Below are 56533 nucleotides of genomic sequence, written 5' to 3'. Positions count from 1 at the left end.
ACCCGATAGGCAACACCGCGCTGTTCGACCGGATCGCCGAGACGGGGCTGCTGGTCAGCGAGTGGCCACCCGGTGCCGAGCCGCTGCGGCCCCGGTTCCTGATCCGCAACCGGGTGATCGCCGTGGGCACCCGGGGCACCGTCGTGGTGGAGGCGTCGGCGCGCAGTGGCGCGACGCAGACCGCGCGGCGGGCCATCTACGGCAATCGGGTGGCCATGGTGGTGCCGGGGCCGGTGACCTCGGCGATGTCCGTCGGCGCGCACGAGTTCCTGCGCGAGTTCCCCGACAAGGCCCGGCTGGTCACCGGGGTGGCGCACGTGCTGGAGGAGGTGGGCCGGATCGGCGCGGACCTGGCCCCGCTGGCGCGCGGACCGCAGCGGCCCTCCGACGCCCTGGACGACGACGCGCGGTCACTGTTGGAGGCGCTGCCCCGCCGAGGCGCGATGGGTGTGGACCGGCTCTCCGTCCGCGCCGGTGTCGGCGTACGGACCGCGCTGCGCAAGCTGTCGCTGTTGGAGGAGCTGTCCATGGTGGTCCGTCGCGACGACGGGTACGCCCTCGCCCCGCCACCCGCCGCATCCACGCGTGCGGCGGCGCAGACGCCTGCTCTGCCGGGTACCTGAGCGATGCGTCACCGCCGACCGACCGTGGTGGTCGCCCGACCACCCCCGCGCGCTCGGGACCTCGGCCCGCCGGCACAGCCGATACCGTGCCCGGTCATGGGTGCAATCAAGCCGTGGCACATCAGCGTGCTCTGCTGTCTCGTCGTGACCGCCGTGCTCGTCGTCGGCCTGCTCGTGGTCCTGAGCAAGAGGAGCAACCGCCGATGAGTCGGGTCGACCACCCGGCACCGTCAGGTCCGGTGGCGTACCCCGACCGGCCGTAGGCTGATGCCGTGCCAGCTGTGAGTGAGGGTGCCTGGGCCGAGGAGTCGGCCGGCACGCGTGCGCGGCCACGATGAGCCGGCCCGACCGGAGCACCCGGGCCATGCACCAGGCGCTGCCGCCAGCGCTGCGCGAGGCTGTCGACGACTTCGCCGAACACCTGTCCCGAGTGCGTAACCGGTCGGCGCACACCGTCCGCGCCTATGTCACCGACATCGTCTCGCTGCTCGACCACGCCGTCCGGATGGGCTGCGCGGACCTGGCCGAGCTGGACCTGCCGGTGTTGCGCAGTTGGCTGGCGCGGCAGCGCACCACGGGTGCGGCCCGCACCTCGTTGGCCCGGCGGGCCGCGTCGGCGCGGGCGTTCAGCGCCTGGGCACACCGGGCCGGGCTGCTCCCCGTCGACGTGGGCGCCGCGCTGGCCAGCCCTCGCGCGCACCGGGAGTTGCCCACCGTGCTGCGCGCCGACCAGGCTGCCGCCCTGGTGGAGGCACCGTCCCGGCAGGCACCGCCGACCAGCCCGCCGGAGCGCACGACCGCAGAGCGCACCGACGCAGCCGCCGGGCCGACCTCGGCTGCCGGGCCGACCTCAGGTGCAACGGAAGAGACCGAGGCGGTGCCGCTGCGGGACCGGGTGCTGCTGGAGCTGCTCTACGCCACCGGCGTACGGGTCAGCGAGGCGTGCGGGTTGGACGTCGGCGACGTCGACCCCGGCCGGCGGGTGATCCGGGTGTTCGGCAAGGGCGGGCGGGAGCGCTCGGTGCCGTACGGGGTGCCCGCCCAGCGGGCGTTGGACGACTGGCTGCGCCGGGGCCGCCCGGCGATGGTGGCCGCCCACTCCGGCGACGCACTGCTGCTGGGTGCCCGGGGTGGTCGGCTCAACCCGACGACCGCGCGTCAGATCGTCGGCGCGTACGCCGAGACCGCCGGGCTGCCCCGAACCAGCCCCCACGACCTACGCCACTCCGCGGCCACCCACCTGCTGGAGGGTGGCGCCGACCTGCGCGCCGTGCAGGAACTGCTCGGTCACTCGTCGCTGGCGAGCACCCAGATCTACACGCACGTCTCGGTCGAGCGGCTACGCGCCGCGTACCGGCAGGCGCACCCACGCGCCTGACCAACCGCCGGAGGGCGCGAAGGCCGGAGGGCACGCACGCGCGCCTGACCAAGCGCCGGAGGGTGCCCGAGCACGGCGGTTACGATCATCGCGTGAGCGTCCCGCAGCCCCCTGAGCCGATCCCGGGCGCCCGCCTGCTCTTCTCCCTGGACCCGGCGGTCAGTCACCTCAACCACGGCTCGTTCGGCGCGGTGCCGATCGGCGTGCAGCGCGCCCAGCAGCGGTTGCGTGACGAGATGGAGGCGAACCCGCTGCGCTTCTTCACCCAGGGGCTGGTCGACCGGATCGCGCACACCCGCCGGCACCTCGCCGGGTTCCTGGGCGCCGACCCGGACGGCAGCGCCCTGGTGGGCAACACCACCACCGGCGTCGCCGTGGTGCTCCAGTCGGTGGGCCTGCGGGCCGGCGACGAGGTGCTGAGCACCGACCACGGCTACGGGGCGGTGAGCCTGGCCATCCAGCGCGAGTGCCGCCGTACCGGAGCGGTCAGCCGGGTGGTGTCGATCCCCCTGGCCGCGACCGACGAGGAGATCGTGCAGAGCATCCGTGCCGCCCTGCGCCCCGGGCGGACCCGGCTTCTCGTCGTCGACCAGCTCACCTCGGCCACCGCCAAACTCTTCCCGGCCGCCGCCATCGTCGGGGTGGCCCACGAACTCGGCGTGCCGGTCCTGGTGGACGCCGCACACGCCCCGGGCATGCTGCCCACCACGGTGGCGAGCGTCGGCGCGGACTTCTGGGTGGGCAACCTGCACAAGTGGGCGTACGCCCCGCGCGGGACCGCCCTGCTGACGGTGGCACCGCAGTGGCGGGACCGGATCGAGCCGCTGGTGGTGTCCTGGGAGCAGGAGTCGGGGTTCCCGGCCCGGCTCGAGTGGCAGGCGACCCTCGACTACACGCCCTGGCTGGCCGCCCCGGCGGGCCTGTTCACGATGCGCAGTCTCGGCGTCGACCGGGTGCGGGCGCACAACGCCGCGCTCGCCGCGTACGGCCAGCGGGTGGTGGGGAGCGCGCTGGGGGTGGCCCCCGTTGACCTGCCCGACCCCGGCGGACCGGGGGTGGCGCTGCGTCTCATCCCGTTGTCGCCCGGCACGGCCACCACGATCGACGCCGCTCGGGCGTTGCAGACCCGGATCGGTGAGCGGCTCGCCGCCGAGGTGGCGGTGATGAGCTGGAACGGCCGGGGGTGGCTGCGGCTCACCGGCCAGGTCTACAACGCCGCCGACGAGTACGAGCGGCTGGCCGCCCGGCTGCCCGCACTGCTCGCCCAGCGCTGACCGGACCGCCCGGGGCCCGGCGACCAGGCTCGGACAACCGGAACCAGACCGCCGGAACCAGACCGCCGGGACCGGACGACCGGGAGCAGGCGCACCGGGCCGAGGCCGAGCAGGGCCAGCGGGTCGAGGTACTCCTCGCCCCGGCGCAGCCCCCAGTGCAGGCACGCCTCGGTCGGGCAACCCGGGTGGCCGGGCAGCAGTTCGCCCAGCGGCGCGCCGGCGGTGACCGGCTGACCGGGGCGGACGCCGGGTTGGACCGGCTCGTGGGTGGTCCGCAGCCCTTCGGCGTGCCCCACGGTGACCACCGGTCGACCGGCCACCAGGCCGGCGAAGAGCACGGTGCCCGGCCCGGCGCTGCGGACCACCGCTCCGGCCGGGGCGGCCAGGTCGACGCCGCGATGGCCGGGCAGCCATGGTCGGGGTGGCGGGTCGAACCGGCGCACCGGGCGGGGTGGCCCGTCGACCGGCCAGCGGAACCCGCCGGCTGAGTCTGGGGCGGACGCGAGGGCCGCCGCGACCGGCACGGCCGGCGTCGGTGGTTGGCCGGGCACCGCAGCGGCCAGCACCGCCAGCCCGCAGAGCTGGACGGCCAGGGCGAGCGGCAGGACGGTGCAGAGCAGCACGGTACGGCGGATCGAACGGGCGGGTGGCGGGCGCATGACGGCAGCCTCCAGCCGGGGCCGGGTCGTCTGCCAGCCCGGCCGACCGTCCTGTGGACAACCGGAGGTGCTGTGGACGACCACCCAACGCCCTCGATGATCTGCTATGCCCGCCGCCTGACGGCCAGGTCACCACCACTGGTCGTTGGACCCGGTCTCGTAGTCGTACTCCTCGACGTGCTCCCACTCCCGCCCGGTCGCCTTCTGGTAGGCGTTGGAGGGGACGTCGAGGATCGAGTCGGCGTGGGCGGCCTCCACGGTGGTGAACCGCGCGAACGCCGCCGGATCGGCCAGCACGGCGGCGAACGCCGCCGGTCCGGCCACCACCACCGCGCAACGGGCGTACAAAAAACCGTCATCGGACAGTCGGTCGGCACCGGGAAAGACCGCCTGAGCGAGCACCCGACGGTCCAGTTGGTAGAGCGTGTACGCGAGCGTCTCGGCGAAGCCGATGATCCGCTCCACCGGCTCTTCGGCCAGCATCGCGGTCAACCGCTCGTACGGCCCCTCGTCCTGAATCTCGGGCCGGCCGCCCAGCACCGCGACGAGCCGCCAGAATTCCTCATCCGCAATCATCACAACCCTCAATGATCGCTCGGATCAGCCGGTACCAGCCCACTGACCGCACGCCGCCGTACCTGCGGTGGGCGTTTTCGGGCCGCCGCCCAGGGCCTAGGCTGGGCCGCGTGCGGCGGGTGCCGCCGCCTGTACCGGGGAGGCCCGCATGACCACTCTCGATGACCGGACGCCGTCCCCCGTCGGACCGAGGCTGGCCGACGTGAGCGGACCGTCCCGGCTGGCGGAGCCGGACGAGGCGATCAGCGCCGAGGAGTTGCAGCTCGCGGCCCGCAACCACGGCATCCCGTTGGAGGCGCTGCGCTACGACGTCACCCCGGCCGGGCTGCACTACCTGCTGATCCACTACGACATCCCGGCGCTCGACCCGGCGTCGCACACGCTGACCATCGGCGGGGCGGTGCAACGGCCGGTGACGGTCACCGTGGCCGACCTGCGCGAGCGGCCCCGGGTCACCCAGCAGGTGACGTTGGAGTGCGCCGGCAACGGGCGGGCCCTGCTGCACCCCCGGGCGGTCAGCCAGCCCTGGCTGGTCGAGGCGGTCGGCAACGCCGAGTGGACCGGCACTCCCCTCGCCCCGCTGCTGCGGGAGGCGGGCATCGACCCGGCCGCGGTGGACGTGGTCTTCACCGGCGCCGACCACGGCGTGGAGCGCGGGGTCGAGCAGGACTACCAGCGGGCGCTTCCGGTCGCCGACGCGCTGCGCGAGGAGGTGCTGCTGGCGTACGAGATGAACGGCGCTCCCCTGTTGCCGCAGCACGGTGCGCCGCTGCGGCTGATCGTGCCGGGCTGGTACGGGATGGCGCACGTGAAGTGGGTGCGCTCCATCGAGGTGCGGACCGAGCCGTTCGAGGGGTACCAGAACGCGGTGGCCTACCGGGTACGCCGCGACGCCGACGACCGGGGCGTGCCGGTCACCCGGATCGAGCCGCGGGCGCTGGTCCGCCCGCCCGGCTTCCCCGATTTCATGTCCCGCCGTCGGGTGCTGCGGCCGGGTCCGTGCACCCTGGATGGTCGGGCCTGGTCGGGGCACGCGCCGGTGGTCGCCGTGGAGGTGACCACCGACGGCGGGGATAGCTGGACGCCGGCCGAGTTGGACCCGACGGACGCGGGGGATTTCGCCTGGCGGCGCTGGCGGCACGAGTGGGTCGCCACCCCCGGCCGGTACGTGCTCGGCGCGCGGGCGACCGACGCGTCCGGGCGGACCCAGCCGGTCGATCAACCGTGGAACCGGGGCGGTTTCGCCAACAACATGGTGCAGCGGGTCGAGGTCGTGGTGCTGGCCGAGTGATCGGCGGCGGGTGTCACGCCACGGGTGGGGGGCCCGTGGCACCGCCCGGCGGCGTGGCCGGGCTCAGCCGCCGAAGCCGGAGTCGGCGGGCAGCGAGATGTCGGGCTTCTCCAGCTCCTCGACGTTGACGTCCTTGAAGGTCATCACTCGGACGTTCTTCACGAAGCGGGCAGGACGGTACATGTCCCACACCCAGGCGTCGTGCATCTCCACCTCGAAGTAGACCTCACCCTCGGAGTTGCGCACGTGCAGGTCGACCTGGTTGGCCAGGTAGAACCGACGTTCCGTCTCCACCACGTAGGAGAATTGACGGACAATGTCGCGGTACTCCCGGTAGAGCTGCAGCTCCATCTCGGTCTCGTACTTCTCGAGATCTTCCGCGCTCATCGCACTCCGCCTTCCATGGCCACATCTTCCCCCACCGGCGTCGGAGGCCGAGGCTGCTCGCCCAACGCCACGCCGACGGTACTCCCTGACGCCCAGGAGCGCTCCATCGGCTCATCCAGGCCGTGGCCGCCGGGCCGTCGGGCGCGCGGCGGCCGGCCGTCGCGGCCGGAGACCGCAGCGACATTGACGTACGAGAACCGGTGCTCCCGGCACGGCCCGTGCTCCCGCAACGCCGCCGAGTGCTCCGGGGTGATGTAGCCCTTGTGCTCGGCGAAGCCGTACGCGGGGAACACCCCGTCCAGCTCCACCATGAGCCGGTCCCGGGTGACCTTGGCGAGCACACTGGCCGCCGCCACGCACGCGGCCACCCGGTCGCCCTTCCACACCGCCAACCCGGGCACACCCAGGCCGTCCACGCCGAAGCCGTCGGTCAGCACGTACTCCGGGCGGGTGGTGAGCGAGGCGAGCGCCCGACGCATCGCGGCCAGGTTGCACACATGCAGGCCCCGGGCGTCGACCTCCTCCGCCGGGATGACCACCACGGCGTACGCGAGCGCGCGGTCCACCACCTCCGCGTACACCCGTTCCCGGCTGGCCGGGGTGAGCAGCTTGGAGTCGGCCAGCCCGTCGATCTCGCCCCGCCGCCCCTCGGGCAGCACCGCCGCGGCGGCCACCAGCGGACCGGCGCAGGCCCCCCGACCCGCCTCGTCGGCGCCGGCGACGTGCCGGAAGCCACGCCGCTGAAGCGCCCGCTCCAGGGCGTACAGGCCGGCCTCGCGGCGCACCAGGGTACGCGGCGGGGTCAGCACGACGCCTCGTCCTGGCCGGCGGCGGCCGACTGCCCGAGCCGGGTCAGCAGGGCGGGCAGTTCGGGCGGGTAGAACCGGTCGCCGCTGGCCGCCAACTCGTCCGGAAGCCACCAGCGGTGGCCGCCGATGCTGCGCCGCTCGATGTCGTTGAAGCCCGTGGTGTCCACCTGCCAGGAGTCCACCCGGTGGAGGAAGAAATCCTGTTCCTGGCGGTACCAGGCGCCGTCGAAGGTGAACTCGGTCGCGTCGGACCAGACCGGCTCGCCCAGCTCGGCCGGGTCGAGCCGCAGGCCGGTCTCCTCGGCCAACTCCCGGGCCGCGCCGGCCGCCGGGGACTCCAGCGGATCCAGCCCGCCGCCCGGGGTGAACCAGTAGCGGTGCCCGGGTCGGGCCGGGTCGAAGCCCTCGAACAGCAGGACCCGGCCGGCCGCGTCGATGAGCAGCACGCGGGCCGCACGTCGAGGCGTGTAGGCACGGTCACCACTGGTCGCGGCTGCGGGGCTCGCACCCGCACTCCTCGCGCTCACGGTCACCGCACCAGCCTGCCAGACCGACGGCGGATCGCCCACGCCCCGTCGGCCTACGGCTTGGGAATGCCGTCGAAGCCGTCGGGCACGGTCAGCCAGGTGGCCCGGTTGACCGGCCAGAAGACGGTGAACGCCCGACCGACCACGTCCTTCTCGGGGATGGTCGCCTCGGTGATGTTCTGCCCGGACTGCTGCCAGTGCTCCAGCGAGTCACCGGAGGCCGAACGGTGGTCGCCCATCACCCACAGCCGGCCCTCCGGCACGGTGATGTCGAACTCCTGGTCGGCGGGCTTGTCGCGAATTCCGTCCTTGGAGAAGATGTACGGCTCGTCGAGCGACTTGCCGTTGATCACCAAGCGTTCCTGCGGGTCGCAGCAGACCACGTGGTCGCCGGGGATACCGATCACCCGCTTGATGAAGTCCTCACCGTCGGGGTTGCCGCTCCACTCGATCGGCGCCTTGAACACGATCACCTCGCCGCGGTGCGGCGATCGGAAGTCGTAGACCAGCTTGTTGACCAACACGCGGTCATCGATCTTGAGTGTGTTCTCCATCGACGGGGAGGGGATGAAGAAGGTTTGCAGCACGAAGGCGCGGACCAACACCGCGACCAGGATCGCCACACCCAGCAGGATCGGCAGCTCCTTCCAGAAGGAGCTGCGGGGCTTGTCGGTCTGCTCGTCAATCACGCCAAGGAGCCTACGTTGCCCGGCTGGACGCCACCGTCCGGAACGCGCGGGAACCCCGTAGCGCGGCTGCCAACGGCAGCATCAGCAGCACACCGCCCTGCGGAGTCGGTCGCACCGGGGGCGCGCTGGGGGACGCGGTGACCGGCCCGGACACATCCTCGAACGTGGACGGCACCGACAGCGAACTCCACCGCGACGAGGGCCAGACCACCATGAAGGCCCGGCCGACCACGTTGTCGATCGGGACCGGCCCCTGGCACCGCGCGTCCTGGGAGACCTCGCGGTGGTCGCCCATCACGAAGAGCTGACCGGGTGGCACGACGACCTCGTCGAAGCGTCGGGAGCGGCACTCCGACGGATTGGGTGGCAGGTCCAGTGGTGAGTCGCGCAGCACGTACGACTCGTTGAGCGGGATGCCGTTGACGGTCACCCGCCCCTGGCTGTCGCAGCACTTGACCCGGTCACCGGGGAGACCGATCACCCGCTTGATGAAGTCCTTCTCACCGGGGCGGCTCACCCCGACCAGATCGCCGACGGTACGGGCGATCCGGCCGGTGACACCGGGCTTCGGCTGATCGTCGACCTGCGGTGCCCAGCGGTCGGTGCCCCGGAAGACCACCACCTCGCCACGCTGCGGATCACGAACGTCGTAGACGACCTTGTTGACCAGCACCCGGTCACCGACGAGGAGGGTGTCCTCCATCGAGCCGGACGGGATGTAGAACGCCTGGAGCAGGAAGGTGCGGATCAGCACCGCGAGGCAGAACGCCACCACCAGCAGCAGCGGCAACTCCTGCCAGAGGGGCATCTGCCGTCGGGTGCGGCGGGCCCGGCGGCGCCACGGATCGACGGTGCCGTCCTCGTCAAGCGTCTGCACCACGCCACTCCCCGATCCGCAGAAACACCACCGCCCGGGAGCCTCGTCGAGGCTCCACGGGCGGTAGTGGACAGCTGCCCGCCAGGTGCGCGGGTCCGCCGCCTCGCTGCGCCCGTACGACCAGGGTAGTGCGCTCTGGGCGGTACGGCATACGCGCAGCTCGGGCGGCGTGGCGAGCGGGAAGTCAGCTGGGCTGCTTCTCCCGCTTCTCCTTGATCTTGGCCTTCTTGCCGCGCAGCTCGCGCAGGTAGTAGAGCTTGGCGCGACGCACGTCACCGCGGGTCACGACCTCGATCCGGTCGATGCCCGGGCCGTTGAGCGGGTAGGTCCGCTCGACGCCTACACCGAAGCTGACCTTGCGGACCGAGAAGGTCTCGCGCAGACCGTCACCCTGGCGGCGGATCACGACGCCCTGGAAGATCTGGACACGGGACCGGTTGCCCTCGACGACGCGGGCGTGCACCTTGACGGTGTCACCGGCCCGGAAGTCGGGAAGGTCGGTCCGCTTCGACTGGGCGTCAAGGGCGTCCAGGATGTTCATCGCTGCGTCCTCGTAAGGCTCACGGCGCACCGTCACTCGGTGCGCGGGTGGGTGATTCTGATTCCCGGGTGGTGATCGGCGGACCGACCCCGGTCGGGGATCCTCGCAGCCGACCGCGGGCGCGGACGGATGCGGCAACCCCCCTACTTTGCCACATCCCCCGGCGGAGGTTGAAATCCGGCCTGGTCCAGGGCCGCGATGTCCCGTTTGTCGAGCCGGTCGGCGGGCAGCGCGGCCAGCAGGTCCGGACGGCGGGCGGCGGTCCGCAGCAGGCCCTCCTCGCGCCGCCAACGGGCGATCTTGCCGTGGTCGCCGGAGCGGAGCACCTCCGGCACGTCGTGCCCGCGCCAGCTCGGCGGCTTGGTGTAGATCGGGGCCTCCAGCAGCCCGTGCGCGTGCGACTCCTCGTCCAACGAGCCCGCGTTGCCCAGCACCCCCGGCAGCAGCCGGGTGACCGCCTCCAGCATCACCAGGACGGCGACCTCGCCGCCGAAGAGCACGTAGTCACCGAGCGACACCTCGGTGACCGGCATCCGGGTGGCGGCGTGCGCCAGGACCCGCTGGTCGATCCCCTCGTAGCGGCCACAGGCGAAGAGCAGATGTGACTCGGCCGCCAACTCGTACGCCATGGCCTGGGTGAACGGGGCGCCGGCCGGCGACGGCACCAGCAGTCGGGGCGGCGGGGCGTCGACCGGCGCGAGGGCGTCCAGTGCCTCACCCCACGGCTCCGGGCGCATCACCATGCCCGGCCCGCCACCGTAGGGGGTGTCGTCGACCGTGCGGTGCACGTCGTGGGTCCAGGTCCGCAGGTCGTGCACGGCGAGTTGGAGTACGCCGTTGGCCCGCGCACGGCCGATCAGCGACAGGTCCAGCGGGGCGAAGTAATCCGGAAAGATCGACACGACGTCGACGCGCATGCGGGCTGGTCCTAAAGGTCGAGCAGGCCGGCTGGCGGGTCGACGATCACACGTCCGCCGGCCAGGTCGACCTCCGGGACGATCGCCCGGACGAACGGGATCAACGCGGTACGTCCCTCGGGCCGCCGCAGCACCAGCAGGTCGGACGCGGGGGCGTGGTCGATGCGGGCGACCTCGCCCAGGCGTTCACCGGCCGGGGTCACCACGGCCAACCCGACCAGCTGGTGGTCGTGGAACTCCTCCGGGTCGTCCGGCGGGGCCACGTCGGCGCTGTCCACCACGAGCAGCGTCCCGCGCAGCGCCTCGGCGGTGTTGCGGTCCAGGATGCCGTCGAACGCGACAAGCATCCGACCCTGGTGGAAGCGGGCTTCCTCGATGGTCAGCTCCGCCGGCACCCGGAACGGCACCCCGGGCCCAGCCGTGGAGGGAGGGGGTGTCGCCCCCGGCTCAGTGCGCAGCACTGCACCGGGGGCGAACCGTGCCTCGGGCTCGTCGGTCCGCACCTCCACGGTGACCTCACCGCGGACACCGTGCGGCTTGCCGATCCGGCCGACGACGAGCTGCATCAGTACGAGTCGACGATGTCGACGCGAACCCCGCGCCCGCCGATGGAGCCGATCACCTGGCGCAGCGCCTTGGCGGTCCGGCCGGACCGCCCGATCACCGTGCCGAGGTCCTCGGGGTGCACGCGGACTTCGAGCCGCTTGCCCCGACGGGAATCGACCATCCGCACCCGGACGTCATCCGGGTGGTCGACGATGCCCTTGACCAGGTGCTCCAACGCCGGGCGCAGTGGCATGTCAGGCCTGCTCACCGGCGTCGGCAGCGGCCGGGGCCTCGGCCGGAGCCTCGGTCTTCGGCGCCTCGGCCGGAGCCTCAGCCTTGGCGGCCTTCTTGGCCGGCTTGGCCGGGGTCTCCGGGGCGAGCCCGGCGGCGGCCTTCGCCTCAGCCTCGTACGCCGCCTTGCGGTCGGCCCGCTCGGGGGCGACCAGGAGCGGCGGCGGGGCCGGCAGGCCCTTGTACTTCTGCCAGTCACCGGTCAGCTCCAGCAGCCGCTGCACCGCCTCGCTCGGCTGAGCGCCGACGGACAGCCAGTACTGGACCCGCTCCGACTTGACCTCGATGACCGAAGGGTCCTCCTTCGGCTGGTACACCCCGACGAACTCGATCGCCCGGCCGTCACGCTTGGTGCGCGAGTCGGCGACGACGATGCGGTACTGCGGGTTGCGGATCTTGCCCATCCGCAGGAGCCGGATCTTTACGGCCACAGTTGTTTCGCTCCTGTTGCGATCTCACCGGCCCAAACGGGCGGTGTGCATGGGTGAGCGCCGACCGGCACAGTGGGGTTGGGCCGGAGACTGCTCGGTGGACTGGCGACGCGCCCGGGTTAGAGGGCGCCGGACGCGCGCCGGATACCAGCGACCTATTCTGCCAGATCCGATGCCGATCTCCCGCATCGGACCCGGACAGCGCGTCCCCGGTGACCGGGAACACCGGTCAGCGCGCCGGCGGACGATCCCATCCCGGCGGGAGTTTGTCCGGTACGCCCCACTCTGCCGGGGGTGCGAAGTCACACCAGGTGCCGTCGAACGGGAACTCGCCGGCCTCGACGAGCGCGATCACCCGCTCCCCCTCGGCGCGCACCGCCTTCTCGTCGGTCACCCAGTAGTCCGCACCGAAGGCGAGCCGCTCGACGAACTCGTCCTCGTCCTTCCACTCCCAGCTGCGGTCCGGCCACACCACCACGTCGAGATCCTGGTCCACCACGTCGACACCGGCCACCGGGCCGTCGTCCCAGCGGACACCCGGCTCCTCCAGGTTGACGTACCAGTTGGCGAACCGTCCCTCGGCGTCGGAGAACCACCAGACGGAGTGCGCCGCCCCCGTGGGCAGGAACTTCAGCAGCGGCGGGCCGTTCCAGCGCCCGTGCGCCAGCCGGTAGGTCGACGAGACCCACTCGGCGAACGGCACCGCCCGCATGTTCAGCCCGGCCTCGGTCACCTCGTGGGCCACCGGCGAGTCCCGGGCGACCCAGAGCAGCAACCCTCGATCGTCGTCGCTGACCACGCGGGCCGGCCGGACCCACCCGATCCGGCCGTGCCGCACGTTCCGGTGCATGATCAGCCGGCCCGGCTGGAACCGGTCGACGAGCACCTCAGTAGGCGCGGGCGAGGATGGCGATCAGATCGGGCTCGTCCTCGGAGTCCGGTACCGAACCGTCGGCGCGCAGCAGGCAGCGCACGGTGACGCCCTGACCGTTCGCCTCGGCCTCGCCGGCCACGCCGACCGCCGACCACGGCAGCCGCGCCCAGCCGTTCGCGGCGGCCTCGATCGCCTCGGCCAGGGTGGAGACCTCCACCGTGCGGGCCTCGCGGTTGGCCAGCGCCTGGTCGTGCAGCACCTGCTGGTCGGTCTCCAGGGCGGCCAGCACCGCGGCGACCACGTCGGCCACCGGCGTCGGCGTCTTCGAGCCGTCGGTACGACGCACCACCACCGCGTTACCGGCGGCCAGATCCCGGGGGCCGACCTCGACGCGTACCGGATAACCGCGCAGCTCGGCGTCGACGGCCCGACGGCCGAACGCGGTGTCGGTGCGGTCGTCGAGCGCGACCCGGACACCGGCGTCCCGCAGGCCGTCGCGCAGCTTGGCCGCCGCCTCCGCGACGCCCTCGCCGTCCTTGACGATCATGACGTACGCCTGGATCGGGGCCAACTTCGGCGGCACGCGCAGGCCGTTGTCGTCGCCGTGCGCCATGATCAGGCCACCGAGCATCCGGGTCGACGTGCCCCAGGAGGTGGTCCAGGCGTACTCCCGGCCGCCCTCCTTGGCGGAGTAGCTGATGTCGAACGCCTTGGCGAAGTTCTGGCCCAGCTCGTGGCTGGTGCCCAGCTGCAACGCCTTGCCGTCACCCATCATGCCTTCGCAGGTGTAGGTGGCCGTCGCACCGGCGAAACGCTCACGCGCCGTCTTCAGGCCGACCACCACCGGAATGCCGATCACGTTGACCATCAGGTCCTCGTACGCCTCGTGCAGGATCCGCCGCGCGTACGCCCGGGCGTCCTCCCGGGTGGCGTGCGCGGTGTGCCCCTCCTGCCAGAGGAACTCGCTGGTACGCAGGAAGATGCGCGGCCGCAGCTCCCACCGGACCACGTTCGCCCACTGGTTGAGCAGCAGCGGCAGGTCCCGGTACGAGTCGATCCACTTGGCCATGAACTCGCCGATGACCGTCTCGCTGGTCGGGCGCACCACCACCGGCTCGGCCAGGGGCTTGCCGCCACCATGGGTGACGACCGCCAGCTCCGGCGAGAAGCCCTCGACGTGCTCCGCCTCGCGCTTGAGGTAGCTCTCGGGGATGAACAGCGGGAAGTACGCGTTCTCCGCACCCGCCGCCTTGATCCGAGCGTCCATCTCAGCCTGCATACGCTCCCAGATGGCGTAGCCGGCCGGTCGGATGACCATGGTGCCGCGAACCGGGCCGTTGTCGGCCAGCTTCGCCTTGGCGATCAGGTCCTGGTACCAGCGGGGGAAATCCTCCGCACGGGGAGTGAGCACGCGTGCCATGACCGCACATCCTATGCGGCACGCGGGCGGAGACCGCGTCCGGGAGTCGCCTCAGCACGGCGCGCCGCTCCGCGCTGACCGCGCGCCGTGCGCGGACGGGCCCCGACGACGCTGGGCGGGTCGACCGCGCGCCCGTAGAATTCGACCACCATGGTTACCTCGACGGCTTCCCCGCGCCAGCGGCTGCGGGACACGATCGTCAACGCCGCCCGGGCACGGACCATCGCCGTCGGGTGGGACGCGGTCCGGATGGGCGGAGTGGCGACCACCGCCGGGGTGAGCCGGCAGACCGTCTACAACGAGTTCGGCAGCAAGGCGGGCCTCGCCGAGGCGCTCGCCCGTGCCGAGGTGGACCGGTTCGTCGGCGACGTCCGCGACGCGCTGCTCGCGCACGGCTCGGACGTACGGGCCGGCGCGTACGCCGCCATCGCGCACACCCTCACCGCGGCGGCGGAGAACCCGCTGGTCAAGGCGATCCTGACCAGCGCCCGAGGTGGGTCGGACGAGCTGCTGCCGTACCTCACCACCCGGGCCGAGGTGGTGCTCGCCGAGGCGTCCGGCGCGCTGATCGACTGGGCCGGCGACCACCTGCCCGGGGCGGATCAGGGCGCGCTGGCGTTCGCCGCCGACACCGTCGTCCGCCTGGTGGTCAGCCACATCGTGCTCCCCCGCGAGCCGATCGAGCAGACCGCGACGGCCCTCGCCGACCTCGCCGTCCACCTGTTCAGCGCCGCCGCCCGGCCAGCCCGCTGACCCGCACGCGCGGCGCTGGTGGGGTCAGCGGATGACGCGACCGCGCAGGATCGTGCGGGACGGGGCGCGCACGACGCGCAGGTCGCCGCGAGGATCTTCGGGGTAGACGGTCAGGTCGGCGAGGCCGCCCTCGACCAGGCCGGGGAAGCCGAGCCATTCCCGGGCGCCCCAGGAAGCGGCGGCGAGCACGTCGACGGGTGCCATGCCGGCCCGGTCGTGCAGCAGCAGCATCTCCTCGGCGGCCAGTCCGTGGTCGATGCCACCGCCGGCGTCGGTGCCCACGTAGATCGGCACCCCCGCCTCGTGCGCGGCACGCACCACCTCGGGGAAGCCGTCGCGCAGCGCCAGCATGTGCTCGGCGTACCCCGGGAACTTGCCCCGTGCCTGCTCGGCGATGCCCCCGAAGGTGGCAATGTTGATCATTGTGGGGACCAGCGCGGTGCCCTGGCGGGCCATCTCGTCGATCAGGTCGAGGCTGAGCCCGGTGCCGTGCTCCACCGAGTCGACGCCGGTCCGCACCATGATCTCGACGGCTGATTCGGAGAAGGTGTGCACCGCGGCGCGTACCCCGGCGTCGTGCGCGGCCCGGACGGCGGCGGTGAGGGTGTCCGCGTCCCAGGTCGGCGCCAGGTCACCCACGCCCCGGTCGATCCAGTCGCCGACCAGCTTGACCCAGCCGTTGCCGGCCCGTGCCTGCGCGGCCACCGTCGCGGCCACCTCGGTCGCGTCGACCTCCACGCCGATGTCGCGCAGGTAGCGCTTCGGCGGGGCGACATGCTGGCCCGCGCGGGCCAGTCGCGGCAGGCCCGGCTCGTCGTCCAGTTCGGGGTACGGGTACGGCGAGCCGGCGTCGCGGATCGCCAGCACCCCGGCGTCCCGGTCGGTACGGGCCAGCTCGCGGGCCTGGTCGAGCGAGGTGATCGGGGCGCCACCGCGGGCGATGCCGATGTGGCAGTGCGCGTCGACCAGCCCCGGCAGCACGAAGCCGCCGTCGACGACGGTGTCCGCGCCGGGCACCGGGGTGAAGGTCACCCGGTCGCCGACCAGCCAGAGATCCCGGACCTCGTCGTCGGGGAGCAGCACGCCGCGCACATGAAGAGCCATGCGCACAGTCCTACCCGATCACTCCCCGTCGGGGGCGAGCAGGTCGTTCTTCCGGGAGGTCAGCGCCGGCAGGTCCACCGAGACCTTCCACGGGCGCTCGGTGACGAACAGATCCTCGGTGTGGGCGACCTGCTCGTACTCGCGGTTGACACCGAGGGCGTACTCGGTGAGCGTGACGCGCTCCTGCAACGGGTCCACCACCCAGTAGGACTGCACGCCGGCGTGCGCGTAGACCTTCGCCTTGTCGTACATGTCGCGGAAGGTGGAGGTCGGCGAGACGACCTCAACGGCGAGCAGGGCGTCCTCGACCGGGACGGGCGACCGATTGGCGTGCGTACGGCGGATGACCACCACGTCGGGGCGTGGCTCGTTGCGCCGGTCCACCCGCATCGGCAGGTCGATGCTGACCAGATATTCCGTCGGGCAGTTGACACGGAGCGTGAGCAACAGCTCGACGCAGAACTCTTGATGCACGGCAGTGGGCGACGGCACGATCAACCTTCCGTTGATCAGTTCGTACGGAAGGTTCTTCGGCAAGTCACCGAGGTCGTCGACCGTCCACTCGTGCCGTTCGGGCAGGGTCGGCGCTGCGGTCATGTCATCTCCTCCGAGGGGGCGACATCACCCTAAGCGCTGGATCAGTCGCCCGCCGTCACCAACATGCGTCAGCGCGGGCCCTTGTCGCCACCCTTGCCGAGCTTGTTGAAGTCGATTTTCGGCAGCTTGAAGCCGGGCGGCAGGCCCTGGCCGGCAGCGAGATCGTTCGGGTCCATCCCCGGCGGGAGCTGCGGCATGCCACCCGGGAACCCGCCCGGGATCCCGGCGCCGGTACGCGGACGACCGCCGCCCTTGGTGCCCTTGCGCTTGTTCTTCGGGCTCTTGGTGGCCTTGCGCCGACCGCCGCCGGGCAGGCCCATCATGCCGCCCATCTGCTTCATCATCTTCTGCGCGTCGGCGAAGCGGTTGAGCAGTTGGTTGACGTCCATCACGGTGACCCCGGAGCCGTTGGCGATGCGCGCCCGGCGGGAGCCGTTGATGATCTTCGGGTTGGTCCGTTCGCCCGGGGTCATCGACCGGATGATCGCGGTGACCCGGTCGAAGTGGCTGTCGTCCAGCTCGGCGAGCTGGTCCTTCATCTGCCCCATGCCGGGCATCATGGCCAGCACGTTGGCGATCGGGCCCATCCGCCGGACCGCGATGAGCTGGTCGAGGAAGTCGTCCAGGGTGAACTGCTCACCGCCCATCAGCTTGGCGGTCATCTTCTCCTTCTGATCGGAGTCGAAGGCCTGCTCGGCCTGCTCGATCAGAGTGAGGACGTCGCCCATGCCGAGGATCCGGCTGGCCATCCGGTCGGGGTGGAAGACGTCGAAGTCCTCCAGCTTCTCACCGGTGGAGGCGAAGAGGATCGGCTGCCCGGTGACCTCGCGGACCGACAGCGCGGCACCACCACGGGCGTCACCGTCAAGCTTGGAGAGGACAACGCCGGTGATGCCGACGCCGTCGCGGAACGCCTCGGCGGTGCGCACGGCGTCCTGACCGACCATCGCGTCGATGACGAAGATGACCTCGTCCGGCGAGACGGCGTCGCGGATGTCGGCGGCCTGCTGCATCATCTCGGCGTCGATGCCGAGGCGGCCGGCGGTGTCGACGATGACGATGTCGCGGGCGGCGCGCTTGGCGTGCTCGATCGAGGCGCGGGCCACCTGCACCGGGTCACCGGTGCCGTTGCCGGGCTCCGGGGCGTACACCTCGACGCCGGCCCGACCACCGAGCACCTGGAGCTGCCCGACGGCGTTGGGGCGCTGGAGGTCGGCGGCGACGAGCAGCGGCTGGTGACCCTGGCCCTTGAGCCAGCGGGCCAGCTTGCCGGCGAGGGTGGTCTTACCGGAACCCTGGAGGCCGGCCAGCATGATCACCGTGGGTGGCTGCTTGGCGAACTGGAGCCGTCGCCCCTCGCCGCCGAGCACGTTGATCAGCTCTTCGTTGACGATCTTGATGATCTGCTGGGCCGGGTTCAGGGCCTGGGAGACCTCGGCGCTGCGGGCGCGCTCCTTGACGGCCGCGATGAAGCCCTTGACCACCGGCAGCGCGACGTCCGCCTCCAGCAGCGCGAGGCGGATCTCACGCGCGGTGGCGTCGATGTCGGCGTCGGTGAGCCGCCCCTTGCCGCGGAGCTTGGTGAAGATCCCGGACAGGCGGTCACTCAAGGTGTCAAACACGCGAACATCCCGTTTGTCAGTGTTCCGGCGGGCACAACGCGGCCGGCACTGCGGAGTCCGGCCACCGCTAGGGTAGCCGCCCGGCGGCAGGGCCGCTGTCGGCCGGCCCGGCTGACGTGGGTCCGCGCGGCTCGCACCGTGCCGCAGCGCGTCGAAGACGCACTCGTCCGGCAACGAGCGGTATCGCGGGTACGCCCCCGGACGTGCCCGCCACCGGGACAGAACTGCCGATCGCGCCGCGCTGCCGGCAGACATCCTGACGAGCCTGATGACTGTGAGGCATCACGCTCGTGGGAGTGACCGGGCTGGCACGACGGCCAACGGCCGATCAGCGCTCGGCCGCGTCAACGCGCCGCGGCCGGCAGCGACGCGGACGGTGCCGTCGTGGGTCACACGGCGGCGAGGACCGCGGCCTCCAGGCGGGCCCGAGTGTCGTCGTCCGGCCACCCGCCAACCAGGTAGAAGGCATCGACCACGTCGGCGCCGAGGGTGGAGATGCGGGCCGCGCGGACCAGCGCGCCGGCCTCGTCGAGCGCGCAGGCGACCCGGTAGAGCAACCCGGCCGCGTCGGCGGCGCGCAGTTCCAGGAGTACGGCGTCGGTGGCCGCCTCGCGGTGCCAGACCACCCGGGGAGCCGCGCCGCCACCACGGCTGGCGAGCGCACGACCGCGCAGCCGTTGGGTGACCGACACGTCGCCGGCCACCGCCCGGCGCAGGTCGGCGCGGAGGGGGACCGGATCCGGTGGGAGCCCGTAACGGGGCTGCACCCGGCACTCGACCAGGGCGCGGCCGTCGACGGCGGAGGCGTCCGCGGAGATCACCTCCAGCCGGTGCAGCGCCAGGCAGCCGGCCACCGTGGCGAGCAGACCACGCCGGTCGGCGGCGGCGACCGACACCCGGTCGCCGGTCAGGTGGACGACCGGCAGTGGCCCGGCCAGCAGCTCCGGGTCCGGGGCGGGCGGCTCGGGGAGCACACCGGTGTCCAGGGCGGTACGCACCCGGGCGACCAGCTCGGCGACGAGTCGACCCTTCCAGTCGGACCAGGCCGCCGGCCCGGTCGCCGCCGCGTCGGCGCGGACCAACGCGTGCAGCAGGTCAAGGGTGCCGGTGTCGCCGACCGCCTCGGCCACCGAGGCGATGGTCACCGGGTCGGCCAGGTCCCGACGGGTGGCCACGTCGGGCAGCAGCAGGTGCAGCCGGACCATCCTGCCGATCAGCTCGACCTCCGGGGCGGGTAGACCGACCCTGGTGGCCACCGCCCGGGCGACCGGCACACCGACGGTGCTGTGGTCACCGGGGAGGCCCTTGCCGATGTCGTGCAGGAGCGCGCCGAGGAGCAGCAGGTCGGGGCGTTCCACCTCGCGGGCGTGCCGGCTGGCGTCATGGGCGGTCTGCACGAGGTGCCGATCGAGGGTGAAGCGGTGCACCGGGTTGTGCTGGGGCAGGCTGCGCAGCCGGGTCCACTCGGGCAGCCAACCGTCGACCAGCCCGTACCGGTCGCAGGTCTCCCAGGCCGGCACCAGGCCGGGGCCGGCGCCGAGCAGGGTGATCAGCGCGGCCCGGGCCTCGGCCGGCCACGGGGCGGGCAGCGGCGGGCAGTACGCCGCCAGCCACTCGCAGGTGGCCCGCGCGATGGGGATTCGGGTGGTGGCCGACGCGGCGGCCACCCGCAGCGAGAGGCTCGGGTCGGGGCGGGCCCCGATCGCGGTACGGGCGAGCACCAGCTCGCCGTCGTGTTCGACCACGTCGCGGGCGACCGGCCGGCGGGCCGGACGGCCGTTGCCGCCCCGGGAGCGGTCGGAGCGCAGCCGGTCGGCGGCCCGGAAGGCGTCGTCCAGGGCGTGGCTGATCGTGCGGGCGTCACCGGCGACCCGACGCAGCAACGCGTCGCCGTCGTCCTGGCCGAGCAGGGCGGCCACTCCCTCGCGCTCCTGAGCGACCAGCCGGTCGACCCGTCGGCCGACCTGCTGGTGCAGGGCGTCGCGGGTGTCCAACAGGCGCAGGTGGGCGGCGCGTACGGCGGGACGCAGCGCGTCGGTGACGCCGGCGGCGGAGATCGCCCGCAGCAACCCGACGTCGCGCAGACCACCGGCGGCCTCCTTGAGGTCGCCCTCCAGCAGGAACGCCAGCTCACCGTGGGCCTGCCAGCGGCTGGTGGTGACCTCCCGCAGGCCGGGCAGGTGCCGGACGGCGGTGCGCCGCCAATGGTCGGCGGCGGTGCGGATCAGCGCGTCGGCCAGCGCCTGGTCCCCCACGACCAGCCGGGCGTCGAGCAGCCCGAGGGCGACCTTGACGTCGTCCTGGGCCACCGAGAGCGCCTCGGCGACGGTGCGTACCGAATGGTCGAGCCGCAGGCCCGCGTCCCAGATCGGGTACCAGACCGAGGCGGCCAACTCGTCCGTGCCGGGCACCCCGGCGTGCACCAGCACCAGGTCGAGGTCGCCGTACGGGGCGCACTGCCGCCGACCCAGCCCTCCGACGGCCAGCAGTGCCACCCCGTCGCGCGCCGGCAGCAGCCCGCGCAGAAAGCTGTCGTACGCGGCTGCCCGCGCCTGTCGGGCCGACTCGCCGATACCCCCGGGAACGCCGACGACCTCGTTGATCAAGAAGTTCGCGTCGCCGTCGTTGGCGTGTCCTGACGCGTTCTTCCTGATCAACGAGGTCATGTCAGTCGTGGCCGAGGTCAGAGTGCGTCGAGGCCGCGTTCGCCGGTACGAACCCGGACGACCTCTTCGACACCGGTGACCCAGACCTTGCCGTCACCGATCTTGCCCGTGCGGGCCGCCCCGACGATCGCGTCGACGACCTTCTCCACGTCGATCTCGTCGGTGAGCACCTCGACCCGGATCTTGGGCAGGAACTCGACCGTGTACTCGGCACCCCGGTAGACCTCGGTGTGCCCCTTCTGCCGCCCGTACCCCTGAACCTCGCTGACGGTCAGCCCGGCCACCCCGAGGGCGTGCAGGGCCTCCTTCACCGCGTCCAGTTGGTACGGCTTGATGACTGCGGTCACCAGCTTCATGTCCAACCCCTCCATCCCAGGAACGTTAACCGGCGACCTTTTCGCTGACCGGCTCTGCGGGCTCCGCCTCCGGCTTGGCACCGCTCGCCGTGCCGCCGGCGGGGGTACCGATGCCGGCCATCGCGAAGGCACTGCCCGTGCCGCCGCCGGCCGGGGACAGGTCGTAGCTGCTCTCGGCGTGCTCGGCGATGTCGATGCCCTCGACCTCCGCCTCGCCCTTGACGCGGAAGCCGATCGTCTTCTCGATGGCGAAGGCGAGCACCCAGGCGATGCCGAACGACCAGACGGTGACGATCAGGCCGGCGAGGGCCTGCCGCCCGAGCTGGGTCACGCCGCCGCCGTAGAAGAGACCGTCGGAGGCACCCACCACGTCGGTGATCGCGGAGTTGACCGAGTTGGTGGCGAAGAGGCCGAGCCAGAGCGAGCCGATCCAACCACCGACGAAGTGCACGCCGACCACGTCGAGCGAGTCGTCGTAGCCGAGCCGGTACTTGAGGCTGACGGCGAGCGCGCACACCGCGCCGGCGACGATGCCGAGCAGGACGGCCGCCCACGGTGCGATGAAGCCACAGGCCGGGGTGATGGCGACCAGACCGGCGACGGCGCCGGACGAGGCACCGACCATCGTCGGCTTACGGGTCTTGACCCACTCGACCGCGATCCAGCCGAGCACCGCCGCTGCCGTGGCGAGCTGGGTGTTGATGAAGGCGAGGCCGGCGACCGAGTCGACGGTCAGCTCCGAGCCGGCGTTGAACCCGAACCACCCGAACCACAGCAGACCCGCACCGAGCGCGACCAGCGGGATGTTGTGCGGCTTCATGCCCTCGCGCGGCCAACCGAGCCGCTTGCCGAGGACCAGGGCCACGGCCAGCGCCGCCGCACCGGCGTTGATGTGCACCGCGGTGCCACCGGCGAAGTCAAGTGCGTGGATGTCGCCGCCGATGATGCCGCCGCCCCACACCCAGTGGGCGACCGGGAAGTAGACCAGGGTGGCCCAGCCGAAGGCGAACAGCAGCCAGCCGGCGAACTTGGCCCGGTCGGCGATGGCGCCGCTGATCAGCGCCACGGTGATAACCGCGAAGACCATCTGGAAGGCCATGAACACGTAGAGCGGGACCCCGATGCCGCTGGGGTTCTCCGCCGTGGCCCCCCACAGGTCGGTCTCAGCGAGGAAGGTCTTGGTGCCGAGGTACGCGCCCGGGTCGCCCCAGAAGCCGTTCACGTCGGTCCCGAAGGCGACGCTGAATCCGTAGAACCACCACAGAATAGAGATGAGCCCGATAGCGGAGAAGCTCATCATCATCATGTTGAGTACGCCCTTGGCCCGGTTGAGGCCGCCGTAGAACAGCGCCAGTCCGGGGGTCATGAGCAGCACGAGCGCGGTCGAAACCAGCAGCCAAGTGGTATTGGCGCCGTCGATCGTCGGTGCTTCAGGCACGCTGGCCTCCTAAAGGGTGAAGTCCTCCTTCGCGGCTTTCCGGGGCAGCGTCGCCCGTAGGCCGGTTGCGCGGAAGCTTCGCGGCCGGCTGTTTCACCGAGGGGCCCGTGCGGGTTTCCGTTTCGTGACGGGTTGTTTCGGACGTGTCACGAAGTCTGCACAGTCAGCAGCATGGACGACCGTGGATCGGCCAGGCGGCGACCGTCGATGGCTGACCGGTCAGCCGCATCGACCGATCCGACGGTCAGCGCAGCGCGTTCTCCAGAGCGTGCCGCTCGTAGTCGAGCAGCCGCAGATCCCGCATCGGTCGGCGCAGGTGGCCCTTGTGCACGATCCGGACGAACGCCGGTTCACCGGCGGCGGCCATCCGACGGATCCCCTCGACGTGATCCACGATCCGTTTACGGATGGTCCGGATCAGCCGGTGCCGGTCCCGGGGGATCAACCCGTACGCGTCGGCGAAGAGCCGGAGTCGGCGCGGCCGGTCCGGGTGCTTCCAGCCGAGCGTGATCGAGTCACGGTCCGCGAAGATCGGCACCCACGTCCAGGCGGCGTACGCCACGTCGTAGATCCGCGCTCCCGGCGAGGCGAGGTCGAAGTCGATCAGCCCGAGGGTGCCGTCCGGACGCCAGATCACGTTGTGCGGCGCGGCGTCGTGGTGGCAGATCACCTCGGTGTCCGGTGGTGGCGGCCCGAACGAGCGCCAGACCGCCGACTGCGGTGGGGTGAAGCCGTACTGCGCGTCGTGGAACATCCGCAGCATGGTGGCGACGGTGACCAGGGCCTCGTCGGTCACCCAGTGCGGGGCGAGCGGATATTCTCCGCACTCCCCCTCCAGGTACGACAGCACCTCACGGTTGCGCTCGTCCATCCCGAGCGCGCGGGGGGCGCCGGTGAACCCCACGTACTCCAGGTGGCGCAGCAGCGCGTGCACGGACGGGGTCCACGGCCCGGCGTTGCGCCGGACCGTGTCGCCCACGCGGACAACGGTGCTCACGTTGCCGCCGTGCAGCGGGATCTCCTGCGAAGTCACGTACGGTCTCCCGAGGCGCTGCGAAGCATGGCCGGGGTCGCGCCAGCCCGCGTATGCGCGATCGTCGGTGGTCACTCGAGACTACGCGTCCCGGCCGGTGGCCTCGGTCCCCAGCAACGCGTCGACGAACTGCGCGGGGTCGAACGGGGCCAGGTCGTCCTTGCCTTCACCGAGGCCGACCAGCTTCACGGGGATGCCGAGCTTGCGCTGCACCGCGATCACGATGCCGCCCTTGGCGGTGCCGTCGAGCTTGGTCAGCACCACACCGGTCACGTTGACCACCTCGGTGAAGACCCGGGCCTGCTCCAGGCCGTTCTGCCCGGTGGTGGCGTCCAGGATGAGCAGTGTCTCGTCGATCGGGCCCTGCTTCTCCACCACCCGCTTGACCTTGCCCAGCTCGTCCATCAGGCCGACCTTGTTCTGCAGGCGGCCGGCGGTGTCGATGAGCACGGTGTCCACGCCGGTGTCGATGCCGCGCTTGACGGCGTCGAAGGCGACGCTGGCCGGGTCGGCGGCCTCGGGCCCCCGGACGGTCTCCGCGCCGACGCGCGAGCCCCAGGTCTCCAGTTGGTCGGCGGCGGCGGCCCGGAAGGTGTCCGCCGCGCCGAGCAGCACGCTGCGGCCGTCGGCCACCAGCACCCGGGCGATCTTGCCGCAGGTGGTGGTCTTGCCGGCGCCGTTGACGCCGACGACCAGGACGACCGCCGGCACGCCCTCCTTGGGGGCGGTCCGCAGCGAACGGTCCAGGCTCGGGTCGAGGGCGTTGACCAGCTCGGCGGCGAGCAGGGCCCGCAGCTCGGAGGCCGAGCGGGTGCCGAGCACCCTGGTCCGCTCGCGGAGCCGGTCGACGATGTCACGGGTGGCGTCGACGCCGACGTCGGCGGTGATCAGGCTGTCCTCGATCTCCTCCCAGACGTCCTCGTCGAGGTGGTCACGGGCGAGCAGGCCGAGCAGGCCCTTGCCGAACACGTTCTGCGAGCGGGACAACCGCGAGCGGAGCCGGACCAGCCGCCCGGCGGTCGGCTCGGGGACCTCCACCTGCGGTTCGAGCACCGGCGGTGGTTCGACCAGGACACCGGTGGACAGATCAGACTCCGGTGCCTCGACCGGCGGGCCGGCGAGATCCTCCTCGGCTCTGGTGTCGACCTCGGTACGCGGCAGCGGGGGCTCGGGCCGCCGCCGCAACCGCGGCACGACCAGCCCGACTGTGCCGGCGATCAACACACCGAGCAGGACCAGAGCGAGGACGAGATATTCGGCCATGCCGGAATCCTGTCAGATGCGGGCGGCGGCGTCCCAGCCACCGCACCCCGAGCGGCGCCCAACGCCTCAGCCACCGCACCCCGAGCGGTGTCCAGCACCTCAGCCACCGCACCCCGAGCGGCGCCCAGCGTCCCCGCCACCGCACGCGGCCGGTGCCCGGAAACCGGCGGTAGGCTCGCGCCATGTCCGCCGCACACCTCCTCATCGGCCCACTCCTGCGGCGCGTGGTGGACACCCGGGCCACGATCTGGGTAGAGACCGCCGCGCCCGCCGTGGTCACCGTCCGTACCGCCAGCGGCGCCACCGGCACCGCGCCCACCTTCTCGGCGTACGACCACCACTACGCCCTGGTGGTGGTGACGGGGCTCACCCCGGACAGCGAGACCAGCTACGAGGTGCTGATCGACGACGAGGTCGTCTGGCCGGTGCCGAGCAGCGGGTTCCCGCCGAGCGTGATCCGCACCCGGGCTGCCGACGACCGGGACCAGCCGGTCAACCTGATCTTCGGCTCCTGCCGGGAGACCACCCAGCACGCGACCACCCGGAAGCTGCCGCCGGACGCGCTCGACGCCTACGCCCGGCGGTTGATGGCCGACCCGGAGTCGAACCCGCTGCCCGACCTGCTGGTGCTGCTCGGTGACCAGGTCTACGCCGACGTCACCTCGCCGACCGTTCGCCGGCTGCTACGTCGACGGCGGCGGCGGCCGAAGGGCGCTCCGGCCGATCAGGTGGTGAGCTTCGACGAGTACACGAAGCTCTACCTGGAGTCCTGGCGTGATCCGGAGATCCGCTGGCTGCTCTCCACCGTGGCGAGCGTGATGATCTTCGACGATCACGAGATCATCGACGACTGGAACACGTCGGCGGCGTGGCGGGCCGAGATGCGCGAGCAGCCGTGGTGGCAGGAGCGGATCGCCAGTGGGCTCGCCTCGTACTGGGTCTACCAGCACCTGGGCAATCTCTCCCCCGACGAGATCGGGGCCGACCCGGTCTTCGCGAAGGTCACCGCAGCCGAGGACGCCACCAGCGTGCTGCGCGAGTTCGGCCACCGGGTCGATCAGGAGGCCGACCTGGCGCACGACACCGAGCGCTGGCGCGCGGTGCAGTACCAGTGGAGCTACGCCCTGGATCTGGGCCGGACCCGGCTGGTCATGCTGGACAACCGGTGCAGCCGGGTGCTGGAGTCCAACAACCGGGCGATGCTGCCGCCCGGTGAGTGGGCCTGGTTCCTCGACCAGGCGCACGGGGTCTACGACCACCTGGTGGTGGGCGCGTCGCTGCCCTGGCTGCTGCCGCAGGGCATCCACCACATCGAGGCGTGGAACGAGAAGCTGGCGGACTCGCGCCGACCGTGGGTGGCGCGCGGGGCGGAGAAGCTGCGCCGCGCTCTGGACCTGGAGCACTGGGCGGCGTTCCGGCGGTCCTTCGAGGCGCTCGCGGAGACGTTCGCCCGGATCGGCACCGGCACGCCGCGGCAGTCCGGCGCGCGGGTCGGGGCTGGCCCGGCGTACGCCCCACCGGCGTCGATCAGCGTGCTCTCCGGTGACGTGCACCACTCGTACGTGGCGCGGGCCCGGTTCGCCGACCCGACGGTGGTCACGCCGGTGCACCAGCTCACCTGTTCGCCGATCCACAACCAGGTGCCGGCCGGCATCCGGCCGCTGATGCGGTTGGGCTGGTCGCCCGGGCCGGCCGGGGCCACCCGGGCGCTGGCCCGTTCGGCGGGCGTACGCCGGCCGGGGGTGCGCTGGCGCAAGCTGGCCGGCCCCTACTTCGGTAACGCGGTCGCCACCCTGACGCATCGGGGGCGTGGGGCGGATGTGGTTATCGAGGGCACCACGAAGGACGGGCACCTACGCCCGGTGATGCGGCGTCAACTCTCTGGCGGCGGTGAGCCGGCCGCGCCGTAGTCTCTACGCCGTGGATGAGCACCTGCCGGAGCCGATCCGGGCGGTTGAGCACGAGTTGACCGCTTTGCTGCGCCGTGGCCGGGCGGTCTCCTGGGAGATCGCCCGGGAGGTACACCCGAACCTGGAGCCGAACACCTACGGGCTGTTGCTCTGGCTGCGCCGTAGCGGGTCGATCCGGTTGACCGAGTTGGCCGCGCGGCTGGGCGTGGGCAAGGGGACGTTGAGCCGGCAGATCAACGCGTTGGAGGTCCTCGGTCTGGTCCACCGCGACCCCGATCCGACTGACCGGCGGGCCGCGCAGATCGGCCTCACCGAGGAGGGGCAGCGCCGCTTCGACGTTGCCCGTGCGGCACGACTGGGCGAGTTCCTGCGCGCCCTGGACGGCTGGCCGGAGCGGGACGTCGAGGAGTTCGCCCGGCTGCTGGGCCGGTTCAACGACTCCTGGCAGTAGCCGTCTCCGACGAGGAATAGGGCACCGGTCCGTCAAGTTGTTGCTTCAGGCAACCAAGGCATACGGTTGCTTCAGGCAACTCTCAGGCGGCCCGCGCACACCAGCCCGCCGCCGTTCCACCTCGACTCCGCTCGGAGGCAACAAACGATGAGCCAGGCGACAGCGCCTCCCCAGGCGACCGCCGTGACCATGACCCACCGGCAGATCCTGGAAGCCCTCTCCGGTCTGCTGCTGGGCTTGTTCGTCGCGATCCTCTCCTCCACGGTCATCTCGAACGCGCTGCCGCGGATCATCACCGAACTGCACGGCGGCCAGTCCGCGTACACCTGGGTAGTGACCTCGGCCCTGCTCGCGACCACCGCGACCACCCCCATCTGGGGCAAGCTGGCCGACCTGACCAGCAAGAAGACCCTGGTCCAACTGGCCCTGGGGATCTACGTGCTGGGCTCGGTGCTGGCCGGCCTCGCCCAGGGCACCGGCGAGCTGATCGCCTGCCGGGTGCTCCAGGGCGTCGGCGCCGGCGGCCTCACCGCCCTGGCCCAGGTGATCATGGCCACGATGATCTCGCCCCGCGAGCGGGGCCGCTACAGCGGCTACCTCGGCGCCGTGATGGCCGTCGGCACCATCGGCGGCCCGCTGATCGGCGGCGTGATCGTGGACACCTCCTGGCTCGGCTGGCGCTGGTGCTTCTACGTCGGCGTGCCGTTCGCCATCATCGCGCTGATCGTGCTGCAGAAGACCCTGCACCTCCCGGTGGTCAAGCGGAAGGCGCAGATCGACTGGTGGGGCGCCACCCTGATCACCGCGGCCGTCTCGGTGCTGCTGATCTGGGTCTCGCTCGCCGGCGGCCAGTTCGCCTGGGCCTCCTGGCAGACCGCCGTCATGGTCGTCGGCGCCCTGGTCCTCGGCGCGCTGGCGATCCGGGTCGAGACCCGGGCCGCCGAGCCGATGATCCCGCCGCGGCTGTTCCGCAACCGCACCATCACCCTCGCCGTCGTCGCCAGCATCGCGGTCGGTGTGGGCATGTTCGGCGCGTCGATCTTCCTGGGCCAGTACTTCCAGATCAGCCGCGGCCAGAGCCCGACCATGTCCGGTCTGATGACCCTGCCGATGATCCTCGGCCTGCTGGTCGCCTCCACGGTGATCGGGCGGCTCATCACCAGAACCGGCCGGTGGAAGCGGTACCTGGTGACCGGCTCGGTGCTGCTCACCATCGGTTTCGCCCTGATGGGCACGCTCCGTGCGGACACCAACTTCACACTGCTCAGCGTCTACATGGCAATGATCGGCGTCGGCCTGGGCATGACCATGCAGAACCTGGTCCTCGCCGTGCAGAACACCGTCGGCCCGCACGAGCTCGGCGCCGCCAGCTCGGTGGTCGCGTTCTTCCGCAGCCTGGGCGGTGCGATCGGGGTCTCCGCCCTCGGCGCGGTGCTCGCCCACAAGGTCAAGGACTACACCGCCGACGGGCTGGCCCAGCTCGGCATCCCCGCCTCCAGCTCGGGCAGCGGCGGCGCCCTGCCCGACGTGCACACCCTGCCCGGCCCGCTGCGGGCCGTGGTGGAGGGCGCGTACGGCCACGGTGCTGGGGACATCTTCCTGGCCGCCACCCCGTTCGCGTTGATCGCGCTGATCGCCGTCCTCTTCATCAAGGAGGTCCCGCTGCGCCAGCACAACGGCAGCGCGGTTTCCACCGAGGTCGAGCGGGAATCGACAGTCGCTGCCGGCGCTGGCGCAGCCGTTATCCGTACCGGCGAGCAGAGGTGAGGTAGAACCATGGGCGTGGGAGCACCGGACCGCGAGGAGTACGGCCCCCGAACCCGGCCGCTGCCCTTCGAGCGCGGCACGGACGGGCCTCGGGTGATCATGGTTGGTGTCGACGGCACCCGCACCTCCGAGCGGGCCGGCTCCTACGCCGCGGGGCTGGCCCGGCGGCAGCGCGCCGCGCTGGTGGTGGTCTTCGTCAGCTCACCGAGCGGGCTGACCGCCCTGGTGCCCGGCATGGATGCCGGCGCGGTCCAGCGCACCCAGGACGAGTTGGCCGACGAGCTGCGCCGGGAGTGCCGGCGCGGGGCCGAGCAGTGGGGCATCCCGTTGACCCTGCTGGTGCGGCGCGGCGACGCGTACGGCGAGCTGTGCGCGGCGGCCGACGAGTTCCAGGCCGACATGCTGGTGGTCGGCGCCTCCGAGCAGGCCGGGCACCGGTTCGTTGGCTCGGTCGCCACCCGGCTGGTTCGCGCCGGCCGCTGGCCGGTCGTCGTGGTGCCCTGAAAAGTGGTCGCGACTGTCGCACCCGAGCCGCAGGATGGCCCGATGACGACATGGAGAGCACCGGAGATCGACCGCCGCCACGAGCCCCTGGTGGCTGATGAGCGCACCATGCTGGAGGGCTGGCTCGACTACCACCGCGACACCCTGCTGCACAAGTGCGCCGGCCTGACCGCCGAGCAGTTGCGCACGCCGAGCGTCGAGCCGTCCGGCCTGAGCCTCCTCGGGTTGGTCCTGCACATGACCGACGTCGAGCGCTCCTGGTTCCGCCAACGCTTCGCCGGCCAGGACCTGCCCGACCTCTACGACTACGACAACGACAACGACGCCGACTTCCACGCTGCGGCCGACGCCGACGCGGAGACGGCCTTCGCCGTCTTCCGCGCCGAAGTCGACGCAGCCCGGTCGGCGACCGAGGGACGCTCGCTGGACGAGACGTTCACGCTGACCCGCAGCGACGGGACCCGCACCTTCAGCCTGCGCTGGGTGTACGTCCACATGATCGAGGAGTACGCCCGGCACAACGGTCACGCCGACCTGATCCGGGAACGCATCGACGGCGTCACCGGCGACTGACCGGGCCACCCGTCAGTCCGGCCGTCCAGCCCGCAGCATGTGCTCGCCCAGCGGGGTCAGCGTGTGCACCACTGACGAACCGGCCCGGTGGGTGACGATCAGTCCGGCCCGGCGCAGGGTGCTGGTGTGCTCGCTGGCGGAGGCGATCGAGATGCCCACCGCTCGGGCCACCTGTGACGTGCTGAGGCCGTCGGCGACCACTCCCAGCACCGCGGCCCGGCTTCGGCCGAGCAGGTGGGCGAGGGGCTGGCCGGTGGCCAGTTCCCGCCGGGCCGGCCGGATCGGGTAGGTCAGCACCAGCGGGCCGGTCGGGTCGTCGAGCACGGCGGGCTGCGGCACGAAGTACGAGGGCACCAGGGTGACCCCCCTGCCGCCCGGCGACAGACCGACGTCGCCGCCGAAGGCGCACCGGTACGACAGCTCGTACGTGTCCCCGGTCGGCGTGAACTGCAGGTAGGGGCTGAGGCCACGGAGCACGCGGTCGAGCCCGGCGTCCACGATGGCTCGACCGCGTACCGCCCGGTCGGCGTGCACCGCCGCGACGATCGTCTCCCAGTACGCGCCCACCGCGACGGCGTGGAAAGCCTCCATCGCATCGAGCAGACGGCGTACCGCATCCGGTTTCCCGTCGGCGAGCGGACCGACCCGGGGCGGCAGCTCGCCGGCCTCGATCCGGGGTCGTAGCTCCGCGGTGAGGGTCGACGTCGGGGTGGCCGCGACCTCCGCCAGCGCAGGGCTCAGCTCCCCGCTGAAGCCGGGCGGGGTGAGGAAGTCCGGGAACCACCGTTCCTGGCGGCACAGGTCCAGGTAGGGCCACATGACCGGACGCACGGCGGCCCGGGTGCGGGCCCGCCAGGCGACCAGGTGCTCCGGAACGGTGGTCTGGAACACCCGTTGCCCGGCCGCTCCCAGCTCCAGCAACACCGACGGCTCGGAGCGCAACACGGTGCGGCTGAGGTCCGCCGCGCTCAGGTGCAGAGTCACCACGGCATCGACGCTAGCCACCTTTCGGGCAGGTGCGAAAGGGGCTGGAGACGGCCCGGCGGTGCGGTGACCCTCGGGATATGAAGAAGCTGATCGCATCAGCCACCGCCGGCCTGGCCGTGCTGACCGTCGCCGTACCCGCTCCGGCGCTCGCCGTCGGCCCGCGCCCCGACACGTACGTGGTCTCCCGGGCATCCGGGGTGCTGCCCGAGAGGATCGCGGTGAGCCGGGACGGCACCCTCTACGTCACCAGTCTCGGCACCGGTGCCGTCTACCGTGGTCACGTCCGCGACCGGGAGCTGCGACAGTTTCTGCCGCCGGGGGCGGACGGGCGCACCCGGGCGGCCGGGTTGCACCTCGACGGGCGGGGCCGGATCTTCGTCGCCGGCTGGGACACCGGCGCGCTCTTCGTGCACGCCCCGGACGGTGAGCTGCTGGCCCGCCGGACGGCGCCGGGCGGCGCCCTCAACGACCTGGCGCTGACCGCCGACGCGGTCTACGTCACCGACTCGGCCACGGGCACGCTGTGGCGGGCGGCGCTGGACGGCCCGGAGGTCGGGAACCTCGTACGGTGGCTCACCGCCGCTGACTTCCCGGTCGCGCCGGGCTTCCTCAACGGCATCGTCGTCACCGACGGCGGGCGGATCGCGCTCGTCGCCGACCAGGGCGACGGCCAGCCCGGCACCGAGCGGCTGTGGCGGGTCGACCTGGTCGGGCGGACGGCCACGGCCGTCGAGGTGATCGACGGCCAGCTGGGCGCGGACGGGCTGCTGTTGGAGGGCGACCGGCTCTACGGAGTGGTGAACTTCCCCAACCGCGCCGGCGGCTGGGACTTCGCGGTGAACCTGGCGATTGTGGACGCCGACCGACGAACCGCGCGGGTGGTACGGCAGTCCCGTCCGGCCGGTCTGGCGCAGTCGCCGACCACCCTCGTCCGGGACGCCGGCCGGCTGCTCTGGGTGAACAGCCAGCTCAACGCGCCAGCCCCGGCGCCACCCTTCACCGTCACCCAGGTCCCCGGCCTGCGCTGACCCGGCCCGACGCGTCGACGTCAGGTGACCGGGTCACCGCGATGTCGACGAACGAGCCGCTGTCGCCTCGCTCAGTAGGCCAGGGCGGCGCGCAGGTAACGGAGGTCGGCGTGACCGCCCCAGCGGTGCGCTGACAGCCCGGCGGCCCGGGCACCCCGAACGGCCCAGTCCTCGTCGTCGACGAAGAGGACCCGGGCCGGCGGGGTGGCCAGCGCCTGGCAGGCCGCCTGGAAGTACTCCGGGGCGGGCTTGTGCACACCGACGACTGACGAGTTGACCACCACGTCCAGCTCGTCGACCAGGCCGAGTGCGGCCAGGTCGGCGTCGAGCAGGTCGGTGGCGTTGGTGGCCAGCCCGACCCGGGCGCCGGCGGCCCGCACCTCGCGGACGAACGCCAGCACCTCCTGGTCGACCTCTCCCCGGTAGCTCTGCCACTGCTCCACCGCCGCGCGGGCGCGGTCCGGGCCGCCGGCCGGCTCGGCGAGCGCGTCCGCCACACTGCTCACCCACTCGGCGTGGCTGACCTGACCGGTGAGCACCGGCTGAAGCCGCCCCCACTGCATGGCGATCTCGCCGAGCACCCCCTCGGAGAGGCCGTACTCCCGCTCCACAACGGCGGCCACCGCCGGGTCCCACCGGCGCAGTACGCCGTCGAAGTCCAGCAGGAGCGCCGTCGCGCGTTCCCGAGCCACTACCCGTTCTCCTCGCCGCGGCCGTGCCGCTGGTCGTCCTCGTCGGCCCGGTTGAGCCGTTGGCTGATCACCTGGGTGACCCCGCTGCGCATGGTCACGCCGTAGAGCGCGTCAGCGATCTCCATCGTCCGCTTCTGGTGGGTGATGACGATCAGCTGACTCTTCTCGCGCAACTGTGCCAGCAACGTGATCAACCGGCCCAGGTTGACGTCGTCCAGGGCCGCTTCCACCTCGTCCATGATGTAGAACGGGCTGGGCCGGGCGCGGAAGATCGCCACCAGCATGGCGACCGCGGTCAGCGACCGCTCACCACCGGAGAGCAGCGACAACCGCTTGATCTTCTTGCCGGGCGGGCGGGCCTCCACCTCGACGCCGGTGGTGAGCAGGTCCTCCGGTTCGGTGAGGATCAGCCGTCCCTCGCCGCCGGGGAAGAGCACGGTGAACACCTGCTCGAATTCCCGGGCGGTGTCCTCGAAGGCGCTGGCGAAGACCTCCAGGATCCGCTCATCCACGTCCTTGACCACGGTGAGCAGGTCCCGACGGGTGGCCTTGAGGTCCTCCAACTGCTCGGAGAGGAACTTGTACCGCTCCTCCAGCGCGGCGAACTCCTCCAGCGCGAGCGGGTTGACCTTGCCGAGCAGAGCCAGTTCGCGTTCCGCCTTCGCGGCCCGCTTCTCCTGCACCGGCCGCTCGTAGCGCACCGGCTCGGGCACCGGCAGGCCGTCACGTTCGGCCGCCGCGACGTCGACCTGGGTCGGCGGAACGGGTTGCGTGGGACCGTATTCGGCGACCAGCGTCTCCACGTCCAGCCCGAAGTCCTCGGCGGCCTTCGCCTCCAACTGCTCGATGCGCAGTCGCTGTTCCGCCCGGGCCACCTCGTCGCGGTGCACCTGGCTGGTCAGCCGCTCCAACTCCGCGCCGAGCCGCTTGGCTGCCCCGCGTACCTCCTGAAGCTCCGCCTCCCGCGCGGCGCGCTCCCGGGCGACCGCGTCGCGGTGCTCCTCGGCCGTCGCGATCGACGTGGTCAGTCGGGTCAGCGCCTCCCGGGCACCACCGGCCACGGACCGGGCGATGCCCGCGCCCCGGGCGCGGGCCGCCCGCCGGGCCGCCGCGCGTTCCCGGGCGGCCCGCTCCGCGGTGGCCTGCCGGGCGAGCGAGTCGGCCCGGCCGGCGATCGAGGAGACCCGCTCCTCGGCGGTACGCACCGCGAGCCGGACCTCCATCTCGTTCTGCCGGGCCTGCGGCACCATGGCCGCCAGTTGATCCCGTTCCTCGGTGGAGGGTTCGGCATCGACCGGGGTCTCCTCGGCCAGCCGCAGTCGCTCCTCCAGCTCCGCGAGCGCGGTGAGGTCCCGTTGCCGGGCCGCCTCGGCGCGGGAGCGGGCGTCGCCGAGCCGGTCGGTCTCGGCCTTCGCGGACCGGGCCGCCGCGCCCAGCTCGGCCAGCCGGCGGGCGGCGGCGTTCCGGTGGCTCTCCGCCTCACGCTTCTCGGCGGCGGCGTGCTGCACGGCCTCCTTCGCGGCGGCCACCTCGGCGCGGGCCTCGACCAACTGGTCACGCAGCTCCAAGCCGGCGCGTTCGGCGGTGAGCCGGTTGGCGCGGGCCTCCTCGACGGCCGCCTGCACCTCGATGTAGCTGGGGGCCTTGGCCGACCCGCCCGCCGCCGCGTACGCCCCGACCACGTCACCGTCGGGGGTGACCGCCCGCAGCTCGGGGTTGCTGGAGACCAGCTCGGCGGCGGCGGCGAGATCGTCGACGAGCGCCACGTCCCGCAGCGCCCGGTGCACCGCCGGACGCAGCTCGGCGCTGCACTCCACCAGGTCGGGCGCCCACCGGGCGTCGTCCGGCAGCTTCGGGCGCAGCGCGTCCGCGGAGCCGGTCATGCCCGGCCCGGCCGGGCTGCCGACCAGCAGGCCGGCCCGGCCGGCGTCGGAGATCTTCAGCAGCCGCATCGCCTCGACGGCCTCGTCCACCCCGCTGACGGCGACCGCGTCGGCGAGGCCACCGAGCGCGGCGGCCAGCGCGGCCTCATGCCCCGGCGCGACGGTGAGCAGCCCGGCGAGGCTGCCGAGCAGGCCCGGCACGTCCCCGGCGCGGGCCAGCAGCGCCCCGGCGCCGTCCTTGCGCCGCAGGCCCAGGGCGAGCGCCTCCTCCCGGGCCTTCCAGGTGGCGGCGTCCTTCTCCGCGGCCCGCTCGGCGTCGGTCAGCGATCGGACGGTGGCCTGCGCCCGCTCCTGTACGGCGACCGCCTCGGCGTGCCGGGCGTCCAGGTCCGCGTTGTCCCGGTCGGCCTCGGTGGACTGGGCGGCGACCGCGTCCAGGTCGGCCTGCGCCTGCTCGGCGCGGCCCAGCGCGTCGGCGTGCGCGATCGCGAGACGTTCGATCTCCTCGCCGGCGCTGGTGGTCCGGGCCCGCGCGGAGTTGACCTGGCCGGTGAGCCGGGCCATCCCCTCCCGTCGGTCGGCGATGGCCTTGGCCGCGGCGACGAGTTCCCGCTCGGCGGCGGCCAGTTGCCGCTCCAGCTCCTGACGGTGCTCGACCGCCTCGGCCAGCCGGATCTGGTCGTCGGTGAGCGCGCCGCGCAGCTCCTCCTCCTGCTCGCGGACGCGTTCCGCCTCGGCCTCCAGCTGGTCCGGGTCGCGGCCGGGCCGCTCGTCGTCGCCGGTGGCGCTGAGGTGCCGCAGCCGCTCCCGGGCCAACTGCTCGATCGAGCGGAAGCGCTCCTGGAGGGCGGACAGCTTGTACCAGGTGTCCTGGGCTGCGGCGAGCAGCGGAGCGTCCTCCGCGAGGGCGGCCTCCAACTCGCCGAGCCGGCCCTGCACCTCGGCGTGCTCACCCTCGATCTGCTCGCGCCGCTCGCGCAGCGCGGTCTCGTCGGCGATCTCCCGATCGAGGGTGGTCCGCAGGGTGGCCAGGTCGTCGGCGAGCAGGCGCAACCGGGCGTCACGCAGGTTGGCCTGGATGGCGGCGGCACGCCGGGCCACCTCCGCCTGCCGGCCCAGCGGCTTGAGCTGACGGCGCAGCTCGGCGGTGAGGTCGGTGAGGCGGTTGAGGTTGGTCTGCATGGCGTCGAGCTTGCGCAGCGCCTTTTCCTTGCGCTTGCGGTGCTTGAGGACGCCGGCCGCCTCCTCGATGAACGCGCGGCGGTCCTCCGGCTTGGCGTGCAGCATGCCGTCGAGGCGGCCCTGCCCGACGATGATGTGCATCTCCCGGCCGATGCCGGAGTCGGAGAGCAGCTCCTGGATGTCGAGCAACCGGCAGGAGTTGCCGTTGATCTCGTACTCGCTCTCGCCGGAGCGGAACATCCGGCGGGTGATGGAGACCTCGGTGTACTCGATCGGCAGCGCGCCGTCGGTGTTGTCGATGGTGAGGGTGACCTCGGCGCGGCCCAGCGGCGCCCGGCCGGCGGTGCCGGCGAAGATGACGTCCTCCATCTTGCCGCCACGCAGGGCCTTGGCACCCTGTTCGCCGAGGACCCAGGCGATGGCGTCGACGACGTTGGACTTGCCCGAGCCGTTCGGACCCACCACACAGGTGATCCCGGGCTCCAGCTTCAACGTCGTGGCGGAGGCGAAGGACTTGAACCCCTTCACCGTCAGGCTCTTGAGATACACCTACTCGATCCTCGTCCGATGGCCGCCGTACCGTCGCCGGCTGCGGGGACCTGGGTGAACTCGCAGACTAACCCGGGGGTGCGAACGGGCGGGCACTCGACCCGCCCCACGTCGCGTCGACCGTGGGCGCGCTGTCGTTTCGTCGACCATCAGAAAGGCAAGCGCCTTTCATGATCGCTTATCCGTCTTCGCGCTTTTCGGGAACTGTGCGGCGCGCTTCCGGTACGACCCAGCGCAAGATCATTAATCGTCCACCGTCGAAAAGGTGCCCGGACAGTGTTACGCGCCGGCACAGAGGTGTCGGCGCGCATTTTTGCGGTGGTGCGATTCAGTTTTGACGACCCTGGAGATCAGGTCAGCGCCGGCTCGGCCAGACGGAGCAGATCGTCCGCCTCCGCCGCAGCCGCCGCGAGCCGATCATTGTCGGCACGCAGACGCGTGATCTCGAACTCCAGTGCCTGGACCCTGGCACGCAGTCGGGTGACCTCGTCGAGCAGACGCCGGTCGGGCGCTGCACCTACGTGGCCGTAGAGGGCCTTCGCCATGCTGACTCCTTGATATGCGCTGCCGGAAAGGCCGGCCAACGCGCGCCCATTTATACGCGGCTGTCATTCCAGGCTGTATCTGGGCATGACCGGGCGCGACTGGCGACACCTATATATTGAGCCGCAAACCCCTCCTTCGTCAAGTTCTCGCAGGCCGTAGATCATCTCCACGTCGACCTGTCCACTTGTCGGGGGGGCTGCCGCAAGGCACGGACACTCTCTGTCCGGACGCCTTTACTGTACGCCCGGATCCGCGGAAGTCCGCACCCTGGCGTCCGACTTCCCCTTAACTCTTTCTTAGCCACGTTGCCGCAGGTCGTAGGCGCGCCGTAGCGTCACCCCGGCCCGCAACCGACCCCTGGAGGCATAGGCGTGTACGGCTGGACCGATCCGATGGACCCCAACGGCGCCCCCCGGCGCGCCGGAGGGCCGACCGACGAGCCGGCCTGGCTGCACGACCGCCCGGAGCCCCGCTCGGCCTACCTGTTCGGCGACGAGCCCGGCCAGCCGGGCGACGAGTGGCACCGCGAGCAGCCCACCAGCGGCCGGCCGACCGAACCGGTCGACGCCCACACCGCCGCCTGGCCGGCCCACCAGCCGCACGACGAGACCGGCCGCTGGGGCGAGACCCGCCCGGCCGAGGACACCGGCGGCTGGGGCGACACCCGCGCGGTCCAGGACACCGACGACTGGCGGGCCGAGACGCCCGGCGGCTGGCACACCGACACCGGCCCGGGGACCGCCGACGGCTGGCGCGGCACCACCGAGACCGGACGGCCCGGCGAAGGGCGGCACCGCTCCCCACGCCGCTGGCGCCGACCGCTGATGATCGGTGGCGCCGCCGCGGCCGCCACCCTCGTGGTGAGCTTCGGCGTCGGCGCGCTCACCCTGCCCGGCGGGGACAACGGGGCGGCGCAGCCGACGGCCGTCGACGACACCTTCGCCGCGTCGGGCGTTCCCACCGACGAGCCGGCGCTGGACACCCTGGCCGCTCCCACCCCGTCCGCCACACCCAGCTCGGCGTCTCCGAGCCCGTCGCCGAGCAAGCTCGTCAAGCCCACGCCGGCGTCGTCGCGGAGCACCGCCGCGTCACGCCGCAGCGTCAACCGCAGCAGCGCGCCGAGCACCACCGGCAGCTCCAACGGTTCCGGCGGCTCCGTCAGCGCCCAGGCCCGGGAGGTGGTCGACCTGGTCAACGCCGAGCGGGCCAAGGCCGGCTGCAAGGCGCTGACCATCAACGACAAGCTGATGACGGCCGCCCAGCGGCACAGCCAGGACCAGGCCGATCACCAGAACATGTCGCACACCGGCAGCGACGGCAGCAACTCCGGCGTCCGGCTGGACCGGGTCGGCTACGCCTGGCGCACGTACGGCGAGAACGTGGCCTGGAACCAGAAGACCCCGGCCGCGGTGATGGACGCCTGGATGAACAGCTCCGGCCACCGGGCCAACATCCTGAACTGCGCGTTCACCGAGATCGGCGTCGGCATCGCCAGCAGCAACGGGCCCTACTGGACGCAGGTCTTCGCAGCACCCCGCTGACCGCGCGTCGTTCCCGCCCCCGCGCTCGTTTGACCCGGTGAGGTACGTCGGCCGGAGCGTGGGGGCCGGGTACCGGTGAGGGCGGCGACCGGCCGTCCGGGACCCGGGAGCTGCCGATGCGGATCCGGCCGCGACGACCCGTCGCCGTACGCCCACTGCGCCGCGCCCTCACGGCCAGCGTCGCTGTCGTGCTGGTGGTGCCGGCGTACGGGTGCCGGCCCACGCTGACCCCGCCCGGCGCACCCACCGCGTGGCCGGCGGCGCAAGCCCGGCACTGGCAGTGGCAGTGGCAGCTCACCGGCCCGCTCGACCCGGCCGTGGACGCCGACGTCTTCCTGCTCGACCCGGTGGCCACCACCGCCGCGCAGACCGCCGAGCTGCGCTCCCGCGACCGCCGGCTGATCTGCCAGGTGAGCGTGGGGTCGGTCCGCTCCACCGACCCGGACGCCAGCCGGTTTCCGGAGGCCGTCCGGGGCTCGGCCGGGCACCGACCCGACAGCCGGTGGCTGGACGTCCGGAGTTGGGACGCGCTCCGGCCGGTGCTGGCCGACCGGTTCCGGCTCTGCCGGGGCAAGGGCTTCGGCGCGGTGGCGCTCGTCGACGCCGACGGGTACGCGGCGCGCACCGGCTTTCCGCTCGACTTCGACGACCAGTTGCTGTTCAACCGGCGGCTGGCCGAACTGGCCCGCTCGCTGAGCCTCTCCCCCGGGCTGGTCAACGACGTGCCGCAGGTCGCCGCGCTGGCCCCGGACTTCGACTTCGCGGTCAACGAGGAGTGCGTCCGGTTGGCCCAGTGCGCCAAGCTGCTGCCGTTCAGCGACGCCGGCAAGCCGGTCTTCCACGTCGAGTACACCGGCTCGACCGACGACTTCTGTGTCACCACCGTCGGCTACGGCTTCGCCTCGATCCGGAAGGACCGCACGTTGGACGCGTCCCGGGAGGCCTGCCCGCTGCCCTGATCCGGTGGTGGCCGGGCTACTGCCCCGAGCCGGCGTGGCCGGGCCGCGGTCGCGGCCCGGCCACCGGCCGTTATTCAGGGCACCGGCACCAGCGCCGGTGCGGGGGTCGGCGGATCGGTGGGGGCGGGTGCCGGGCGGGCGCGCAGGAAGCGCGGAGCCCACCAGTTGGCGTCGCCGAGCATGGTCATCAACGCCGGCAGCACCACACCCCGGATGATCGTGGCATCCAGCAGAATCGCGGCCGCCAGGCCGATGCCGAGCTGCTTCATGTCGATCGTGCTCAGCGTGGCGAAGATCGAGAAGACGCCGACCATCACGATGGCGGCGCTGGTCACCACCCCGGCCGACGACGTGATCCCGTACGACACGGCGTCGCGGTTGGCCAGGCCGGACCGGACGCCCTCACGGATCCGACTGACCACGAAGACGTGGTAGTCCATCGAGAGGCCGAACAGCACCACGAAGAGGAACAGCGGCAACCAGGACACGATCGCGCCCATCGACGTGAAGCCGAGCAGCCCCTGCGCCCACTCGCCCTGGAAAATCAGCACCAACAGGCCGTACGCGGCACCGGCGGAGAGCAGGTTCAGCGCGATCGAGCTGGCCGCGATCACCACCGACCGGAACGTGAACGTCATGACCAGGAAGGTCAGCACCAGCACGAAGCCCATGACCAGCGGCAACTTGTCCCGGACGTGCTGTGCGTAGTCCTCGCTGTCGGCCACGCCCCCGCCCACCGCGTACTCGACACCGGGGATGCCCCGCAGCTGCGCCGGGACCAGGTCCCCACGCAGCTTCTCCAACGACCGCACCGACCGGTCGTCCCGACTGGCGTACGGGGTGGGCACGTCCAGCACCGAGACCCGGCGGTCGGCCGACACCTCGATCTTCGGGCCGTCCGCCTCGGCCGGGGCGAACAGCGGATCGCCGGCCGCCCGGGCGGACAGGTCGGTGAGCGCGGCACGTACCCGGTCGGCCTGGTCGGCGGGCGCCCGGACGGCCACCACATGATTGGTACCGGCGCTCGGGAAGGCCGCGGTGAGCCGGTCGTACGCCTGCATGGCCGGAGTCGTGCGGGGCAGATCCTCCATGCCGGGGAACTTCAGCTTCATGCCGAGCGCCGGCGCGGCCAGCGCGAGCAGCAGCCCGACCGAGATGACCAGCGTCGCCACCGGCGCGCGCAACGCGGGCCGGAGCACCGCGGGCCACAGCCGGGGAGCGCGGGGCGCACCATGCCGGTCGGTACGCGGCGCGGTCAGTCGCCAGAGCAACGGCACCCGAGGCCGGTCCACCCAGCGACCGAGCCGGGCCAGCAACGCGGGCAGTACGGTCAGCGAACCGGTCACCGCGACGGCCACCACGAGGATCGAGCCGATGGCGAGGGACGAGAAGACCACGTCGCCGGCGAGCAGCAACCCGGCCATCGAGATGATCACCGCGAAGCCGGAGACCACCACGGCGTGCCCGGACGTCTCCGCGGCGATCTCCACCGCGTCCAGACCGGACCGGCCCTTGGCGCGCTCCTCCCGCTCCCGACGGATGTAGAACAGTGAGTAGTCGACCCCGACCGCCATGCCGATCAGCAGGATCACCGGCGCCGTGGTGTCGGTGGCCGGCACCAGGTGGGAGGCCAGGGTGGACAGACCCATCGCGGCGGCGACCGAGGAGAGGGCCAGCAGCACCGGCACGCTCGCCGCGATCAACGCGCCGAACGCGATGATCAGGATCGCCAGGGTGACCGGCAGACTGAGCAGCTCGGCGCGCTTGAAATCCTTGCCCAGGGTGTCGTCGAGGGCCTGACCGATCGACGGCCCGCCGACCTGCTCGACCCGCAGCTCAGGGTGCGCGGCCTGCACACCGGCGGTGGCGTCCCGCAACGGCTGCACCCGCTCCGAGGCCGTCTCCGGGTCACCCGACATGGTGATCGGCAGCAACAGCGCCGAGCCGTCCCGCGCGGTGATCGGCTCGCCCACCCCGGCCACCCCGGCGACCGTACGCAACCGGGCCGCCGCGTCGTCGGCCGCCGCCTTCGCCGCCGCCTGGTCCAAGGTGCCGGACGGGGAGGTGATGAGGACGTTGTCCACGGCCGGGTTCTCGAAGTCACCGGCGTCCACGATCAGGCTGGCCCGCCCCGCCTCGCCGATCGCCTGGTCGCCGCCCGTGGCCTCGTTGAGCCCGGCGGCGTTGCCGCCGACGAAACACACCGCCACGAACACGGCCCACAGTGCGATCGCCCGCCACGGGTGCTCGGCGCTCCACCGCGCCAGCCGCACCGTCACCGGTCTTCTCCCCATCTCGGGTCCCCCTGTCACGTCAACCCCCTGTCAACGGTGCTGACGTTAGGTGCGTGACGAGGCGATCACATCGGGGATCGACCCCGGCCCGCCCTGAAACCAGCGGACCGGAAGTGGGGCGGCGTTCGTCGGGAGTCGGCCCGCGATCCGGCCGTACCCCCGGGTCCAGCCCGGAGCGGCCCACCGCGACCCGCCGGCATCTCCCCGAGCCGACTCCGGGTCATCCCCGAAGGGAACCCCGGGGCCGGGGCTGACAGCGCGGGCAGCTGTACGAGGAGCGGTTCATGAACGCCTCACGGCGGATCGGCGCCCCGCACCGGGGGCACGGCTCGCCCTCGCGGCCGTACGCGTTGAGCGCGCGGTCGAAGTAGCCACTCTCGCCGTTGACGTTCACGTAGAGGGCGTCGAAGCTGGTGCCGCCCGCGCGGATCGCCTCGGCCAGCACGTCGCGGACGTGCCCGAGCAGACGCTGCGCGGCCGGGCCGGTCAGCGCGTCGGTGGGTCGGCCGCCGTGCAGCCTGGCACGCCAGAGCGCCTCGTCGGCGTAGATGTTGCCCACCCCGGAGATCAGGGTCTGGTCGAGCAGGGCCCGCTTCACCTCGGTGTGCCGGCGACGCAGCGCCGCGACGAACGCCTCGTCCGAGAACTCCGGATCCATCGGGTCGCGGGCGATGTGCGCTATCTCGTCGGGCAACTCGGCGCCGCCCTCACTCACCGAGAGCCCACCGAACGTGCGCTGGTCGACGAAGCGCAGCTCCGGGCCGTCGTCGGCGAACCGGAACCGGACCCGCAGATGGGTCTCGTCGCTCGTCCCGGGCGGCTGGAGCAGCAGCTGACCCGACATGCCGAGGTGCCCGACGATCGCGTCACCGCTGTCCAGTGGCAGCCACAGGTACTTGCCGCGACGACGGGCGTCCAGCACCGTCCGGCCGGCGAGCACGTCGGCGAAGTGCACGTCACCCGGGATGTGCCGGCGGACCGCACGCGGGTGACGAACCTCGACCGAGGCGATCCGCCGGCCGACCACCCACTGGGCCACCCCCTGCCGGACGGTCTCCACCTCGGGCAGCTCAGGCACGCCGCGAACCCGTCTCGTGGCCTTCGGAACGCCCGGCCGGCAGCGCCTGCGCCAGGTGGTCGGCCTGCTCGGCCTGCGCCGCCCGCTCGGCGCGCTCCAACGGCCCGAACGGCTCGGCCCGGTCGGCCGAGTCGTCCCGGTCGACCGGCTGGTCCTGCCGGTCGTCGCCGGCCCGACCATCCTGGGGTTCGTCGCCGTTCTGGCCGTTCTCGTCGGTGAGCGTCCGCCACGCGGCCTCGGCGGCCCGCTGCTCGGCCTCCTTCTTGCTGCGCCCGTCGGCACCGCCGTACCGGTTGCCGGCCACCACCACCCAGGCGGTGAACGTCTTGAGGTGATCCGGGCCGGTGCCCTCGATCCGGTACTCCGGAACGCCGAGCCCGAGCGCCGCGGTCAGCTCCTGGAGGCTCGTCTTCCAGTCCAGCGCGGCCCCGCGACCGGCCGACTCGGCCATCAGCGGGTCGAAGAGCCGGTGGATGACGATCCCCGTGGTGTCCAGGCCGTACTGGAGGTAGATCGCGCCGAGCAGCGCCTCCAACGTGTCGGCGAGGATGCTCGCCTTGTCCCGGCCACCGGTGGTCTCCTCACCCTTGCCGAGCAGCAGGTACGCGCCGAGCCCGTCCGGGCCCAGCCCGCGGGCCACGTCGGCGAGCGCCCGCATGTTGACCACGCTGGCCCGCAACTTCGCCAACTGCCCCTCGGGCAGATCCGGGTGGTTGTGGAAGAGCGCCGTGGTGATCACCACGCCGAGCACCGAGTCGCCGAGGAACTCCAGCCGCTCGTTGGTCGGCAACCCACCGTTCTCGTACGCGTACGACCGGTGGGTCAACGCGCGCTGGAGCAGCTCGGGTTCCAGGGTCACGCCGAAGGCGGCTTCCAGGTGACCGACGGACACCCGCCGCCGCTTGTCGTTGCTCATGTGCGTACCTCGGTGTCGGTGGAGCGATCGGTGCGATCCGTCGCGGCGTCGCGGTCGAGCAACGCGGCGACCAGATCGGTGGCGCGCCGCCGCCACAGGTGGGCGGCGAGAGCTATGCCGGAGGCGACGTCGTCGGCGCGGGCGGACCCGTGGCAGACGACCACCGTCCCCGCGACGCCCAACAGGGCCGCCGCGCGGGGCGCACCGCCCTCGGCAGGCGGGCCGCCGGCCATCGCGTACGCGCCCTCAATGGCCTTGAGCAGCACGTTACCGGTGAAGCCGTCGGTGACAACCACATCGGCGCGCGCGCCGAGGGCCACGTCGTACCCCTCGACCAGGCCGACGTAGCGCGCCCCTCCGGGCAGCGGTTCGACGGCGAGCAGCGGGTCGGTGGCGCGGCGGACCCGGTCGCCCTTGCCGGCCTCCGTGCCGACCGAGAGCAGACCGACCCGGGGCGCGGCGATCGAGTGGGCCACCGCCGCGTAGGCGGCGCCGAGCACGGCATGGCGGGCGAGGGTGGCCGGGCGGGGTTCCAGGGAACCGCCGACATCGAGCAGCACGACCGGCCCCGCCACGGCGGGCAGGGTGGCGGCCAGGGCAGGCTGGCGGATCTCCGGCGAACGGCCGAGACCGAGCACGGCCGCGGTGACGGTGGCGCCGGTGGCGCCGGCGGAGACCAGGGCGTCGGCGGTCCCATCCCGAACGGCGGTGACCGCGGCCCGGACGGTGCTCTCGGCGCGGGCGGCGCTGGGATGGTCGGCCATGCCGACGACATCGCGGACGGGCCGCACCGTGATCCGGGCACGTTGCGCCGGATCCAGCGCGGCGATCAACTCGTCGGCGACCTCGGTCGGACCGACGAGAAGGAGATGCAGGTCAGGGTCGGCGCGCATGGCTCGCAGAGCGCCGTCAACCACGACGGCGGGAGCGTCGTCCCCGCCGAGGAGGTCAACGGCGATCCGCGCGGCGCCCGGCTCCACCGGAACGCCGGCCGGAGCAGGCCGGCCGGCGTCGGAGAGAGCCGGGGCACCGGGCGAATGCCAGGATGCGCGCGCCGCCCGACCTGGAGTCGGGGGCGTCACTCGGCGTCCAGGTCAGACCTCGAGAACCTGGCGGCCGTTGTAGGTGCCGCAGACGGAGCAGGCGGCGTGCGGCAGCTTCGGGGACTTGCACTGCGGGCACGCAACGGTCGCGACCACGGTCGCCTTCCAGTTCGCCCGGCGGGACCGGGTGTTGCTGCGCGACATCTTGCGCTTCGGGACGGCCACGGTTCTTACTCCTCTGTAACGGTCAGTTGCGACAGGCCCGCCCAACGCGGGTCGATCTGCTGGTGACTGTGGTCGGCCGGCAGATCGTCCCAGTGCGCCCCGCATTCGGGGCACAGTCCTGGGCAGTCCTCCCGGCAGAGCGGGTTGGTCGGCAGCGTGAGCACCAACGCGTCCCGCAGCGCCGGCTCCAGGTCGATCAGATCGCCCTGCATCCGGCCCACCTCGTCCTCGTCGGTCGTGGCGTCCGTGGTGCTGTCCTCGTACGCGTACAGCTCCTGGATCGTCACGCCCATCGAGTCGTTGATCTCGCGCAGGCATCGGCCGCACTCGCCCCGGACGGGACCGGTGATGGTCCCGGAGACGAGCACGCCCTCGGACACCGACTGCAACCTCAGATCGAGGTCGAGGTCCGCGCCCTCCGGCACGCCGATCAACTCCACACCGAGGTCCGCCGGTGCCGGCACGACCCGCTGGACCTCACGCAACGCGCCAGGGCGACGCGGCAGGTCCCTCGTGTCGAGGACCAGCGGCGACCTGGGGTTGAGTGTCGATGGCGAGTGCTTGGGCATAGTTAGACTCCGGCCGGTGAGAGGCCGACAAAAAAGGTTACCTGGACGACCGCCGGACCGTCGAACCGGGGGCGACGCCCGCCTGAGAAGTCGGCTGGTGAGGTGCCGCTCAGAAGGGTAGCGGGCGTTCCGCCTCATCCCCAGCGAAGGTGCCGATCTCCCGGAGCGCGTGCATCTTGTCCCGGCCGCGCTCTATCGAGGCCAGCGCCCGGGTGAGGAACTGCTCGAAGTTGGCCAGCGCGGTGTCGACGTAGTCGTCGACCTCCTCCCGCAGGCGCTGCGCCTCGGCCCGGGCCTCGCCGATGATCCGGGCGCCCTCGTGCTCGGCCGACACGGTGATCTCGTTCACCGAGACCAGGCGGGCGTGTTCTGCCTCACCCTCGCTGATGATCCGGTCCGCCTCGCGCTTGCCGGCTTCCATGATCTTGTCGCGCTCCTCCAGGAGCGCGGCGGCGCGACGCAGGTCGGCGGGGAGATCGGCGCGCATCTCATCGAGGGCAGCGATCATCTCACCCCGGTCGACCATGCAGTTGTTACGCGACATCGGGACGGAGCGGGCCTGCTCCAGGATGGCGATCAGTTCGTCGATGCGATCGAGCGGGTCCACCGGCTACCTCACTCCTGTCGTTCGTCGGCCGACCTCCATGATGCGGGCTACGGCCGTTCCCCGCGCCACCAATCATGTCGTGCCCGCCCCACCGCCGCCCCACTCACCCCAACCCGGCGAGTCGCGACATAGCCACCCTCCGCCAGGCTGGCACTTCGCGGTGACGTCAGACCGCCTCGAAAAGGAACGATCCGAGCACCACCAGCGCCAGTCTGGCGGGGGGCGTGGGTCAGGGGCGGGGGCCCAGGCGGGCCTGGAGAGCTTCGCGGACCGGATCGGGGACGTGGGCGGAGATGTCGCCACCCCACTTGGCCACGTCCTTGACCAGGCTCGACGAGAGGAACGAGTAGAGCGGGTTGGTCGGCATGAAGAGCGTTTCGACACCAGCCAGACCGATGTTCATCTGGGCCATCTGCAACTCGTAGTCGAAGTCGCTGACCGCCCGCAGCCCCTTGATCAGCACACTGGCCTGCTGGGCGCGGCAGAAGTCCACCAGCAGCCCGCGGAACGACTCGACCCGCACGTTGCCGTACGACGAGGTCACCTCGCGGAGCATCTCGATGCGCTCCTCGACAGTGAACAGGCCACTCTTCGACTGATTCACCAGCACACCGACGATCACCTCATCGAAGAGCCGACTGGCCCGCCCGATGATGTCGAGGTGTCCGTTGGTGACCGGGTCGAACGAACCGGGACACACCGCACGTCTCATGATCGGCGACCGTACCAAAGGGTGGTCTCGCCGTACCGGCGACTGCGCTCGGCAGTGATCCCCTCCACCCAGTCGAACTCCCTGGTCCGGCGGGACCGCTCCACCACCACCAACGCGTCGGGCGCCAGCCAGCCGCCGTCGACCAGCGTGGCCAACAGTGCGGTGATCTCCTCGTCCGGCACCGCGTACGGCGGGTCGGCGAAGACCACGTCGTACGGCTCGCCGTCCGGCCCGGCCGCCAGCACCGTCGCCACCTTGCCGGTGACCAGCCGGGCCGCCGGACCGGCGCGCAGGGCCGCCACGTTCTCCCGGATCACCCGGGCGGCGCGGGGGTCGGACTCGACCAGCAGCACGTGCCCGGCACCCCGGGAGAACGCCTCCAGCCCGACCGCGCCGGAGCCGGCGTACAGGTCGGCGAAGCGGGCGCCGTCGAGATCGACCGTGGCCTGGATGGCGCTGAACAGCGCCTCCCGGACCCGGTCCGAGGTGGGCCGGGTGCCGGCGCCGGGGGGCGCGGCGATCCGCCGGCCACCGAGCGTCCCGGCCACGATCCGGGTCACCGTTTCCTCCTGCTCATGCCCGCGACGCTACGCGATGCGCCGCGGACCCGGTCGGGACGGCACGGATCCGAGAGGCCGGCCAGCCGGCGCGGACGCGGGCGACCTGAGCAGCCCCGACGGCACGACATCCACCGTGGAGGCGGCGCTGGTGGACCGTCCCCAGTGACCGGAGCGACACCATCAGTTCATCAAAGATCACGAATCAATTACATTGCCGGGTGGCAATGATCTGAACTCCCCTCATTAACCACCCATCAGTACAGTCTCCCCCTGTCCCCGCTTTCGCCGCGGGAACACCACAGCGTCGCGCGACGCGCCGGTGAGCAGGTGACTCCCCGGTCACGATGTCTCCCGGCCTCCCGCCACGCGATCCGTACCCCCCTCACCAGGAGCAGGCGTGAACCCTCCCAAGTCTCCGATCCGGCGCCTCGCGGCCATCGCCGCGGGCGCGCTGATCGGCCTCGCTGGCGTCGTGACCTTCGCCGCACCCGCCAGCGCCCACCACAGCGAGATCAAAGTCAAGGCCGACTGTGACACCGCCACCGGCGAGTGGGTGGCCACCTGGACCGTGAACAGCTTCGCCCCGCGCGGCGTCGACAACTACAAGTTCACCGAGGTCTCCGCTAAGACGTACGTCGGCAAGACCGCCAGCGACGCCGCCATCGACGGGATCGCGGTGACCGAGGGCAAGGAATACCCGCACGCCGTCAGCGACGCGATCACCGCCACGCAGCGCCTGGACGCGAAGACCACCAAGGCCACCCTGTCGGTGCGGGCCATGTGGGACAACGGGTTCGTGGACGACAAGCTGCGCTCGAAGTCGATCGAGTTCAGTGGCACCTGCGCCAAGGAGCAGCCCCCGGTGCCGGCGACCCCCAAGCCGACCGCCAGCGTGGCCGCCGACTGTGACGGCGACGTCGTGGTGAAGCTCGAGAACGGCAAGGACGCCACCGCCCCGGCGAAGTTCACCATCACCGGTGCCGGCGACTTCAGCGAGAAGGTCACCGTCACGGCCGGCGAGAGCAAGTCGGTGAAGGTGCCCGCCAAGAACGCCACCGCCATCAAGGTGGTCGCCAAGGGCGTGGACAAGCCGCTGTTCGAGGGCACGCCCGCCGCCGCTGAGAACTGCGTCGAGCCGGGCGAGCCGGCCGGCAGCTACAAGTCGACCTGCACCGAGCTGATCTTCGACATCGCCAACCCGGCGGATGGCAAGACGGTCACCATCACCTTCACCCCGAACAAGGGTGAGGCCCAGACGCTGACCGTCGAGCCGGGCAAGAGCGGCACCGTCACCTTCCCGGCCCAGGAGGGCCTGACCGTGACGCCGTCCGCCGAGGGCCTCGACGACACCACCCCGATCGCCTGGGAGAAGCCGGCCGACTGCGCCCCCGGTCAGGGTGGCGGCAAGGACGAGCCGGCCCTGCCGCTGACCGGTGCCGCCACCGGCGGCATCATCGCCGGCGCGGCGGTCCTGCTGGCCGCTGGCGTGGCGCTGTTCATGGTGGCCCGTCGTCGTCGGGTTCGCTTCACCGCCTGAGATAACCCGCTCTGACACCTGAGGGCGCGTCGACCACCCGGTCGGCGCGCCCTCAGCCATGTCAGCGCGCCCTCAGCCATGCTGCAGCCCGCGTGATCGACTCGACTTCAGTGAAACCGGGGTGTCCCCGTCGGCGGGACACCCCGGTTTCATGACATCGGAGTGGATCACGCGCGCAGGGCGATCAGCCCTTCTCCAGGTACTCCGCGCGGTCCTCGTCCACCAGTGCGGCCACCGAGGCGGCCAGCGCCGGGCTGCGGGTCAGCTCCGGGTCGGCCTCGATCAGGGTGATCGCCTCGGCGCGGGCGTCGCGGATCAGATCGGCGTCGCGGCGCAGCGACAGCAACCGCAGGTGCGAGCGGTGCCCGGACTGGGTGGCACCCAGCACGTCGCCCTCGCGGCGCTGCTCCAGATCGAGTTCGGCGAGCTTGAAACCGTCGCTCGTGGACGCCACCGCGTCCAACCGCTCCCGCGCCGACGAACCCTCGGCCGCCTCGCTGACCAGCAGGCAGAGCCCGGCGGCGGCGCCCCGGCCGACCCGACCCCGCAACTGGTGCAGCTGGGAGACACCGAACCGGTCGGCGTCCAGCACGATCATCACGGTCGCGTTCGGCACATCCACGCCGACCTCGATCACGGTGGTCGCCACCAGCACGTCCAGGTCGCCGGCCGCGAAGGAACGCATCACCGCGTCCTTCTCGTCGGCCGGCAGGCGACCGTGCAGCACCCCGATCCGCAGGCCGTTCAACGGCCCCTCGGCCAGCAGCGGAGCCACCTCGGTCACCGCCAGCGGCGGCCGTCGGCCGTTGTCGTCCTCGGGTGGCGGTTCCTCGTCGGACACCGGCCCGTCTCCGATACGTGGGCACACCACGTACGCCTGGTGGCCGGCGGCCACCTCCTCGCGCAACCGACGCCAGGCCCGGTCCAGGTAGGCCGGCTTCTCGGCGGCCGGCACCACGTGCGACGCGATCGGCGACCGCCCCCGGGGCAGCTGGGAGAGCGTGGAGACCTCCAGATCGCCGTAGACGGTCATCGCCACCGTGCGCGGGATCGGGGTGGCCGTCATCACCAGCACGTGCGGCGGTTGGTCGGCCTTGGCCCGCAGGGCGTCACGCTGCTCCACGCCGAAGCGGTGCTGCTCGTCGACGACCACCAGGCCGAGGTCGGCGAAGTCGACCCCCTCGTAGAGAAGAGCGTGGGTGCCGAGCACGATGCCGGCGGCACCGCTGGCCACCTCGCCGAGCGCCCGGCGGCGGGCCGCCGCGCCCAGCGAGCCGGTGACCAGCTCGACCCGTGTGGCGTGCTCGGCGGAGCCCAGCTCACCGGCCTGCCCGAGCGGCCCGAGCAGGTCGAGCATGCCGCGGTGGTGTTGGGCGGCGAGCACCTCGGTGGGTGCCAGCAGCGCGGCCTGCCCGCCCGCGTCGACCACCTGGAGCATCGCCCGCAGCGCCACCACCGTCTTGCCCGAGCCCACCTCGCCCTGCAACAGGCGGTGCATGGGGTGCGGGGTGCCCAGATCCGCCGCGATCTCCACACCCACCTCACGCTGGCCGGCGGTCAGCTCGTACGGGAGTCGGGCGTCGAAGGCTTCCAGCAGCCCACCCGGACGCGGCGGTCGGGGCCGGGCCGGCCAGTCGGCGGCCCGGTGCTTGCGCTGCACCAGGGTCACCTGGACGGCGAAGGCCTCGTCCCACTTGAGTCGCCGCCGCGCCTGGTGCAGCGCCTCCTTGCTGGACGGCCGGTGGATCTCGGTCAGCGCGGCGCCCAGCCCGACGAGTTTGCGGCTGGCCCGCACGGCGTTCGGCAGCGGGTCGTCCGGCGGGGTGAACGTGTCCAGTACGACGCGCACGCAGCGCGCGATCACCCAGGTCGGCACGGCCGCGGCGGCCGGGTAGACGGGGATCAGCGCCCCGGCGAACTCCTCGATGTCGTCGCTGACCGCCGCTTCGCCCTCGCCGCCCTCGCCGAGCAGCACGTACTCCGGGCCGTTGAGCTGCCGTTTGCTCCGGAACTCGGTGACCTTGCCGGCGAACAGGCCCCACCGGCCGGGGCGCAGCTCCCGCTCGCGCCACGCCTGGTTGCCGAAGAAGGTCAACGTCAGCACCCCGCCGGAGCCGTCGCCGACGGTCACCTCCAGCAGGTTGCCGCGCCGCTGACGCATCGGGCGTACGGCGGTGCGCTGCACCTGGGCCAGCACGGTGACCTGCTCACCGACGTCCAGGGAGCGGATATCGGTGTGCTCACCACGCTCGTCGTAGCGACGCGGGAAGTGGTAGACCAGGTCACCCGCGGTGTGCAGGTCGAGATGCGAGGCCAACGCCTTGGCTGTCTTGTCCCCGACCAGTTTCTTCAGCGGAGTGTCCACCGTGGCTGGTTCGCTCATTCGATCCCTACCAGGAGCGGATAAAACGGCTGGCCGCCCGGGTACGCGTGCACCTCGACGAACGGCCAACGTCGCGCGACGTGCGCGCGGACGGCGTCGCTGAGCCCGGCCGGAGCGTCCGCCCCGGTCAGCAGGGTGACCATCTCGCCACCACCACCGAGCATCCGGTCGACCACGGCCGCGCAGGTGTCGGTGAGGTCGGTGCCGATCAGGTGCACCTCCCCCTCCACCAGAGCCAGCACGTCACCGGGACGGCACGGGCCGGCCACGGTCAGCGCCTCCCGGCTGGCGTGGCAGACCTCGGCGTAACGGCAGGCCCCAGCCGCCTCGGCCATCGCGATGACGTCGTCCTCGAAGCGGCGGGCACCGTCGCGGACCGCGAGGGCGGCCAGCGCCTGCACGGGCGAGCGGGTCGGCACCACGCTCACCTTGATGCCGTACTGATGGGCCTCGCGGGCGGCGGCGCTCGCCACCGCCTCGGTGTTGGCGTCGTTGGGCAGCACCACCACCCGGGCCGCTCCGGTGCTGCGCACGGCGTCCAGCAACTCGCCAGTGGACGGGTTGCCCGGCACCACTGTGGCGCCCTCCGTGGTGAACAGGTCGGCGATGCCGCCACCGCTGGCCACCACCACCGCGGCCCGACCGGCCACCATCGGGCCGGGGGGCGGCTCCGGCTGGTCGGCGAAGCGCGTCACCGAGATCCGGTACGGGCGGCCGGCGGCGACACCGGCCTCGACCGCAGCGCCCACGTCGTTGACGTGCACGTGCACGTTCCAGGTGCCTTCCGGCTCACGCCCGTCGCCGACGACGACCAACGAATCGCCCAACGCGTCCAGTGCCCGCCGTAACCCGGCGACCGCCTCGGCTCGGGCGTCGAGCAGGAACTGCACCTCGTACGCGTACTCGTCGGAACCGGTCTCCCGGGCGACGGTGGCCGCCGGGCGGGCGGAGCGCGGCGTCGGCGCGGGCCGGGCCGTGCTCTCCCCGGTCAGCACCTCGACCAGGGCGTCGAGCAGCACGCAGAGCCCTCGGCCACCGGCGTCGACAACGCCCGCGCGGGCCAGCGCCGGTAGTTGCTCCGGGGTCCGGGCGAGCGCCTCGGTCGCCGCCCGGGCCGCGACGGCGGCCACCGCCGGCAGGTCGTCGCTCTCCGCGCCCTCGGCGGCGGAGGCGGCTGCCGCGACCACGGTGAGCAGGGTGCCCTCGACCGGCCGGGAGACCGCGGTGTACGCGGCGGCGGTGCCGGACCGCAGCGCGGCGGCGAACTCCCGGCCCCGCACCGCCGTCATTCCGGCGACCTCGTCGGCGACGCCCCGCAGGATCTGCGAGACGATCACCCCGGAGTTGCCCCGCGCGCCGAGCAGCGCACCCTGGGCCATCAGCCGTAGCGCGTGCCCGTGCGCGGTCGGCCCACTGTCGGGCAGAGTGTCCAGATCCATGGCGAGGGCCTGCTGGGCCGAGGTGAGGGTGAGCACCAGGTTGGTGCCGGTGTCGCCGTCGGGCACCGGATAGACGTTGAGCTGGTCGATCTCACCCTGGTGGCGCTTCAGCGCGGCCAACCCGCTCGCGCACCAACGGCGCACCGCGGCGGCGTCGAGGGTGTCCAGCACGGCCAGAAGCCTACTGGCGCGCACCGACACGCGCCGGGCTCGTCCGCCGTGTCCGGTTGCCCCGCACGCGGCACGCCCGTCCCCCCTGGCCCGGACGGACGGGATCGGCCCTCCAGGTACAGTTGCCGCGGGAACCACCCCCCGTCACCCCGGCGGGCCGACCACCGCCCACCGGCGGAGGGGCGGCTGATCACCGGGCCAGGGCGGTTGGTCACCTCGGCGGGACATCGGGTAGGCTGACGCGGTTGCCCGTGCAGCACCTCTGCCGGCAACCTCATGAACGTTTCAATCCCAGGAGTATCCCGTGGCTAGCGTGTGCGACGTCTGTGGCAAGGGGCCGGGCTTCGGCCACAACGTGCCCTGGTCCAAGAAGAAGACCAACCGCCGCTGGAACCCGAACATCCAGTCGGTGCGCACCCCGGCCGGTGGCGGCAACACCAAGAAGCTGCAGGTCTGCACCTCGTGCATCAAGGCCGGCAAGGTCACCCGCGCCTGACGCGGTAGCACCCACCTTCTCGTTCGGCTCAGCCGGCGGACCTGCGGGTCCGCCGGCTCTGTCGTGTCCGCGGCAGGCGGCTCAGAGGGTGCGGCCGAAGGAGAGGCAGCCCTCCGCGTCCTTGTAGAAGCCGAAGTTCGGAATCCGCTCGTATCCGGCGGCGCCGTACATGGCGATCGCCTCGGGCTGCTTGTCGCCGCACTCCAGCACCACCCGCTTGCGGCCCTGCTCACGCGCCGAGCGTTCGACGGCCGCCAGCACCGTGCGGGCCACCCCCCGCCCCCGCGCCGCCGGTGCCGTGTACATCCGCTTCAGCTCCGCCGCGTCCGCGCCGTGGCTACGCCAGCCACCGCAGCCGACCGGCTCACCGGCCAGGTACGCGACGAGGAACGCGCCATCGGGCGGCTCGAACTCGGTGGCGTCCACCGGGGTGTCGTCGCCGGAGCCGCCGTAGCGGGCCCCGAGCTCGGCCAGTGCGGCTCGGATCAGCTGCTGCGCCACCGGCGCGTCGAACCGCACCGTCCGGATCTCGATCTCACTCACGGTGTCCAGATTACGGCCGCGCGCGGGGCTCACCGGAAGTGGTCCCAGCCGGGCGGGCCGTCGTAGGCGACGCCGTCGACGGTCACGCCGGCACCGTCCGTGACCTGGCCGATCGGCCGCCAGCCCGGCGGCAGCGCCACCGCCGGGGGGAAGGTCGCGGCCAGCGCGTGGTCCTCCCCACCGGCGAGGATCCAGGTGTACGGGTCGACGCCGAGTGCCTGTGCCGCGTCGGCCATCTGCCGGGGCACCTCGAACGCGTCCCGGCGCACGTCGATCGCGACGCCGCTGGCGGACGAGACGTGCCCGAGGTCGGCGAGGAGCCCGTCCGACACGTCGATCATGGAGGTGGCGCCGAGCTGGGCGGCCTGCGGGCCGGCCGCGTACGGCACCTCCGGTCGCCGGTACGCCTCGACCAGCAGTCGGGGGGTCCGGAAGCCCCGGGAGAGCACGGTCAGCCCGGCTGCCGCGTGGCCGGTGCGCCCGGCCAGGGCGAGCACGTCCCCGGGTCGGGCGCCCGATCGCAGCACCGGCGGGCGGCCCGCCAGGTCGCCCAGCGCGGTGACCGCGACGGTCAGCGTGGGGCTGGCGGACATGTCCCCACCGACGACGCTCGCGCCCACCGACGATGCCTCCGCCGAGAGCCCGTCGGCCAACTCCTCCGCCCAGGCGGTCTCCAGGTCCGCCGGCATGCAGAGGGCGACCAGCAGGGCGGTCGGCGTGGCGCCCATCGCGGCGATGTCCGCCAGGTTGGCCGCCGCCGCCTTGTGCCCCACGTCACGCGCCGAGCACCAGTCCCGTCGGAAGTGCCGCCCGTCGACCAACACGTCGGTCGAGGCGGCCACCCGGCCGTCCGGCGCGGCCACCACCGCCGCGTCATCGCCCGGGCCGAGCAGGGTCGTCGGCCCGTACGACAGCCGGGCGGTGATCTTCCCGATCAGCCCGAACTCTCCGATCTCGGACACACCGCCGCCACTGTGGGCGTTCCGCCCGTGCTGCCCGGCTCCGCCGTGCTCGCTCACTGCTGCTCCTTGACCACCGATAGGGATCAGACCTGGTCCGTAAGGTAGTTTCACCCTTCGGGCCGCTCCCGGGCGGCGACGGACGGAGGTCGAGTCGTGGTACAGGCGTACATCCTCATCCAGACCGAGGTCGGCCGCGCACGTGACGTGGCGGGTCTCATCGCGGACATTGCCGGCGTGGTACGCGTCGATGCCGTCACCGGGCCGTACGACGTGGTCGTGCTCACCGAGGCGAACACCGTCGACGAGCTCGGCAAACTCATTGTCAGCAAGGTGCAGATGGTGCCGGGCATCACTCGCACCCTCACGTGTTCGGTGGTGCGGCTGTAAGTGGACGAGTTGACGACCTCCTCCTCTGCTCCCGACGGCGACGCGGCGCGCGACACCACGCGCGACCCGGCCGACGGCACGCCCGAGCCGGCTGACGGTAACCGCGAGTCGACCGATCCCGCCGCCGCCGCGCCGGCCGGGCGCGATCGGACCATGCGGGGTGCCGCGCTGCTCGCCACGGCGATCGCGCTGCCGATCACGCTGCTGGTGGCCGTGCTGGCCTTCACCAAGCTCAGTCCGAACACGCCGGCCGCCGCGCCGACACCCTCCGCTTCCGCCAGCCGGGCGCAGTCCACCGCCCCGGTCGAGATGGCCGCCCCGGCGTTGGCCGCCCGCCCGGCCACGGTCTGCCGGGCCCTGCTCTCCCAACTCCCGGCGAGCATCCGCGACCTGGCCCAGCGACCGGTCACCGCCGGCCCGGAGCAGAACGCCGCGTACGGGGACCCGGCGCTCACCGTGGCCTGCGGAGGCACCGAGCCGACCTTCCCCAGCACCGACGAGGTCTGGACGGTCAACCGGGTCTGCTGGCACCTGGCCGAGCAGGCCGACGCCGCGATCCTCTCCACGGTCGACCGGGAGACGGCGATCACCGTGCGCGTTCCGCGCTCGTACGAGCAGCCGTTGCAGTGGCTGCCGACCATCTCCAGCACGATCGTGGCGAGCGTGCCCTCCGGCGGCACCATCCCGTCCGGCTGCCAGCACTGAATCAGCACCGACCCCGCCCGCGCCAGTCAGCCAGCGCGGGCGGGTGTCGGCAGGCTCAGTGCAGGCCGACGCCGCGGTGCTGGGCGGTACGAATCAGGCGGTTGACCAGCTTCGGGTACTCCAGGCCGGAGGCCGCCCACATCCGCGGGAACATCGACGTCGGCGTGAAGCCGGGCATCGTGTTGATCTCGTTGAGGTAGACGTCCAGCTCGGGGGTGACGAAGAAGTCGGCCCGGGCCAGACCAGCGCAGTCCAACGCGGTGAACGCGCGGACGGCGTAGTCCTGCACCTGGCGGGTCACCCGCTCCGGCAGGTTGGCCGGAATGTCGTACTCGCAGGAGTCGTCGAGGTACTTCGCCTCGAAGTCGTAGAAGTCGTGGTCGGTGACGACC

At 72.4% G+C, this 56533-nt stretch carries 55 protein-coding genes and 3 pseudogenes (2 of these 58 running past the window's edge); 18 read left to right on the top strand and 40 right to left on the bottom strand.

All coding sequences use genetic code 11. The annotated features are described in order from the left end of the window. The 4 genes and pseudogenes from EV382_RS32280 to EV382_RS32270 form a co-directional block, all read left to right on the top strand. Positions 1–623: the 3' portion of a DNA-processing protein DprA gene (locus EV382_RS32280; RefSeq protein WP_130408173.1), read on the top strand. The gene continues 598 nt to the left of window position 1, outside the view; 623 of the gene's 1221 nt are visible here — the last part of the coding sequence; its start codon lies off the left edge, out of view; its stop codon occupies positions 621–623. Between the two features lie 334 nt (positions 624–957). After that, positions 958–1374: pseudogene (locus EV382_RS34065) on the top strand (site-specific integrase); the annotation flags it as partial. A gap of 126 nt (positions 1375–1500) precedes the next feature. Then, a pseudogene (locus tag EV382_RS34060) lies at positions 1501–2001 on the top strand (tyrosine-type recombinase/integrase); the annotation flags it as partial. Positions 2002–2093: 92 nt separating this feature from the next. Next, positions 2094–3275: an aminotransferase class V-fold PLP-dependent enzyme gene (locus tag EV382_RS32270; RefSeq protein WP_130408169.1), complete on the top strand. Its 1182-nt coding sequence runs from the start codon at positions 2094–2096 to the stop codon at positions 3273–3275. Here the strand turns inward: EV382_RS32270 and EV382_RS32265 are convergent. Beyond that, on the bottom strand, positions 3209–3934 hold the full coding sequence (locus EV382_RS32265) for a murein hydrolase activator EnvC family protein (protein ID WP_130408166.1): 726 nt from the start codon (positions 3932–3934) through the stop codon (positions 3209–3211). The genes EV382_RS32270 and EV382_RS32265 overlap by 67 nt on opposite strands. 129 nt (positions 3935–4063) lie before the next feature. After that, positions 4064–4510 (bottom strand): DUF4240 domain-containing protein, encoded by a 447-nt coding sequence (locus EV382_RS32260; protein WP_244237020.1) that lies wholly within the window; start codon positions 4508–4510, stop codon positions 4064–4066. Between the two features lie 148 nt (positions 4511–4658). Here EV382_RS32260 and EV382_RS32255 point away from each other — a divergent pair, with 148 nt between their 5' ends. Continuing rightward, positions 4659–5801, top strand: coding sequence for a sulfite oxidase (locus EV382_RS32255; protein ID WP_130408162.1), 1143 nt, complete (start codon positions 4659–4661; stop codon positions 5799–5801). A 63-nt stretch (positions 5802–5864) separates the two neighbouring features. Here the strand turns inward: EV382_RS32255 and EV382_RS32250 are convergent, their stop codons facing one another. From EV382_RS32250 to proS, 12 genes are all read right to left on the bottom strand, one after another. Further along, the gene (locus EV382_RS32250) at positions 5865–6188 is read right to left on the bottom strand and encodes a DUF2469 domain-containing protein (protein ID WP_130408160.1); all 324 of its coding nucleotides are present in this window, start codon (positions 6186–6188) and stop codon (positions 5865–5867) included. Next, positions 6185–6997, bottom strand: coding sequence for a ribonuclease HII (locus tag EV382_RS32245; RefSeq protein ID WP_130408158.1), 813 nt, complete (start codon positions 6995–6997; stop codon positions 6185–6187). The genes EV382_RS32250 and EV382_RS32245 overlap by 4 nt, the downstream gene beginning before the upstream one ends. Beyond that, positions 6991–7524: an NUDIX hydrolase gene (locus tag EV382_RS32240; RefSeq protein ID WP_130409402.1), complete on the bottom strand. Its 534-nt coding sequence runs from the start codon at positions 7522–7524 to the stop codon at positions 6991–6993. The genes EV382_RS32245 and EV382_RS32240 overlap by 7 nt, the downstream gene beginning before the upstream one ends. Before the next feature lie 53 nt (positions 7525–7577). Then, the gene (gene lepB / locus EV382_RS32235) at positions 7578–8213 is read right to left on the bottom strand and encodes a signal peptidase I (RefSeq protein ID WP_130408156.1); all 636 of its coding nucleotides are present in this window, start codon (positions 8211–8213) and stop codon (positions 7578–7580) included. Between the two features lie 10 nt (positions 8214–8223). Next, positions 8224–9093 carry a signal peptidase I gene (gene lepB, locus EV382_RS32230; RefSeq protein WP_130408154.1) on the bottom strand — a complete coding sequence of 290 codons (870 nt, stop codon included), beginning with the start codon at positions 9091–9093 and terminating at the stop codon, positions 8224–8226. A gap of 181 nt (positions 9094–9274) precedes the next feature. Next, the gene (gene rplS / locus EV382_RS32225; protein ID WP_030335223.1) at positions 9275–9631 is read right to left on the bottom strand and encodes a 50S ribosomal protein L19; all 357 of its coding nucleotides are present in this window, start codon (positions 9629–9631) and stop codon (positions 9275–9277) included. Between the two features lie 143 nt (positions 9632–9774). After that, positions 9775–10548 carry a tRNA (guanosine(37)-N1)-methyltransferase TrmD gene (gene trmD / locus EV382_RS32220; protein ID WP_130408152.1) on the bottom strand — a complete coding sequence of 258 codons (774 nt, stop codon included), beginning with the start codon at positions 10546–10548 and terminating at the stop codon, positions 9775–9777. Between the two features lie 11 nt (positions 10549–10559). Beyond that, positions 10560–11114, bottom strand: a complete 555-nt coding sequence (gene rimM / locus EV382_RS32215) for a ribosome maturation factor RimM (RefSeq protein ID WP_130408150.1) — start codon at positions 11112–11114, stop codon at positions 10560–10562. After that, positions 11114–11374, bottom strand: coding sequence for an RNA-binding protein (locus EV382_RS32210; RefSeq protein WP_172862164.1), 261 nt, complete (start codon positions 11372–11374; stop codon positions 11114–11116). The genes rimM and EV382_RS32210 overlap by 1 nt, the downstream gene beginning before the upstream one ends. Then, positions 11349–11816 (bottom strand): 30S ribosomal protein S16, encoded by a 468-nt coding sequence (gene rpsP / locus EV382_RS32205; protein ID WP_130408148.1) that lies wholly within the window; start codon positions 11814–11816, stop codon positions 11349–11351. Before rpsP ends, EV382_RS32210 begins: the two co-directional genes overlap by 26 nt. Positions 11817–12045: 229 nt before the next feature. Then, positions 12046–12666, bottom strand: coding sequence for a ribonuclease FAU-1 family protein (locus tag EV382_RS32200; RefSeq protein ID WP_130409400.1), 621 nt, complete (start codon positions 12664–12666; stop codon positions 12046–12048). 37 nt (positions 12667–12703) lie between these two features. Next, positions 12704–14110 (bottom strand): proline--tRNA ligase, encoded by a 1407-nt coding sequence (gene proS, locus EV382_RS32195; protein WP_130408146.1) that lies wholly within the window; start codon positions 14108–14110, stop codon positions 12704–12706. A gap of 150 nt (positions 14111–14260) precedes the next feature. Between proS and EV382_RS32190 the strand changes: the two genes are divergently transcribed. Beyond that, entirely contained in the window at positions 14261–14863 is a 603-nt protein-coding gene (locus tag EV382_RS32190; RefSeq protein ID WP_130408144.1) for a TetR/AcrR family transcriptional regulator, read from the top strand. A 24-nt stretch (positions 14864–14887) separates the two neighbouring features. On the opposite strand, the gene EV382_RS32185 is transcribed toward EV382_RS32190, so the two are convergent. From EV382_RS32185 to ftsY, 8 genes are all read right to left on the bottom strand, one after another. Further along, positions 14888–15967 carry an amidohydrolase family protein gene (locus EV382_RS32185; RefSeq protein ID WP_130408142.1) on the bottom strand — a complete coding sequence of 360 codons (1080 nt, stop codon included), beginning with the start codon at positions 15965–15967 and terminating at the stop codon, positions 14888–14890. 18 nt (positions 15968–15985) lie between these two features. Continuing rightward, positions 15986–16564 carry a Uma2 family endonuclease gene (locus EV382_RS32180; protein WP_130408140.1) on the bottom strand — a complete coding sequence of 193 codons (579 nt, stop codon included), beginning with the start codon at positions 16562–16564 and terminating at the stop codon, positions 15986–15988. A 68-nt stretch (positions 16565–16632) separates the two neighbouring features. After that, a complete protein-coding gene (gene ffh / locus EV382_RS32175) occupies positions 16633–18186 on the bottom strand; it encodes a signal recognition particle protein (protein ID WP_130408138.1) in 1554 nt (517 codons plus the stop codon). Positions 18187–18575: 389 nt separating this feature from the next. Beyond that, entirely contained in the window at positions 18576–20852 is a 2277-nt protein-coding gene (locus tag EV382_RS32170; RefSeq protein ID WP_130408136.1) for a [protein-PII] uridylyltransferase, read from the bottom strand. A gap of 17 nt (positions 20853–20869) precedes the next feature. After that, positions 20870–21208, bottom strand: coding sequence for a P-II family nitrogen regulator (locus EV382_RS32165; protein WP_208648869.1), 339 nt, complete (start codon positions 21206–21208; stop codon positions 20870–20872). Between the two features lie 25 nt (positions 21209–21233). Beyond that, the gene (locus EV382_RS32160) at positions 21234–22646 is read right to left on the bottom strand and encodes an ammonium transporter (protein WP_130408134.1); all 1413 of its coding nucleotides are present in this window, start codon (positions 22644–22646) and stop codon (positions 21234–21236) included. A 244-nt stretch (positions 22647–22890) separates the two neighbouring features. Next, positions 22891–23754, bottom strand: a complete 864-nt coding sequence (locus EV382_RS32155; protein WP_208758534.1) for a phosphotransferase — start codon at positions 23752–23754, stop codon at positions 22891–22893. 6 nt (positions 23755–23760) lie between these two features. Next, complete coding sequence (ftsY, locus tag EV382_RS32150; RefSeq protein WP_130408132.1) at positions 23761–24942, bottom strand: signal recognition particle-docking protein FtsY; 1182 nt, start codon at positions 24940–24942, stop codon at positions 23761–23763. A gap of 182 nt (positions 24943–25124) precedes the next feature. On the opposite strand from ftsY, the gene EV382_RS32145 reads away from it, so the two are divergent. The 5 genes from EV382_RS32145 (at position 25125) to EV382_RS32125 (ending at position 30147) form a co-directional block, all read left to right on the top strand. After that, on the top strand, positions 25125–26852 hold the full coding sequence (locus EV382_RS32145; protein WP_130408130.1) for an alkaline phosphatase D family protein: 1728 nt from the start codon (positions 25125–25127) through the stop codon (positions 26850–26852). Between the two features lie 10 nt (positions 26853–26862). After that, complete coding sequence (locus tag EV382_RS32140; RefSeq protein ID WP_244236884.1) at positions 26863–27303, top strand: MarR family winged helix-turn-helix transcriptional regulator; 441 nt, start codon at positions 26863–26865, stop codon at positions 27301–27303. Positions 27304–27450: 147 nt separating this feature from the next. Further along, entirely contained in the window at positions 27451–29070 is a 1620-nt protein-coding gene (locus tag EV382_RS32135) for an MDR family MFS transporter (protein WP_130408128.1), read from the top strand. A gap of 9 nt (positions 29071–29079) precedes the next feature. Continuing rightward, entirely contained in the window at positions 29080–29574 is a 495-nt protein-coding gene (locus EV382_RS32130) for a universal stress protein (RefSeq protein WP_165435893.1), read from the top strand. A 42-nt stretch (positions 29575–29616) separates the two neighbouring features. After that, on the top strand, positions 29617–30147 hold the full coding sequence (locus EV382_RS32125; protein WP_130408124.1) for a DinB family protein: 531 nt from the start codon (positions 29617–29619) through the stop codon (positions 30145–30147). Positions 30148–30159: 12 nt separating this feature from the next. On the opposite strand, the gene EV382_RS32120 is transcribed toward EV382_RS32125, so the two are convergent. After that, complete coding sequence (locus EV382_RS32120) at positions 30160–31134, bottom strand: helix-turn-helix domain-containing protein (RefSeq protein WP_130408122.1); 975 nt, start codon at positions 31132–31134, stop codon at positions 30160–30162. Between the two features lie 77 nt (positions 31135–31211). On the opposite strand from EV382_RS32120, the gene EV382_RS32115 reads away from it, so the two are divergent. Continuing rightward, positions 31212–32162: an SMP-30/gluconolactonase/LRE family protein gene (locus EV382_RS32115; RefSeq protein ID WP_130408120.1), complete on the top strand. Its 951-nt coding sequence runs from the start codon at positions 31212–31214 to the stop codon at positions 32160–32162. A gap of 71 nt (positions 32163–32233) precedes the next feature. On the opposite strand, the gene EV382_RS32110 is transcribed toward EV382_RS32115, so the two are convergent. The 3 genes from EV382_RS32110 to EV382_RS32100 form a co-directional block, all read right to left on the bottom strand. Further along, positions 32234–32854, bottom strand: coding sequence for an HAD family hydrolase (locus EV382_RS32110; RefSeq protein ID WP_130408118.1), 621 nt, complete (start codon positions 32852–32854; stop codon positions 32234–32236). Next, a complete protein-coding gene (gene smc, locus EV382_RS32105) occupies positions 32854–36468 on the bottom strand; it encodes a chromosome segregation protein SMC (protein ID WP_130408116.1) in 3615 nt (1204 codons plus the stop codon). Before smc ends, EV382_RS32110 begins: the two co-directional genes overlap by 1 nt. Positions 36469–36818: 350 nt before the next feature. After that, on the bottom strand, positions 36819–37013 hold the full coding sequence (locus EV382_RS32100) for a hypothetical protein (protein WP_007456482.1): 195 nt from the start codon (positions 37011–37013) through the stop codon (positions 36819–36821). A 372-nt stretch (positions 37014–37385) separates the two neighbouring features. Between EV382_RS32100 and EV382_RS32095 the strand changes: the two genes are divergently transcribed. Both EV382_RS32095 and EV382_RS32090 read left to right on the top strand, forming a co-directional pair. Continuing rightward, positions 37386–38555, top strand: coding sequence for a CAP domain-containing protein (locus tag EV382_RS32095; RefSeq protein WP_130408114.1), 1170 nt, complete (start codon positions 37386–37388; stop codon positions 38553–38555). A 116-nt stretch (positions 38556–38671) separates the two neighbouring features. Beyond that, a complete protein-coding gene (locus EV382_RS32090; RefSeq protein WP_130408112.1) occupies positions 38672–39514 on the top strand; it encodes an endo alpha-1,4 polygalactosaminidase in 843 nt (280 codons plus the stop codon). 74 nt (positions 39515–39588) lie between these two features. Here EV382_RS32090 and EV382_RS32085 read toward each other — a convergent pair whose 3' ends face one another. The 9 genes and pseudogenes from EV382_RS32085 to rsmD form a co-directional block, all read right to left on the bottom strand. Next, the gene (locus EV382_RS32085; protein ID WP_130408110.1) at positions 39589–41808 is read right to left on the bottom strand and encodes an MMPL family transporter; all 2220 of its coding nucleotides are present in this window, start codon (positions 41806–41808) and stop codon (positions 39589–39591) included. A 220-nt stretch (positions 41809–42028) separates the two neighbouring features. Continuing rightward, on the bottom strand, positions 42029–42886 hold the full coding sequence (gene mutM / locus EV382_RS32080) for a bifunctional DNA-formamidopyrimidine glycosylase/DNA-(apurinic or apyrimidinic site) lyase (RefSeq protein ID WP_130408108.1): 858 nt from the start codon (positions 42884–42886) through the stop codon (positions 42029–42031). Between the two features lie 166 nt (positions 42887–43052). Further along, positions 43053–43802: pseudogene (gene rnc, locus EV382_RS32075) on the bottom strand (ribonuclease III); the annotation flags it as partial. Then, complete coding sequence (locus EV382_RS32070; RefSeq protein ID WP_130408106.1) at positions 43799–44782, bottom strand: phosphate acyltransferase; 984 nt, start codon at positions 44780–44782, stop codon at positions 43799–43801. The pseudogene rnc and the gene EV382_RS32070, both read right to left, overlap by 4 nt. A gap of 114 nt (positions 44783–44896) precedes the next feature. Further along, on the bottom strand, positions 44897–45070 hold the full coding sequence (gene rpmF / locus EV382_RS32065) for a 50S ribosomal protein L32 (protein WP_030335284.1): 174 nt from the start codon (positions 45068–45070) through the stop codon (positions 44897–44899). Positions 45071–45075: 5 nt separating this feature from the next. Next, a complete protein-coding gene (locus EV382_RS32060) occupies positions 45076–45639 on the bottom strand; it encodes a YceD family protein (RefSeq protein ID WP_110562455.1) in 564 nt (187 codons plus the stop codon). 109 nt (positions 45640–45748) lie between these two features. Continuing rightward, positions 45749–46246 (bottom strand): SPFH domain-containing protein, encoded by a 498-nt coding sequence (locus EV382_RS32055; protein ID WP_030335287.1) that lies wholly within the window; start codon positions 46244–46246, stop codon positions 45749–45751. A gap of 229 nt (positions 46247–46475) precedes the next feature. After that, complete coding sequence (gene coaD, locus EV382_RS32050) at positions 46476–46958, bottom strand: pantetheine-phosphate adenylyltransferase (RefSeq protein WP_091393067.1); 483 nt, start codon at positions 46956–46958, stop codon at positions 46476–46478. Further along, positions 46955–47518, bottom strand: coding sequence for a 16S rRNA (guanine(966)-N(2))-methyltransferase RsmD (gene rsmD, locus EV382_RS32045; RefSeq protein ID WP_130408104.1), 564 nt, complete (start codon positions 47516–47518; stop codon positions 46955–46957). The genes coaD and rsmD overlap by 4 nt, the downstream gene beginning before the upstream one ends. A 397-nt stretch (positions 47519–47915) precedes the next feature. Here rsmD and EV382_RS32040 point away from each other — a divergent pair, with 397 nt between their 5' ends. Next, positions 47916–49055: an LPXTG cell wall anchor domain-containing protein gene (locus tag EV382_RS32040; RefSeq protein WP_130408102.1), complete on the top strand. Its 1140-nt coding sequence runs from the start codon at positions 47916–47918 to the stop codon at positions 49053–49055. A gap of 184 nt (positions 49056–49239) precedes the next feature. Here the strand turns inward: EV382_RS32040 and recG are convergent, their stop codons facing one another. Both recG and EV382_RS32030 read right to left on the bottom strand, forming a co-directional pair. Next, a complete protein-coding gene (recG, locus tag EV382_RS32035; protein ID WP_130408100.1) occupies positions 49240–51438 on the bottom strand; it encodes an ATP-dependent DNA helicase RecG in 2199 nt (732 codons plus the stop codon). Further along, a complete protein-coding gene (locus tag EV382_RS32030; RefSeq protein ID WP_130408098.1) occupies positions 51435–53048 on the bottom strand; it encodes a DAK2 domain-containing protein in 1614 nt (537 codons plus the stop codon). Before EV382_RS32030 ends, recG begins: the two co-directional genes overlap by 4 nt. A 304-nt stretch (positions 53049–53352) precedes the next feature. Here EV382_RS32030 and rpmB point away from each other — a divergent pair, with 304 nt between their 5' ends. Beyond that, complete coding sequence (gene rpmB / locus EV382_RS32025) at positions 53353–53544, top strand: 50S ribosomal protein L28 (protein ID WP_091671657.1); 192 nt, start codon at positions 53353–53355, stop codon at positions 53542–53544. Positions 53545–53625: 81 nt separating this feature from the next. Here the strand turns inward: rpmB and EV382_RS32020 are convergent, their stop codons facing one another. After that, positions 53626–54087 (bottom strand): GNAT family N-acetyltransferase, encoded by a 462-nt coding sequence (locus EV382_RS32020; protein ID WP_130408096.1) that lies wholly within the window; start codon positions 54085–54087, stop codon positions 53626–53628. A 29-nt stretch (positions 54088–54116) separates the two neighbouring features. Then, the gene (locus EV382_RS32015) at positions 54117–55049 is read right to left on the bottom strand and encodes a thiamine-phosphate kinase (RefSeq protein ID WP_130409396.1); all 933 of its coding nucleotides are present in this window, start codon (positions 55047–55049) and stop codon (positions 54117–54119) included. Positions 55050–55202: 153 nt separating this feature from the next. Here EV382_RS32015 and EV382_RS32010 point away from each other — a divergent pair, with 153 nt between their 5' ends. After that, positions 55203–55436 carry an Lrp/AsnC ligand binding domain-containing protein gene (locus tag EV382_RS32010; RefSeq protein WP_007456453.1) on the top strand — a complete coding sequence of 78 codons (234 nt, stop codon included), beginning with the start codon at positions 55203–55205 and terminating at the stop codon, positions 55434–55436. Further along, positions 55437–56141 (top strand): DUF3515 family protein, encoded by a 705-nt coding sequence (locus EV382_RS32005; RefSeq protein ID WP_244236882.1) that lies wholly within the window; start codon positions 55437–55439, stop codon positions 56139–56141. It abuts the gene before it with no gap. 55 nt (positions 56142–56196) lie between these two features. Here EV382_RS32005 and EV382_RS32000 read toward each other — a convergent pair whose 3' ends face one another. Then, positions 56197–56533, bottom strand: partial view of a D-alanine--D-alanine ligase family protein gene (locus EV382_RS32000; protein WP_130408094.1) — the 3' end only. It continues 764 nt past the right edge of the window; the window shows 337 of its 1101 coding nt (coding positions 765–1101); its start codon lies beyond the right edge, outside the window; the stop codon is at positions 56197–56199.

The sequence above is a fragment of the Micromonospora violae genome (assembly GCF_004217135.1).
Lineage (GTDB): Bacteria > Actinomycetota > Actinomycetes > Mycobacteriales > Micromonosporaceae > Micromonospora > Micromonospora violae.
The sequence above is the reverse complement of the archived record's forward strand: the minus strand, read 5'-3'. Positions and strand labels throughout refer to the sequence as shown.

Excerpts from the sequence above, each read along its gene's own strand:
- trmD (WP_130408152.1), bottom strand. The coding sequence starts at position 10,548 with ATGCGCGTCGACGTCGTGTCGATCTTTCCGGATTACTTCGCCCCGCTG.
- EV382_RS32060 (WP_110562455.1), bottom strand. The coding sequence starts at position 45,639 with ATGCCCAAGCACTCGCCATCGACACTCAACCCCAGGTCGCCGCTGGTC.
- EV382_RS32090 (WP_130408112.1), top strand. The coding sequence starts at position 38,672 with ATGCGGATCCGGCCGCGACGACCCGTCGCCGTACGCCCACTGCGCCGC.
- EV382_RS32145 (WP_130408130.1), top strand. The coding sequence starts at position 25,125 with ATGTCCGCCGCACACCTCCTCATCGGCCCACTCCTGCGGCGCGTGGTG.
- rimM (WP_130408150.1), bottom strand. The coding sequence starts at position 11,114 with ATGCAGCTCGTCGTCGGCCGGATCGGCAAGCCGCACGGTGTCCGCGGT.
- EV382_RS32165 (WP_208648869.1), bottom strand. The coding sequence starts at position 21,208 with ATGAAGCTGGTGACCGCAGTCATCAAGCCGTACCAACTGGACGCGGTG.
- EV382_RS32255 (WP_130408162.1), top strand. The coding sequence starts at position 4,659 with ATGACCACTCTCGATGACCGGACGCCGTCCCCCGTCGGACCGAGGCTG.
- EV382_RS32250 (WP_130408160.1), bottom strand. The coding sequence starts at position 6,188 with ATGAGCGCGGAAGATCTCGAGAAGTACGAGACCGAGATGGAGCTGCAG.
- proS (WP_130408146.1), bottom strand. The coding sequence starts at position 14,110 with ATGGCACGCGTGCTCACTCCCCGTGCGGAGGATTTCCCCCGCTGGTAC.
- recG (WP_130408100.1), bottom strand. The coding sequence starts at position 51,438 with ATGAGCGAACCAGCCACGGTGGACACTCCGCTGAAGAAACTGGTCGGG.
- EV382_RS32085 (WP_130408110.1), bottom strand. The coding sequence starts at position 41,808 with ATGGGGAGAAGACCGGTGACGGTGCGGCTGGCGCGGTGGAGCGCCGAG.
- EV382_RS32125 (WP_130408124.1), top strand. The coding sequence starts at position 29,617 with ATGACGACATGGAGAGCACCGGAGATCGACCGCCGCCACGAGCCCCTG.
- EV382_RS32100 (WP_007456482.1), bottom strand. The coding sequence starts at position 37,013 with ATGGCGAAGGCCCTCTACGGCCACGTAGGTGCAGCGCCCGACCGGCGT.
- EV382_RS32190 (WP_130408144.1), top strand. The coding sequence starts at position 14,261 with ATGGTTACCTCGACGGCTTCCCCGCGCCAGCGGCTGCGGGACACGATC.
- EV382_RS32170 (WP_130408136.1), bottom strand. The coding sequence starts at position 20,852 with ATGACCTCGTTGATCAGGAAGAACGCGTCAGGACACGCCAACGACGGC.
- EV382_RS32180 (WP_130408140.1), bottom strand. The coding sequence starts at position 16,564 with ATGACCGCAGCGCCGACCCTGCCCGAACGGCACGAGTGGACGGTCGAC.
- EV382_RS32130 (WP_165435893.1), top strand. The coding sequence starts at position 29,080 with ATGGGCGTGGGAGCACCGGACCGCGAGGAGTACGGCCCCCGAACCCGG.
- ftsY (WP_130408132.1), bottom strand. The coding sequence starts at position 24,942 with ATGGCCGAATATCTCGTCCTCGCTCTGGTCCTGCTCGGTGTGTTGATC.
- coaD (WP_091393067.1), bottom strand. The coding sequence starts at position 46,958 with ATGAGACGTGCGGTGTGTCCCGGTTCGTTCGACCCGGTCACCAACGGA.
- EV382_RS32185 (WP_130408142.1), bottom strand. The coding sequence starts at position 15,967 with ATGGCTCTTCATGTGCGCGGCGTGCTGCTCCCCGACGACGAGGTCCGG.
- EV382_RS32260 (WP_244237020.1), bottom strand. The coding sequence starts at position 4,510 with ATGATTGCGGATGAGGAATTCTGGCGGCTCGTCGCGGTGCTGGGCGGC.
- EV382_RS32265 (WP_130408166.1), bottom strand. The coding sequence starts at position 3,934 with ATGCGCCCGCCACCCGCCCGTTCGATCCGCCGTACCGTGCTGCTCTGC.
- EV382_RS32135 (WP_130408128.1), top strand. The coding sequence starts at position 27,451 with ATGAGCCAGGCGACAGCGCCTCCCCAGGCGACCGCCGTGACCATGACC.
- EV382_RS32200 (WP_130409400.1), bottom strand. The coding sequence starts at position 12,666 with ATGCACCGGAACGTGCGGCACGGCCGGATCGGGTGGGTCCGGCCGGCC.
- rplS (WP_030335223.1), bottom strand. The coding sequence starts at position 9,631 with ATGAACATCCTGGACGCCCTTGACGCCCAGTCGAAGCGGACCGACCTT.
- EV382_RS32115 (WP_130408120.1), top strand. The coding sequence starts at position 31,212 with ATGAAGAAGCTGATCGCATCAGCCACCGCCGGCCTGGCCGTGCTGACC.